42 protein-coding genes and 1 pseudogene are annotated in these 42,968 nt (G+C 67.5%); 20 read left to right on the forward strand and 23 right to left on the reverse strand.

The features are described 5' to 3' along the window. Positions 1–1,302: GAF domain-containing protein (locus KHA85_RS09365; RefSeq protein WP_213185585.1), on the reverse strand; the 1,302-nt coding region annotated here is incomplete at its 3' end. Between the two features lies 1 nt (position 1,303). Next, a complete protein-coding gene (locus KHA85_RS09370) occupies positions 1,304–2,083 on the reverse strand; it encodes an enoyl-CoA hydratase/isomerase family protein (protein ID WP_213185586.1) in 780 nt (259 codons plus the stop codon). Positions 2,084–2,161: 78 nt separating this feature from the next. On the opposite strand from KHA85_RS09370, the gene KHA85_RS09375 reads away from it, so the two are divergent. The 11 genes from KHA85_RS09375 to KHA85_RS09420 all read left to right on the forward strand — a co-directional run bounded on the left by KHA85_RS09375 (position 2,162) and on the right by KHA85_RS09420 (position 12,774). Continuing rightward, entirely contained in the window at positions 2,162–3,973 is a 1,812-nt protein-coding gene (locus KHA85_RS09375; protein WP_308936911.1) for an AMP-binding protein, read from the forward strand. Beyond that, positions 3,970–5,535, forward strand: a complete 1,566-nt coding sequence (locus KHA85_RS09380) for a sodium:solute symporter family protein (protein WP_213185588.1) — start codon at positions 3,970–3,972, stop codon at positions 5,533–5,535. Before KHA85_RS09375 ends, KHA85_RS09380 begins: the two co-directional genes overlap by 4 nt. Further along, a complete protein-coding gene (locus KHA85_RS09385; protein ID WP_213185589.1) occupies positions 5,528–5,965 on the forward strand; it encodes a hypothetical protein in 438 nt (145 codons plus the stop codon). Before KHA85_RS09380 ends, KHA85_RS09385 begins: the two co-directional genes overlap by 8 nt. Positions 5,966–6,127: 162 nt before the next feature. After that, positions 6,128–6,256, forward strand: coding sequence for a hypothetical protein (locus KHA85_RS18285; protein ID WP_272875134.1), 129 nt, complete (start codon positions 6,128–6,130; stop codon positions 6,254–6,256). 271 nt (positions 6,257–6,527) lie between these two features. Beyond that, positions 6,528–7,205, forward strand: a complete 678-nt coding sequence (locus tag KHA85_RS09390) for a response regulator transcription factor (RefSeq protein WP_063973681.1) — start codon at positions 6,528–6,530, stop codon at positions 7,203–7,205. After that, the gene (locus KHA85_RS09395; RefSeq protein ID WP_213185590.1) at positions 7,205–8,704 is read left to right on the forward strand and encodes a sensor histidine kinase; all 1,500 of its coding nucleotides are present in this window, start codon (positions 7,205–7,207) and stop codon (positions 8,702–8,704) included. The genes KHA85_RS09390 and KHA85_RS09395 overlap by 1 nt, the downstream gene beginning before the upstream one ends. A 184-nt stretch (positions 8,705–8,888) precedes the next feature. Continuing rightward, complete coding sequence (locus KHA85_RS09400; RefSeq protein ID WP_213185591.1) at positions 8,889–9,641, forward strand: polyphosphate polymerase domain-containing protein; 753 nt, start codon at positions 8,889–8,891, stop codon at positions 9,639–9,641. A gap of 27 nt (positions 9,642–9,668) precedes the next feature. Then, a complete protein-coding gene (locus KHA85_RS09405) occupies positions 9,669–10,346 on the forward strand; it encodes a DUF4956 domain-containing protein (RefSeq protein WP_213185592.1) in 678 nt (225 codons plus the stop codon). Beyond that, positions 10,346–12,037 (forward strand): CotH kinase family protein, encoded by a 1,692-nt coding sequence (locus KHA85_RS09410; RefSeq protein ID WP_213185593.1) that lies wholly within the window; start codon positions 10,346–10,348, stop codon positions 12,035–12,037. Before KHA85_RS09405 ends, KHA85_RS09410 begins: the two co-directional genes overlap by 1 nt. 75 nt (positions 12,038–12,112) lie before the next feature. Continuing rightward, positions 12,113–12,343, forward strand: coding sequence for a FitA-like ribbon-helix-helix domain-containing protein (locus KHA85_RS09415; protein WP_007633444.1), 231 nt, complete (start codon positions 12,113–12,115; stop codon positions 12,341–12,343). Beyond that, positions 12,340–12,774: a type II toxin-antitoxin system VapC family toxin gene (locus KHA85_RS09420; RefSeq protein WP_213185594.1), complete on the forward strand. Its 435-nt coding sequence runs from the start codon at positions 12,340–12,342 to the stop codon at positions 12,772–12,774. Before KHA85_RS09415 ends, KHA85_RS09420 begins: the two co-directional genes overlap by 4 nt. On the opposite strand, the gene KHA85_RS09425 is transcribed toward KHA85_RS09420, so the two are convergent. Beyond that, complete coding sequence (locus KHA85_RS09425; RefSeq protein ID WP_213185595.1) at positions 12,769–13,314, reverse strand: hypothetical protein; 546 nt, start codon at positions 13,312–13,314, stop codon at positions 12,769–12,771. The two genes, KHA85_RS09420 and KHA85_RS09425, sit on opposite strands and share 6 nt — an antisense overlap. A gap of 332 nt (positions 13,315–13,646) precedes the next feature. Between KHA85_RS09425 and KHA85_RS09430 the strand changes: the two genes are divergently transcribed. Beyond that, on the forward strand, positions 13,647–14,144 hold the full coding sequence (locus KHA85_RS09430) for a DUF6328 family protein (protein WP_007633438.1): 498 nt from the start codon (positions 13,647–13,649) through the stop codon (positions 14,142–14,144). 303 nt (positions 14,145–14,447) lie between these two features. Here KHA85_RS09430 and KHA85_RS09435 read toward each other — a convergent pair whose 3' ends face one another. The 10 genes from KHA85_RS09435 to KHA85_RS09480 form a co-directional block, all read right to left on the reverse strand. Continuing rightward, the gene (locus KHA85_RS09435) at positions 14,448–15,431 is read right to left on the reverse strand and encodes a DUF308 domain-containing protein (protein WP_236885448.1); all 984 of its coding nucleotides are present in this window, start codon (positions 15,429–15,431) and stop codon (positions 14,448–14,450) included. A 113-nt stretch (positions 15,432–15,544) separates the two neighbouring features. Continuing rightward, on the reverse strand, positions 15,545–18,157 hold the full coding sequence (locus KHA85_RS09440; RefSeq protein ID WP_213185596.1) for an ATP-dependent DNA ligase: 2,613 nt from the start codon (positions 18,155–18,157) through the stop codon (positions 15,545–15,547). Between the two features lie 190 nt (positions 18,158–18,347). Beyond that, positions 18,348–20,039 carry a hypothetical protein gene (locus tag KHA85_RS09445; RefSeq protein ID WP_213185597.1) on the reverse strand — a complete coding sequence of 564 codons (1,692 nt, stop codon included), beginning with the start codon at positions 20,037–20,039 and terminating at the stop codon, positions 18,348–18,350. After that, entirely contained in the window at positions 20,036–20,623 is a 588-nt protein-coding gene (locus KHA85_RS09450) for a signal peptidase I (RefSeq protein WP_081470603.1), read from the reverse strand. Before KHA85_RS09450 ends, KHA85_RS09445 begins: the two co-directional genes overlap by 4 nt. 86 nt (positions 20,624–20,709) lie before the next feature. Continuing rightward, positions 20,710–21,378 carry a SipW-dependent-type signal peptide-containing protein gene (locus KHA85_RS09455; protein WP_007633427.1) on the reverse strand — a complete coding sequence of 223 codons (669 nt, stop codon included), beginning with the start codon at positions 21,376–21,378 and terminating at the stop codon, positions 20,710–20,712. Between the two features lie 671 nt (positions 21,379–22,049). Continuing rightward, positions 22,050–23,015 (reverse strand): NADP-dependent oxidoreductase, encoded by a 966-nt coding sequence (locus KHA85_RS09460; protein WP_213185598.1) that lies wholly within the window; start codon positions 23,013–23,015, stop codon positions 22,050–22,052. Between the two features lie 154 nt (positions 23,016–23,169). Beyond that, positions 23,170–24,054 (reverse strand): alpha/beta fold hydrolase, encoded by an 885-nt coding sequence (locus KHA85_RS09465; RefSeq protein ID WP_213185599.1) that lies wholly within the window; start codon positions 24,052–24,054, stop codon positions 23,170–23,172. A 189-nt stretch (positions 24,055–24,243) separates the two neighbouring features. Further along, positions 24,244–25,002, reverse strand: a complete 759-nt coding sequence (locus KHA85_RS09470; RefSeq protein ID WP_236885449.1) for a sulfite exporter TauE/SafE family protein — start codon at positions 25,000–25,002, stop codon at positions 24,244–24,246. 688 nt (positions 25,003–25,690) lie between these two features. After that, on the reverse strand, positions 25,691–26,770 hold the full coding sequence (locus KHA85_RS09475; protein WP_213185601.1) for an ImmA/IrrE family metallo-endopeptidase: 1,080 nt from the start codon (positions 26,768–26,770) through the stop codon (positions 25,691–25,693). 18 nt (positions 26,771–26,788) lie between these two features. After that, entirely contained in the window at positions 26,789–27,076 is a 288-nt protein-coding gene (locus tag KHA85_RS09480; RefSeq protein ID WP_213185602.1) for a type II toxin-antitoxin system RelE/ParE family toxin, read from the reverse strand. 529 nt (positions 27,077–27,605) lie between these two features. Here KHA85_RS09480 and ku point away from each other — a divergent pair. After that, positions 27,606–28,724, forward strand: coding sequence for a non-homologous end joining protein Ku (gene ku / locus KHA85_RS09485; protein WP_213185603.1), 1,119 nt, complete (start codon positions 27,606–27,608; stop codon positions 28,722–28,724). Positions 28,725–28,742: 18 nt separating this feature from the next. On the opposite strand, the gene KHA85_RS09490 is transcribed toward ku, so the two are convergent. Together KHA85_RS09490 and KHA85_RS09495 are read right to left on the reverse strand one after the other, a co-directional pair. Further along, on the reverse strand, positions 28,743–29,345 hold the full coding sequence (locus KHA85_RS09490) for a hypothetical protein (protein WP_213185604.1): 603 nt from the start codon (positions 29,343–29,345) through the stop codon (positions 28,743–28,745). A 134-nt stretch (positions 29,346–29,479) separates the two neighbouring features. Continuing rightward, positions 29,480–29,857, reverse strand: coding sequence for a PH domain-containing protein (locus tag KHA85_RS09495; protein WP_043565875.1), 378 nt, complete (start codon positions 29,855–29,857; stop codon positions 29,480–29,482). A gap of 168 nt (positions 29,858–30,025) precedes the next feature. Here KHA85_RS09495 and KHA85_RS09500 point away from each other — a divergent pair, with 168 nt between their 5' ends. The 5 genes from KHA85_RS09500 (at position 30,026) to KHA85_RS09520 (ending at position 36,978) form a co-directional block, all read left to right on the forward strand. Further along, positions 30,026–31,276 carry a M20 family metallopeptidase gene (locus tag KHA85_RS09500; RefSeq protein ID WP_236885450.1) on the forward strand — a complete coding sequence of 417 codons (1,251 nt, stop codon included), beginning with the start codon at positions 30,026–30,028 and terminating at the stop codon, positions 31,274–31,276. Between the two features lie 389 nt (positions 31,277–31,665). Then, positions 31,666–33,240 carry an ABC transporter substrate-binding protein gene (locus KHA85_RS09505; RefSeq protein ID WP_308936912.1) on the forward strand — a complete coding sequence of 525 codons (1,575 nt, stop codon included), beginning with the start codon at positions 31,666–31,668 and terminating at the stop codon, positions 33,238–33,240. A gap of 609 nt (positions 33,241–33,849) precedes the next feature. Then, positions 33,850–34,824 carry an IS481 family transposase gene (locus KHA85_RS09510; protein ID WP_213185606.1) on the forward strand — a complete coding sequence of 325 codons (975 nt, stop codon included), beginning with the start codon at positions 33,850–33,852 and terminating at the stop codon, positions 34,822–34,824. A gap of 82 nt (positions 34,825–34,906) precedes the next feature. Next, positions 34,907–35,932 (forward strand): GNAT family N-acetyltransferase, encoded by a 1,026-nt coding sequence (locus KHA85_RS09515; RefSeq protein ID WP_213185607.1) that lies wholly within the window; start codon positions 34,907–34,909, stop codon positions 35,930–35,932. Between the two features lie 683 nt (positions 35,933–36,615). Further along, on the forward strand, positions 36,616–36,978 hold the full coding sequence (locus tag KHA85_RS09520) for an aspartate aminotransferase family protein (RefSeq protein ID WP_213185608.1): 363 nt from the start codon (positions 36,616–36,618) through the stop codon (positions 36,976–36,978). A 5-nt stretch (positions 36,979–36,983) separates the two neighbouring features. On the opposite strand, the gene KHA85_RS09525 is transcribed toward KHA85_RS09520, so the two are convergent. Together KHA85_RS09525 and KHA85_RS09530 are read right to left on the reverse strand one after the other, a co-directional pair. Beyond that, positions 36,984–37,589 (reverse strand): sugar transferase, encoded by a 606-nt coding sequence (locus tag KHA85_RS09525; protein WP_213185609.1) that lies wholly within the window; start codon positions 37,587–37,589, stop codon positions 36,984–36,986. 45 nt (positions 37,590–37,634) lie between these two features. Next, a complete protein-coding gene (locus tag KHA85_RS09530) occupies positions 37,635–38,504 on the reverse strand; it encodes a sulfotransferase (protein ID WP_213185610.1) in 870 nt (289 codons plus the stop codon). Between the two features lie 204 nt (positions 38,505–38,708). Between KHA85_RS09530 and KHA85_RS09535 the strand changes: the two are divergent. Next, positions 38,709–39,002 (forward strand): annotated as a pseudogene (locus tag KHA85_RS09535) (aminotransferase class I/II-fold pyridoxal phosphate-dependent enzyme); the annotation flags it as partial. 166 nt (positions 39,003–39,168) lie between these two features. Here KHA85_RS09535 and KHA85_RS09540 read toward each other — a convergent pair. The 5 genes from KHA85_RS09540 to KHA85_RS18020 all read right to left on the reverse strand — a co-directional run bounded on the left by KHA85_RS09540 (position 39,169) and on the right by KHA85_RS18020 (position 41,601). Next, positions 39,169–39,468 carry a hypothetical protein gene (locus tag KHA85_RS09540; RefSeq protein WP_236885451.1) on the reverse strand — a complete coding sequence of 100 codons (300 nt, stop codon included), beginning with the start codon at positions 39,466–39,468 and terminating at the stop codon, positions 39,169–39,171. A 192-nt stretch (positions 39,469–39,660) separates the two neighbouring features. Further along, a complete protein-coding gene (locus KHA85_RS09545; RefSeq protein WP_213185611.1) occupies positions 39,661–39,996 on the reverse strand; it encodes a hypothetical protein in 336 nt (111 codons plus the stop codon). 74 nt (positions 39,997–40,070) lie between these two features. Then, entirely contained in the window at positions 40,071–40,580 is a 510-nt protein-coding gene (locus KHA85_RS09550; protein ID WP_213185615.1) for a GNAT family N-acetyltransferase, read from the reverse strand. Positions 40,581–40,963: 383 nt separating this feature from the next. Then, a complete protein-coding gene (locus tag KHA85_RS18015; protein WP_236885453.1) occupies positions 40,964–41,149 on the reverse strand; it encodes a hypothetical protein in 186 nt (61 codons plus the stop codon). 110 nt (positions 41,150–41,259) lie between these two features. Next, positions 41,260–41,601, reverse strand: a complete 342-nt coding sequence (locus KHA85_RS18020; RefSeq protein ID WP_236885454.1) for a hypothetical protein — start codon at positions 41,599–41,601, stop codon at positions 41,260–41,262. A gap of 81 nt (positions 41,602–41,682) precedes the next feature. Here KHA85_RS18020 and KHA85_RS09560 point away from each other — a divergent pair, with 81 nt between their 5' ends. Then, the gene (locus tag KHA85_RS09560) at positions 41,683–42,123 is read left to right on the forward strand and encodes a hypothetical protein (protein WP_213185612.1); all 441 of its coding nucleotides are present in this window, start codon (positions 41,683–41,685) and stop codon (positions 42,121–42,123) included. 137 nt (positions 42,124–42,260) lie between these two features. Here KHA85_RS09560 and KHA85_RS09565 read toward each other — a convergent pair. Then, positions 42,261–42,968, reverse strand: a 708-nt coding sequence (locus tag KHA85_RS09565; protein WP_236885455.1) for an alpha/beta fold hydrolase, incomplete at its 5' end; no start/stop codon positions are given.

Genomic DNA, 42,968 nt, shown 5'->3' on the forward strand with positions numbered 1-42,968 from the left:
GCCGCCGACGGTCGCCTGGTGCGCGGCGAGCCGGGCGGCCACGTCGCGGGCGGTGGCCCCGGCGTCGGAGCCGGGCAGGAGCATCACCGCGCGGTCGCCGTACGTGGTGACGAGGCCGTCGTCGGCGCGGGCGAGCGCACGGCACTCGGCCTGCAGCGCGCGTGGCATCCGCTCCTCGGCGGGGGTGATGACCAGGGCGACGAGGTCGGTGTCGACGTCCACGCCGAGCAGGGCGGCGCGCCGGCCGATGGCCTCGAGGTCGTGCTCGCCGGGCGCCAACACCTCGGCCAGCAGCTCGCCGCGCACGCGGTTGTCGGCCTCGTCGCGCGCGCGGTGCCCCAGCAGGATCAGCGCGATCACCGAGGCCACACGCCCGAGCGCCCGCCCGATCGCGGGGACGGGGCCGCGGCTGCCGAAGGTGACGTAGCCGAGGTGGTCGGGTCCGGTGACGACCGGGGTGACGACGACGAGGTGACCGTCCACCGACCGGGTGACGGGTCCGTCGGTCCACTCGGTGTCCGCGGCGACGTCGTCGACGACCCGCCGCAGCAGGTCGAGCGGCGGTCCCTCGGGCGGGCACGCCCAGCCGATCTCCCGGTGGGCGAGGTCGAACACGGCGGCGGAGCCTGCGCCGATGTCCACCACGAGGTCGACGATCTCGGGGACGGTCGCCCCGGCCACGACCAGCCGGGTGAGGCGTTCGTGGAGGTCGACGATGCCGGCGAGGCGGGCGGTCTCGGCGTGGGCCGCGTCGAGGGCGTCGAGGGTCGCGTCGAGTTCGCGGCGGCGTCGGGTGGCGCGTTCGGCGGCGGTGAGGGCGGCCGAGACCTGGTCGGCGAGCAGGGCGAGGAGGGTGATCTCGTCCTGGGTGAAGTCGCGTTCGGTGCGGTCGGAGGTGAACAGCATCCCGGTGAGCCGGCCGAACGTGCGCACCGGGACGCCGAGGATGGCGGTGAGGCCCTCCTCGATGATGATCGGGTCGATGACGTGCGTGTACTGCTCGTCGGCGAGGTAGTTGCGGGTCCAGCGGGGTGCCATCGCCTCGGCGACCTGCCCGCCGAGCCCGAGGCCCATGCCGAGGCGGATGGTGTCGAAGCGGGGGCTGGTCGCGCCCTCGGCCATGCGCATGTAGGTGTCGCCGCGCTCGGGGTCGAGCAGCATGACGTACGCCAAGTCTGTGCCCACGATCTGGCGGGCCCGCCGGATGGCGATGTGCAGCACGGCGTCCTCGTCCTCCGCCGAGGCGAGTTCGGCGGAGGCGTCGAGGACGTCGCGCAGGCCGAGGGCCAGGTCGACCGCCATGTCAGCGGCCGGTGAACTGCGCCTTGCCGGGGCCGTTGTCGATGAACGACTGCATGCCGAGCTCGCGGTCCTCGGTGGCGAACAAGGCGGCGAAGAGGGCGCGCTCGATGGCCAGGCCGGAGTCGAGGTCCACCTCGACGCCGCGGTCGACGGCCTCCTTGACGGCCCGCAGGGCGATGCGGGGTCCGCCGACGAACTGGCGGGCCCACTCGAGGGCGCGCTCGGTGGCCCGGCCGTCCTCGACGACCTCCTCGACGGCCCGGAGTTCGAGGGCCTCGGCGGCGGTGAGGGTGCGGCCGGTGAGGCAGATGTCCTTGGCGACGGCGGGGCCGACGAGCCGGGTCAGGCGCTGGGTGCCGCCGGCGCCGGGGATGATCCCGAGCAGGATCTCGGGCTGGCCGAGCTTGGCCCTGGACGCGGCGATCCGGCGGTCGCAGCACAGGGCGAGCTCCATGCCGCCGCCCAGGGCCGCGCCGGTGATCGCGGCGACGGTGGGCTGCGGGATCGCGGCGACGGCCGAGAACGCCGACTGTAGGGAGCGGGCCTCGGTGACCATCTGCGCGTGGGTCATGTCGCGCATCTCCTTGATGTCCGCGCCGGCGGCGAAGACGCGCTCGCTGCCGGTGAACACCACGGCGTCGACGTCGTCGCGGCCCGAGACCTCGGCCGACACCGCGCGGAGTTCCTCCTGCATCGCGCGGGACAGAGCGTTGACCGGCGGGCGGTTCAGGGTGACGAGGGCGATGCCGTCGGTGACGTCGAGGGATAGGAATTCATACATGGTGAGGCTCCGAAGCTAGGGGGAATCTCCATTGTATGTGAACCAGACCACTTCTACGGTCTAGGCATGCACCCTCAGGTGAGAGAGATCACACACAGTCAGCCGGGCGGCGGGTTGGGCAGCCAGGCGGCCGGTCAGCCGGGAGATCAGCCGCGGCCCTGGAGCCCGCCGCTGCGGCCCGAGGACTTCCGCTGGAAGATCCCGGACCGATTCAACATCGGCGCGGCGTGCACCGACGCGCATCCGCCGGAAGCACCCGCGATCGTGGTGGACCGCGGCGACGCCCCGCCGGAGATCACCACGTTCGGGCAGCTCGGCGAGCGTGCCCGCCGGCTCATCACTTTCCTGCGCGAGCGCGGCGTCGGCGAGGGCGACCGGATCGCCGTGATGTGTGCCCAGTCCGCGGAGACCGCGGTCGCGCACGTAGCCGCGTACCTCATGGGGGCGATCGCGGTGCCGCTGTCGGTGAAGTTCGGGCCCGAGGCCGCGCTGTTCCGCATGGGCGACTCCGGCGCGGTCGCGGCCGTGTTCGACGGCGACTGCTACGCCCGCCTCGCCGGCGAGCTCGCCGGGCTGCCCGAGCTGCACACCGTGCTCGTGACCGGCGACGCCGTGCCCGAGGCGACCTCGCCGGTGGCCGGGGCGATGTTCGCGGCGGGCACCGCGCCCGCGGTCGACGAGTCCGCGCTCACCGTGCTGCCGCTGGCGGTGGCGGAGGAGGCTGACCTCGCCGTCGTCACCCCGGACACCGGCCCCGACGACCCCGCGCTGCTCATCTACACCTCCGGTACCACCGGCCAGCCCAAGGGCGCGCTGCACGGACACCGCGTGGTGCTGGGGCACATGCCCGGCGTGGTGCGCGCGCTCGACGGGTTCCCGGGCGGAGCGGCAGGGCGGGGCTCCGCGGCAGAGGACAGCGCCGCGGCGGGGGAGAGCACCGATGTGTTCTGGACCCCCGCCGACTGGGCGTGGGCCGGCGGGCTGCTCGACGTGCTGCTGCCGAGCCTCTACAGCGGCGTGCCCGTGGTGGCCTCCGACCGGCGGCCGACTCCGGAGAACGTCGAGCACATCCTCCGGCGACACGGCGTGACCTGCTCGTTCCTGCCGCCGACGATCCTCAAGATGATGCGCGCCTCCGACGTCGACTACTCGCGCACCGGCCTGCGCGCGGCGTTCTCCGGCGGCGAGGCGCTCGGCGAGGCCGTCGCCGAGTGGGCCCGCGAGGCGCTGCGCGTGCAGGTCAACGAGATCTACGGCCAGACCGAGTGCAACCTCATCGTGGGCACGTGCCACGTCGAGTTCGACACCCCGCCCGGCTCGATGGGCCGCCCGACGCCCGGGTTCGACCTCGAGCTGCTCGACGAGCTCGGCCAGCCGGTCGGCGCGGGGGAGGTGGGCGAGATCTGCGTGCGCCTGCCCAGCCCGAACGCCTTCCTGCGCTACTGGAACGCGCCCGAGAAGACCGACGAGAAGACCGCCGGCGGCGTGCTGCACACCGGTGATCTGGCGAAGGTCGACGACGACGGGAACTTCTGGTTCTCCGGCCGCAACGACGACCTGATCTCGTCGGCCGGTTACCGCGTGGGCCCCGGCGAGATCGAGGACCAGATCCTGCGCCATCCGGCCGTCGAGATGGTCGCCGTGATCGGCGTGCCGGACGAGCTGCGCGGAGAGGCGATCGTCGCGTACGTCGTCCCGGCCGCCGACGCCGACGCGGGCGACGAGCTCGCGCGCGAGATCCAGGCGTTCGTCAAGGAGCGGCTGGCCTTCTACCAATACCCGCGGGAGGTCGTCTTCCTGGACGAACTGCCCACCACCAACACCGGCAAGATCCGCCGGGCGCAACTGCGCGCCTCGTTCTCCGCCGACCAGACAAAGGACAAGTCGTGAACAATCCCGTCGTCATAGGCGTGGTGCTCGCCTACTTCGTGCTGATGTTCGCCATCGGCGCGTGGGCCAACACCAAGATGAAATCGGCCAAGGAATTCCTCGTCGCCGGCCAGTCGCTTGGCTTCTTCGTCATGGCCATCGCCAGCTTCTCCTCCATCCAGTCGGGCTGGGGCATGGTTGGCGGCACCGGGCAGACGTACTCCTGGGGCCTCCAGGCGCTCATCGCCGTCGGCCTCTTCGCCCCGTTCGGGTTCGCGGCCGCCTGGTTCCTGCTGGGCAGCCGGCTCAACTGGATCGGTAAGAAGCACAGCGTCTACTCGGTGCCGGACCTCATCCGGATCCGTTTCCAGGACCGCACCTCGCACGCCACGATGTCGGTCGCGGTGTTCGTAGCCGCCGTCGCCTACATGACCGCGCAGGTCACCTCGATCGGCGTGATCATCTCGCTGCTGTTGGGCACCTCCGTGGCGACCAGCGCGTGGATCGGCTCGCTCGTCGTGGCCGCGTACACCATGGCCGGCGGCATGCTCGCCGCCGTGTGGACCGACCTCGTCCAGGGCGTGCTCATGGTGGTCATGTCCGTGGGGCTGTTCTTCTTCGCCGTCCAGGTGGCCGGTGGCTGGGTGCCGATGCTCGACACCATCTCCTCGACCAGCGCCGAGCTGCTGTCGATCGACGGCGTGAAGTCGCCGACGTACATCTTCGCGTTCGGTCTGCTCATCTTCGTGGGCGCCGTCGGCCAGCCGCAGCTGCTCACCAAGTTCCTCATGCTGCGCGACATGACCCAGCTCAAGTGGGGTGCCGCCGTCGCCGGGATCGCCTACGGCGTGACCACCCTGTTCTCGGTGGGCATCGGCCTGGCCACCCGCTCCATGACGATCACCGGTGACGCGCCGGAGCTGGAGAACATCGACGACACCGCCATCTGGTTCCTCGACTCCGTCACGCACCCGGTCGTCGGCGGCGTCGCCCTGACCGGTCTGCTCGCGGCGATCATGTCCTCGGCCTCCAGCTTCATCACCATCGGCGCCTCGTCGATGATGCGGGACCTGCCGGGCGCGTTCGGCATCCGCGTCGTGCGCGAGGTGTTGTGGAGCCGCGTCGCCTCGCTGACGCTGGTGGTGCTCTCGGTCCTGCTCACCCTGTTCCTGTCCCAGGTCGTGTTCCTGCTCGGCGCGCTGGGCTGGGCGGCGTTCGCGGCGGCGATCCTCGGCCCGGTGGTCATGTCGATCTACTGGGAGCGCGCCACCTCGACGGCCGCGACCATCACGGTCATCTTCGCGATCGTCGGCAACCTGGTGATCAGCTCGCTGGCCGCGCGCGACGTCATCACCGTGCCCGAGTACATGCAGGTCGGCGGTATCTCGCTGCTCGTGTCGATCCTGCTCTTCTACGGGATCTCGCTCATGACGAGCAACCGTCACCCCGACGCGACCCTGGCGTTCCTCTACGGCGGCCCCGGCGCCCGCACCGACGGCCCGCTCGCCGCCACCGCGCCGACCGGCACCTCGCCCGCCGCCACGGCGCCGACCGCCTCCACCGAAAGGCCCGACCATGTCTGATCTCGCCGCCCTCGACCGCGCCGGTGCTCCCGTCCCCGAGTACAAGCGCGCCGGCACCCTCATCCACGTGTTCGCCGGGATCGCCGCGTTCGCCCTGATCGGGATGCTCGCCGACATCTGGCAGATGGTCTTCCTCGCCGTCCCGCTGTTCGCCCTGGCCATGATGCTCATGGGCTCACTGCGCGCCAACGGGACCTGGGACCGCGCCTCGAGCATCGGCATCGTCGCCTACTGCGCGGTCCTGGCCGCGCTGGTCGTGTGGTCGATCCTCACCGCGTCCGGCGACGCCACGTTCTGGGGCCTGCCGATGTCGATGGGCGTGATCGTCTACCTCATCTGGCCCTACACGGCCGTCGGCGCGGGACTGCTCTACGCGTTCGTCTTCGACCGCACGATCGACGAGAAGCGCCTCGCCGCCATCGCCGACTGAGCTGTCCCGGCGCAGCACTCCAGCCGCAGCCGGCCCGACGCCAGCAGCCGCGTGCTCCACGTGAAACCGCACCGCATCGCCGCGGGCGGGGTCACCCGGATCGCGCGGCTGACGCGTGTCGCGGGTAATCCCGCGGGGCCCGAACCGTGACGGTGACCTGCGGTGACCTGGGTTGCCCTGCTCGCCGCGTTCAGGGCATCGCAGGTCAGAGGGGTTCGCGGCGGTGATGACGACGACGATGACGACGACGACGAGGGCTGCGCCCGCACCCGCCACGCGGTCACCCGCTGAGCCGGACCGGCGGGGTGCCCTGCTCGACCCCTTCAGGGCACCGCAGCTCAGAGGAGTGGCGACGACAACGACGCCGGGAGCGCAGGAACCCGGCACTCTGCGCGCCGGGCCCGCCGCCCGTGACCCGCGACACACAGGAACCTGCCAGCGAATTGGCCGGGAACTCGAGGGAACGGCCGCCATACTGAGGGCCGTGAACACCGCCCCGCCGCCCCGCTCTGCTGCCAGTACCGCCGCCGCCAGCGCCAGCGCCGGCGCCCCGGAGGCCAGGGTGCTGGTGGTGGACGATGAGGAGAACATCGTCGAGCTGCTTTCGGTTTCTCTGAAGTTCCAGGGGTTCGAGGTGGCCACAGCCCGGACAGGCGCGGAGGCGATCGACAAGGCCCGGACTTTCAGGCCGGACGCGGTGATCCTCGACGTGATGATGCCGGTGATGGACGGGTTCGACGCGGTGAAGCGCCTCCGGGCGGACGGTTGCGACGCCCCGGTGCTGTTCCTCACGGCCCGGGACGCGGTCGAGGACCGGGTCGCGGGCCTCACGCTGGGCGCCGACGACTACGTGACCAAGCCGTTCAGCCTCGAGGAGGTGGTGGCCAGGCTGCGGACGATCCTGCGGCGCACCGGCACGCTGTCCGCGGCCGAGCGCAGCGCGCGGCTGACGTTCGCCGATCTCGAGCTGGACGAGGACACCCACGAGGTCTACAAGGCCGGCCGCCCGGTGGCGCTCTCGCCGACCGAGTTCACCCTGCTGCGCTACCTGATGCTCAACGCCGGGACGGTCTTGTCCAAGGCGCGCATCCTCGACCACGTGTGGGACTACGACTTCGGCGGCGACGGCGGGGTGGTGGAGTCGTACGTCTCCTACCTGCGCAAGAAGATCGACACCGCCGAGCCGCGGCTGATCCACACCATCCGGGGCGTGGGGTACGTCCTGCGCGAACCGCGCTGATGCCCGCCGACCAGCCGCCCGCTGCCCGGCCGCCTGCACCGACTCCCGCCGCGCGCCGCCTGCCCCTGCGGGTGAGCCTGGTCCTGCTCGCGGTGGCGCTCACCGCGCTGGCGTTGGTCGCGTCGGGCGTGGCGGTGACCCGGGCGCTCGACGCATCGATGCTCGACCGCACCGACGCCGCGCTGCAGGAGGCCGAGCGAGGGTGGGCCCGGCCCCTGGGCGAGCTGCCCGCGAACCCGCCACCGCCACCGGCACGGGCGCCCGGCCCGGAGAGTCCGCCGAGCCGCTTCTACGTGCAGGTCCGCGACGCCAGCGGGGCAGTGCTGGTGGAGATCAACGACGAGGACTCCGCCCCCGCGGTCGACGGTCTCGACGCCGGGGAGCCGGCCACCGTGCCGTCGGAGGAGGACGGCTCGGCGCCGTGGCGGGCCCTGCGCTTCAACGGCCCCGCGGGCGAGACCGTCACCGTCGCCACTCCGTTGACCGAGAACCGCGCGGTCGTGCAACGCCTGGTCTACCTCCAGCTCGGCATCGGGGCGGCGATCCTCGCGGCCCTCGCGCTCGCCGCGTACGTGACCGTGAGACGCAGCCTGCGTCCGTTGCGTGAGGTCGAGCGGACGGCGGCGGCGATCGCGGGCGGGGACCTCTCGCGCCGGGTGCCCGAGGGTGATCCGCGGACGGAGGTCGGCACGCTCGCGGTGGCGGTCAACGAGATGCTCGCCCGCATTCAGACCTCGATGGCCGACGCCGCCCGCGCCGAGGACGCGGCCCGCGACTCCGCGGCCGCCGCGCGCCAGTCGGAGGCTGCGGCGGTGCGGTCGGAGGCGGTCATGCGGCGTTTCGTCGCCGACGCCGGCCACGACCTGCGGACGCCGCTCACCACGATCCGCGGGTTCGCCGAGCTGCACCGGCAGGGCGCGGCCGACGACACGGACCGGCTCATGCGGCGCATCGAGTCCGAGGCCCGGCGGATGGGCGTGCTGGTCGAGGACCTGCTCACGCTCGCGCGGATGGACGAGCAGCGCCCGATCGCGCGGGACCGCGTGGACCTGCTCGCACTGGCGGCGGACGCGGTCCACGACGCCCGCGTGCTCGCCCCCGACAGGACGGTCGGACTGGAGGTCATCGACGGCCCCGGCACGCCCGAGGTTCTGGGCGACGAGGTTCGCCTGCGGCAGGTGCTGGGCAACCTGGTCGACAACGCGCTGCGCCACACCCCGCCGGGCGTCCCGATGACCGTGCGCGTGGGCACCGAGGCGGACGACGCGCTGCTCGAGGTGGCCGACGCCGGGCCGGGCATGACGGCCGACGAGGCGGAGCGGGCGTTCGAGCGCTTCTTCCGCGCCGACGCCTCGCGGACCAGTTCGACGGGCGGCAGCGGGCTGGGGCTGGCGATCGCGCGGTCGCTGGTCGAGGCGCACGACGGGTCGGTCACGGTGGAGACCGCGCCGGGCCGGGGTGCGACGTTCCGCGTTCGGCTGCCGCGCGTCCGGGACTGACCCTGGACTGACGCGGCGGGACTGACACGACCGGGCGGCGGGCGCGGAAACTGCCAGCCGGCTGCCAGGCTCACCGGAGCGTCGCCGGAGGTTCACCAACTGTACTGACGTCACCGTCAGACAGCGTCCGTCTGCGCCGGAGGATCGACCGCCGGCGCCGCGGACGGGAAAGTAGTCGCCGCCAATGGCTCACGCCTTCAACCGGTACGAGATCAAGTACCTCATCGACGAGATGGCCGTGCCCGCGCTCCGCGAGGAGCTGGCCGCCCGAATGGACGCCGACCCGCACTCGCCGCGCGGCGGATACCCGGTGGCCTCGCTCTACTACGACTCCGACAGGCTGCTGTTCTACTGGGAGAAGATCGAGGGCCTGAAGTTCCGCCGCAAGCTGCGGCTGCGGCTCTACGGTGACCCGGCCGAGTGCACCGATGAGTCGACGGTCCACGTGGAGATCAAGCAGCGCGTCAACCGGGTCACACAGAAGCGACGGATGCCGCTGCGGTACGGAGTCGCACGCGAGTGGCTGGGAGAGCTCCGACGCCCGCAGTGCGCGCCCGAGCACCAGGGCTTCGTCAACGAGGTCAGCGGGCTGGTCTCGAGCCTGGACCTGCGGCCCGTGGCCACGACCGGCTACCTGCGCGAGGCGTTCGTGGGTCGCGGGTCGGACACCGGCCTGCGCGTGACGATCGACCACCGCGTGCACGGCCGCGACCGCGACTTCCACTTCGCCTCCGGCGCCGAGAACCGGTTCATCATCCCGCCCAAGCTCGCGATCGTCGAGCTCAAGGCCGACGAGCGGGTCCCGTACTGGGCCACCGACCTGGCGGCCCGGCTCGACCTGAACGTCGTGCGGATCTCCAAGTACTGCCGGTCGGTCGAGACGTTCGGACTGGCCCCGCGCTCGATACACGGCGCCCCTGAACTCGCCGCCCTCTGACACCCGTACACCAGAACCAGGAAAGCAATGAACTTCGACTTCCAAGACCTCAGCGGGACCTTCACCGCCTTCGACGTGGCGATCGCGCTCTCGCTGTCCTTCGTCCTCGCCTCGATCATCGGGTGGGTCTACCGCCACACCCACCGCAACGTCTCGTACAGCCAGTCCTACGTGCAGACGCTCGTGATCGTGACCATGGTGATCGCGATGATCATGCTGGTGGTGGGCTCCAACATCGCCCGCGCGTTCGCGCTGGTCGGTGCCCTGTCCGTGGTGCGCTTCCGCAACGCCATCAAGGAGACCCGCGACGTGGGCTTCATCTTTCTGGCGATGGCCGTGGGCATGGCCGCCGGCACCCGCTTCTACCTGCTCGCCATTGCCGCCACTGTCGCGATCTGCCTGGTGATCGTCCTGATGCACCGCTTCAACTGGTTCACGCTCGACGTCCAGCGTCAGGTGGTCAAGGTGCAGGTCCCGCCGGGGGCCGAGTACCACGCGCTCGTCGAGGACGCCCTCGTGGTGCACTGCACCGACTTCGAGCTGGTCTCCACTGAATCCGCCCGCGGCGGCGCGCTCACCGAGCTCAACTACACCGCCCAGCTCAAGAAGGGCAGCAGCTCCGCCGACCTCATCGCCGCCCTCAACCAGGCCAACTCCGGCCAGCGCGTCACCGTCCTGACCGGGTACGACCAGACGGACCTGTGATGGCCGCCGACCCGACCACGCCGCGGCGTCGGCTCAGGCACCGTGTGCCCCTGTCCTTGCGACAACACTGGAAGCTGCTGGCAGTGAGTGTGGCGGCGCTCGTCGTCGTCGTCCTCGTCCTGGGCGACACCCGCGTCCGGCCGTACATCACCGCCGACGCGGATGTGATCGCCTCGCCCATCACCGAGAACGTGACCGGCACGGTGGAGCTGTTCGACCCCGATGTGGCGCACGAGATCCACCTGGAGATCGACGATGTGGAGTACGCCGAGATGATCGACGCGTTCGAGCGCAACGGCGACAAGGACTGGGTGACAGCGGATCTGACGATTGACGGTGAGTTCATCAACGACGTCGCCGTGCGGCTCAAGGGCAACTCGACGCTCATGGGCCTGCGCGGCGAGGAGGGCAGGCCAGGCGGCGCGGGGCGCGGTGACGGTGGGCGCGGTGATGGCGGGCCGCCCGCGATGCCGGAGGGGACGGATTTGCCCGAGGGGATGCCGCGGATGCCGGAGAACGTGGAACTGCCGGCGGGCATGGAGATGCCTGCGGGCGCGCCCGGCGGCATGGCGGCGCCCGGGATGGATGCCGGGATCTCGGCGGACGATCCCGCGTCGCTGCCGCTGCTCATCAGCTTCGACGAGAACTACGATGGCCGCGCGTACCAGGGGATGACCGAGCTGTCGGTGCGGCCGGGGACACCGGTGCTCAACGAGGCCGTCGCGCTGGAGCTGACCGAGGCGACCGGGCAGGCCACGCAGCGGTACGCGTACAGTGAGTACTCGGTCAACGACGGCCCCACCACCTCGCGGCTGGTGCTGGAGCACCCCGACGACGGGTACACGTCCTCGGCGTTCGACGGCCCCGGCTACCTGTACAAGGCGGACGCGAACTCGCGGTTCGAGTATGTAGGCGAGGACCAGTCGGACTACTCCGACCAGTTCTCGCAGGTCAACGCCGAGGGCGAGGGCACCATGCAGCCGATCATCGACCTGCTGCGGTGGGTGGACTCGGCGAGCGACGAGGAGTTCGCCGCCGAGCTCGACCAGTGGATCGACGTGGAGTCGTTCGCCGAGTACGTGGCCACGCAGAACCTGCTGTCCAACTTCGACGACATGTCCGGCCCCGGCCAGAACTACTACCTCTGGTACGACCTCGGGACCGAGAAGTTCACCGTGGTGTCCTGGGATCTCAACATGGCGATGAGCGGGGATGCGACCGCCGGCCCGCACGACACCGTGTCGATGGGTGGGCCCGGTGCGATGGGAGGACCGGGTGGGATGTCGGAACCTCCTGCCGGGGTGGAGCCTCCCGCCGGGACGGAATTGCCAGCTGGCATGGAACCGCCGGCCGGGATGCCGATGGGCGGCCCGCCCAGTGGCGGAGAGAACCCGGCCGGCGAGAGCCCGGGTGACGAGCGCGGCGGGCGCCGCGGCCCGTCCATGGATCACCCGCTCAAGACGCGGTTCCTCGAGTCGGACGCGTTCACCGAGCTCTACGAGCAGACCTACTGGCAGCTGTACGACGAGATCTACGGCAGCGGCCTGGCGGTACAGACGCTCGACCGCGTGCGGCAGCAGTTCCCGCTGAGCGACGAGGTCGACAGCGCCGCGGTCGACGAGGAAGCGGCGATCCTACGCGCCTGGATCGACCAGCGGACGGCGGCGCTGGCGGAGAAGCAGCCCGCGTAACCGCCGGAGCCGAGCGACGAGGGACTTCCCACGACCTAGTCGAAACGATATCATGGTAGCGATATCGGAGGTGTTATGGCTGAGCAGATCTTGGTCCGCAATCTCCCCGAGGGAACGAAGGCTGCCCTTCGGGCGCGAGCCGAGCGGCATCGCCGTTCCGTCGAGGCGGAGACGCGCGAGATCATCGCCGAGGCGTTGGCAGAGAATCCCACTACTCTCGTCGACCTGCTGGCTGGTGACGAAGGCGCTGATATCGAGTTCGAGCCCGGTCGACTCGGTCTTACAGGGCGTGACCCAGAGCTGTGACGGGTGCCAGTGAGCGGACCCGGTACGTTCTTGACACCAACGTGGTGTCGGCGCTGCGCGTCCGTGGCAGACACCCGGCGGTGGAGGAGTGGGCCGCAGCACTACCGGTGTCTAACCTGTACGTCACTGCGTTGACCATCAGCGAGATCGAGCGCGGGGTCATTGGCAAGGAGCGGTCGGACCGCCGGCAGGGAGAGGTTCTTCGCGCCTGGTTCGACAACCGGGTATTACCGGCGTTCGCCGGGCGGGTTCTGCCTTTCGACCTTGCGGCGGCTCGAATCCTCGCGACCTATCGGGTTCCCGACCACGCTCCTCTGGATGACGCTCTCATCGGCGCCGTGGCACAGGTAGGTGGCATGGTGGTTGCCACGCGGAACACCCGCCACTTCCACCCACTCGGCGTGGAGTGCATCAACCCCTGGGCTTCATAGCTGCCCGAGCAGCTCCTTCCACACGGGCCGCCAGTACTCGATGGCCTCGGCGGAGTCGAGCTTGGAGTGCACCACGCCGACGGTGCACTTGCCGCCGGCCTTGTCGCTGAAGTTCAGGGCCACGCGGGTACCGTCCGCCAGCGGCACCCGCGAGTAGCGCCACTTCTCGGTGCTCGAGGTGGACGGCTCGGACTCGATCTCGACCCCGCCGAACTCCTCGCGCCCACCGACGAGCGCGACCCACGCCTGCAGCGCCGCGTCCTTGTCGCCGGCCACGGTCTTCGAGGTGGACAGCTGGAAGTCGCCGTCACAGGACTGCCCGGGGACGCGAAGTCCGGTGTGCTGCTCGTAGGCGACGGCGGCGTGTTGCGCCCACCATTCACGCTGCTCCATCGACTCGGGCATGTGCTGCAGCGTCAGCCGCGCGATCGCGGTGTGCTTGAGCTCGCGGGCGCCCTCGCGGTCGAGCAGCTCGACCCAGTCCTCCCACGAACGGCCGGTGGCGGCGGCGACGGCGGCGGTACTCGACGACTTGACCATGCCTTCATGCTGCCCGACCCTCCGACCCGCCGCGCGCCGATCGCCCCGCCGGGGTGACCGGGAACCGCCCCTGACCTGCAGTGCCCTGAAACCCCCTTCGAGGGCGCCGCAGGTCAGCGGCGCGCAGCTGTCCTCCGGCGCCTCGTCGCCCGCCGCGCTTCAGGGAAGAGAGTGTCGACGACGACGAGGTCCGCCTACCCGCCGGGTCCGCCATCACCCGGCGAGTCGAGTCGGTCCCGGCGGGCCGGCGGGGAACTCCCGATTCCCGGCGAAACGCCCGTCGACGCCGGCGGACCGGGGAACGATGAGGGTTCCGCGGAGAGAGGAGCGGCATGGAGGTCGAGCATCCCCGCGAGCGCGACGAGACCGAGGCTCAGCGGATCGACCGCAACTGGATCGAACTGCTCCAGGAGCTGCGGATCGTCCAGACCGGCGGCCAGGTGCTGATCGGCTTCCTGCTGGTCGTGCCGTTCCAGGAGCGGTTCGCGGAGATCAGCTGGGGCGCCCGGGCCCTGTACCTCGTCGTCCTGTCGCTCACCCTGATCTCGTCGGTGATGCTGCTGGCCCCGGTGATGATCCACCGCGCCGTGTTCCGCTCGCATCGCAAGGACCGCGTGCTCCGCTTGTCCGCGACGTTGGCCCGTGCCGGGTTGGCCATCTTGTCCGTCGCGATGGTCGGTCTGGTCGCGCTCATCTTCCTCCTGGTGACGGGCACCGCGGGAGGTCTCGCTGCGGCAGCGGTGATGGCCGTCTTCGTCGTGGTGATGCTGTTCGTGGTCCCCGCCCGGATGCGCCGCCGTGCCGCGACGAATCCCTACGTTGCCGACTGATGGCTGCGCGGCTGCGCGGCGGCGCGGCGCACCGGCGATCGCTCTTCCGAACTTTGGTGTAGCCATCGCGAATCCCGGGCCATTTATTCGCAGTGGTTACGACCAAGTTCCGATCACGGTCGCATGGGGGGTGGGGGCGCGGCTCCGCTTGGCCGGTAGTGCCCTGAGAGGCCCGTCCAGGGCACTGCAGGTCAGCGTGGCGCCTGCGCGACAGCCTCAGCAGCGAAAACCGCGATGAGAGCCGCGAAATGAAGATCGCCGCCGACCCATTGTCGGGCCGACGGCGAACGCTCTCAGACTGACTTACTCGACTGCGACGAACACCTCACCGCCGAAGGCTCCGAGTTCCAGGCGGAGCAAGCCCGACTCGCCCTCGGGAACCGCGAGGTCGATGTTGCCGGTCGCAGACGCACCGGTGTAGAGCTCACCTTCCAGGGGATCGGGCGTCACAGCGGAATGGTCGTAGTCCCGAATCACATTGCCGGTGTCGGTGACGAAGGCTGCGCGGAGGAAGTCGGCATGACCAGATTCATCCCCGATGTAGGTAGCTGTGAGATTGACCAAGGCGTACTGGCTTCCGGGCGGCGGAGGATCATTGAACATGTTGGCCGCCATGACCTGGTCGGTTGCGTTCCGAGTGAAGCTGTTGACGACGACTTCCCACTCGTCCGAGCTGAGGACGTCGCCGATCGCTGACGGGTTGGCCCGGCTGCCAGTGCTGTCGTCAGTGTCGGAACCGCTAGAGTCCGGGGCAGCTCCAGCGCCGGAGCTGCCTGACTCCGGCTGAGACACAGTCACCTCGTCGTCGAACGCCTCTTCGAAGGCATCTCCGATGACGGTGACGAAGAAGGCCATGGCGACGATCGTGCCGACGATGGAGACGATGACGGCAGCGATCGAGGTTCCCTTGGGCTTGCCGCTCATGAACAGCCCGACCAGGCCGAGGATGAACCCGAAGGGGAGCAGGATCCAGCCGATGATCGCCGCACCGGGCACAACCGACACGATCGTGCCCAGGACGGCGACCACGAGCCCCACGATGCCGACGGTGTTCCGGTTCTTGGCGGGCTCGTCAGTCGGGAACGACAAGCCGTAGGGCTGACCGCCGTAGGGGGCATTGGGGTCGCTGAACCACGGCTGCGAGCCTGCTTGGCCCCCGTATTGCGGGCCGGAGGCGCCGGAGCTCTGGTACGGCGGCTGCGCGGTGGGAGCCGACGGCGACCACGGGCCTGGACGGGACGGCTTGTCGCCCGTGCCTCCGGACTCCGGAAATTGTGAATCTGGCATGTGAGTAAGACTTACATAAGTAGACGCTCAGTGTCCAACTCTCGGCCTTTGCGGCCAAGGCGCTGGCCTGGGCGCCGGAGGAGGCCTTCCATGGCCACGGTCCGGACGCTTGTCTACAAGTCCCCGGGCAGCTTGTCGCGGCGGATGTCGCGCCAGGAGGGCTGGCGCATGTTGCCGTCGTCGGTGAAGCCCTGGTGGCGAACTTCCACGACGATCTTGGGCGTCACCCAGACGGCGTCGCGGCGGGCGTCGGCCGGGAGCTGTTCGACGAAGGGGCTGGTCTTGCGGCGCAGGTGCTCGAGCTCGGCGAGTAGGGCGCGGGCCTGCTTGTCGGTGAAGCCGGTGCCGACGCGGCCGATGTAGGCCAGTCCGGTCTCGGCGGGCAGGCCCAGCAGCAGGGAACCCAGCGAGCCGGAGCGGCCGCCCTTGCCGGGCCGCCAGCCGCCGACGACGGCCTCGGTGGTGGTGAGCAGCTTCTGCTTGAGCCACGCCTTCGACCGCCGTCCTGACTCGTACTTCGAGTCGCGGCGCTTGGCGACGATGCCCTCCCAGCCGTATTCCTCGGCCTCGGCCAGGGCGCGGTCACCGGGGCCGTCGAGGACCTCCGGCACGTGCACTCGATCGACCTCCCGCAGTGCCGGCGCGAGCAGGTCCAGCACCTCACGGCGGCGCTCCCACGCCTGTTTCTGCAGGTCCACGCCGTCGACCTCGAGCACGTCAAAGACGAACAGCTCGACCGGCGGCAGTGACGAGTCCTTGCCCTCGGCGGCGGCCTGCTTGGCCAGCGACGCGAAGTCCGGCACGCCGTTGGCGTCGAGGATCACCAACTCGGCGTCGAGAACGGCCCGCCGCTCGAGCGCTTCGGCCAGCCCGGGGAAGCCGTCGGCGAGCCAGTCCATCGAGTTGCCGTTGCGGCTGACGAGGCGCGTCTGTGCGCCGTCGGTCGCGAGGGTGACGCGGTAGCCGTCCCACTTGCCCTCGAACGCCCACGTGTCGTCGGGCAGTTCGGTCACCTCGGCGGCCGTGGGGATCATGGGCAGCGGGGGAGCCTCGGGGCGGCTGGTGCTGTCGGACCGGTCGGTGGAACGCGAGCGCGCCTTGCCGTCGGAACCATCGGGGTCGCCGGAGCCGCGCGCACGCTTGTCATCGTCCGGGTACGACGACTTCGGGTTGTCGCGCCCGCCGTAGAAGGAGTCCGGCGATTGGTCCTTCATGTACTGCACGATCCACTGGTTCTTCTCGGCGCTCGTGCGCACGAGTACGTACCGGCCGGAGACCTTCTCGCCGTCGAGCCACACGATGATCTCGTCCTCGCGCCACTTCTCGCACTCGTAGGTGCCGCGGTCCCAGACGGTCATGTGGCCGGCGCCGTATTCGCCCTTGGGGATGGTGCCCTCGAACGTCTCGTAGCCGAGCGGGTGGTCCTCGGTGTGCACGGCGAGCCGCCGGTCCTTGGGCTCGGTGGGCAGGTTTTTGGGCACGGCCCATGAGGCCAGGACGCCGTGGTGTTCGAGCCGCAGGTCGTAGTGCAGGCGCCGGGCGTGATGCTCCTGGATCACGAAGATCGGCCCGTCGCCGTCGGAGCGATCGGTTTCCACCTCACCCTCGAACGGCTCGGGCGTCTTGCGGCGATCCCGCTTGCGGCGGTACTCCTCGAGACTCGTGACCACGGCGTCGGCGCTGGTGGGCTCGGCGTCGCAGCCCTCGACGTCGGTCGAGCTGGTGTCGGCGGGCTCGGGGTCCTCGTCATCCGACGACGACGAGCTCTTCTTTCCCCCGGACGACTTCTTGGCCCGGGATGCGGAACCGGCAGAGGTGGGCTTCTTCTTGGCCGACCCGCCCTTTTTGGCCGTGCCTTCGAGGCCGTCGAGGAGATCGCCGTCGGCGTCCAGTCGCTTGAGCACCTCGTCCCAGTGCAGGTGCGCGAGGCCGCCGTCGCCGAGTTCCTCCCACGAGCGGGGCGCGGCCACCCACGGCTCGGCCCGCCCGCGCAGGGAGTACGGCGCGACGGTGGTCTTGGCGCCGCTGTTCTGGCTCCAGTCGACGAACACCTTGCCGTCGCGGATGGAGCGCTTCATGGTGGCCGTGACCAGGTCGGGGGTCTGCTTGGCGAGGGACTGCGCGATCTCCTTGGCCACCTTGGAGGCGCTGGCGGCGGTGACGGCCTTGTCCAGCCGGGCGTAGAGGTGGATTCCCTTGGAGCCACTGGTGACCGGGAACGACTCGAGTCCCGCCTCGGACAACAGGTCCCGGACGCGGAGTGCGACCTTCGCCGTCGTACCCAGTTCCACCCCCTCACCCGGATCGAGGTCGATGACGATCCGCCGCGTCCTCCCCGGCTCACCGTTCGTGAGGGTCCACTGCGGCACGTGCAGCTCGAGGGCGGCCTGCTGGGCGAACCAGGCCAGGGTCGCGGGGGAGTCGAGCACCGGGTAGCGGACGGTGCGCGAAGAGTGCTCGATGGTCACGCTCGGCACCCAGTCGGGCGCGTGCTGGGGCAGGTTCTTCTCGAAGAACGAGTCGGCGTCGGTGCCGTCGGGCCAGCGCTTGCGGGTGACGGGCCGGTTGCCGGCGTAGGTCATGAGCAGCGGTGCGACGGCCGTGTAGTACTCCAGCACGTCGGCCTTGGTGGTGCCGGTGGCCTCGTAGAGCACCTTGTCAGGGTGGGTGAACCGCACGGTCCGCCCGTCGACCTTCACCGACTCCTTCTGCCCCTTAGTCGCCATGGGACCACTCTTGCATCCGACTCGGACACTGGCGACCGGCTCGGTGGGCGGATCGGATGGCGACGACGACGAGGGCCCGCAACACAGACGGCCGGCCCCGCGCGTCGTGTGCGGGACCGGCCGAAGGAGCGAGGGCGGCTGTGGTTCGTCTACCGAGAGCCGGCTTCGGGGCGTGCTTGCCGAGCGCGGCTCATGCCGCGGCGGTGTTCACCGGCGTCTCGACGCTGCGCTCGCCCGGGGCCGTGGTCGGGCTCGAGGTGGGCGTCGGTGCCGACGGGCTGGTCGTGGCGGTCACCTTCGGTAGCGGCGGCAGGTCGAAGAACCACCCCGCGGTGCCGTCGGGTCGGAGCATGGCCTGCTGCGCGGAGTCGTCGAGCGCGATCGCGATGACGATCTCGTACTCCCGGCCCGTCGAGAGCGCGGTGGTCTTCGAGTTGGCCGCTTGCTCGCAGTCCGAGCTGACGGTGCCGGCCCTGCGGATGGCCCCGCCGGGGCGGATCTCGGAGAAGTCGCCCGGGCCGATGGACGCCCACCGGTCGGGGCCCGCCCCGGCAGAGGTGCGGATGCTCAGGGTGAGCTCCACTCCGCAGCCGGGTGTCCGGACGATGTCGTCGATCCTCGCGGTGCCGAGTTCGACGCCCTCGCGGTTGACCACGGCGAACTCTCGGCCGACGCGCACCGCTTCCAGGTCCTGCGGGCCCTCGGGCGCGGTGGGATTGGTCGTCTCCGCTGGAATAGCTAGAGGCTGCAACCGAGTCGGCACGGTGGTTGCGGCTTCCTCCTCAGGGCTCAGAACACTCTCTTTGTCACTGATCTGATCGACATCGTCTGTGTCGGTCGCGGCGGGCAGCTTCTCGGCATCGCTCGAGGCGCCTGCGTCCGGGATGTCGTCGACTCCGTCCGGCTCCGCACCCGCTTCTTCGGCAACCTCGGCAGTCGGATCGGCAGCGGCGTGCGTTTCCGAGGTCGCCAACCGGCTCGCGCGAGGCGAGTCAGCCGGCCATATGTCGGATGTCGTTGGTCGCCCCGGGGCGTCCGTTGTCCTGTGGCCAACGCCGCATTCAGCGTGGGCCAGAATCAGATCTAGGTTCCAGCGTTCGGCGCCGGCGGTGCCAGTCGCCGCGACCCGGAGCCGCAGTTGGGAGAGCGCGTATCCGGGCTTGACCTCCCTGACGTGCCAGAGGCGGGCGGTGTAGTCGTATGCGCCCCATGCCCGGTGCCCGCGCACGACGGTGTTCGGCGCAGGGACAGGTAGACGAACTTCCTCGCTGAAGATCCCATTCCTGCCAAGAATGATCGACCCGGCACCGGCCTCGGGCCCGGTCTGGGAGAGGAATGCCGAACTTTCGGTGGCCGAGCACGTGGCGATCGCCCGCAGGGGGTTGTCACTCTGGTAAGTCACCAGGTCTAAGCCGCCGAGCGAAGCTGTCAGATCCAGCGACTTAGCCTCGGACACTGCGGTTGCTTTCGGGTTCTCGACCCCCAGCGACGAGCCGCTCTCACACTGTGCGGAAGCGCTCAGGGTGGCGCAGGATTGGCCGACTGTGGTCAGAGGGAGGAAGCCCAGCAGGCCGGTGCTCCAGTGAGTACTCGCCCGCGGGGCATCGCGACTCAGGTCCGGAGCCCGACGGAATGCGATAGAGCCGTCAACCGAGCCATTGAAGGTCGCGCGATCCAAAAATCCATAGGTCGACACTGCCCGCGCAAAGGCGTTGCCCGCGTACGGATTCGCCATGCCGAACCGGGACTCCCCGCGCACCTGGTCGGCCCAAGTCGCCTCGGTCGGTTCGACGTTCCGCACGACTGCGCCGATGCCGACCACCACGAGCAACGCGCTGAAGAGGGCGACGAGCTTCCGCAACGAAGTCGTGGTGAACTTCATCGTGCACCTCCCTGGGTCTCACTGGCGGCGACCTGGCCGCGCGCATTCTCCTCGTCGTCCCCCTTCGGCCAGAAGGCCCACAGCACGCCGAGCGCGGCGAGCAAGCTGATTCCGCCCAGGACGTAGGGGTTGCCGAACCACACGATCACCTTGGCGAGTTCCGGAACGGACCAGAGCACCTCGCGCGCGGTGGTCACGCGATACATGCCGGGGTCGACGTCAGGGTTGGCGTCGCCCTTCATCCGGATGAGTGCCTCGCCGGGTGTCTGCGGGTAGATCTCCACTACGCGGTGGGTCACCGGGAGTTGGCCTTCCTCGCGGTCGACGGTCACCACGTCGCCGACCTCGATTTCGTCCGCGGAGATCTGCTTGACCACTGCGACCGACCCGGCGGGGATGGTCGGCGACATCGACCCGGTCTTGAACATGATCAGCGAGATGCTCATCGATACCGCCAGGATCACCAGCACGATGCAGACCACGCCGCCGGCGGCGAGCAGGTTGCCGATGCCACCGCCGACGTAGGACCACACCGATCGACGCGCGGGGTTAGTAAGCCGGTGGGAGGGGGCCGTGGCGCTCATGCGGTGCTCCAAGCAGAGGGGAGGGAAGGAGGGGGAGGAGTGAGAGTGCTCTGCGGTGGCGGAAGGGGCCCGCCACCGCTGCGCGACTACTGCGCGCCGGCGTTAGCGGTCTCCGGCGCCTTCTTCTCCACGCTCACACCGTCGAACTTCCACTGGATGTTCTCGGTCGTGGTCGGCGGGGTCTCCGGCGGGGTCTTGGCATCCAGCTTGGCGCTGAAGCAGAACCAGCGGGTCTCGCCGCTCGGGAGGGTGAAGTCGGCCATCTGCTGGCCGGTGGCGTTCAGCAGGGCCGTCCGGGCGGCCGGGACCGTGGCGCAGTCGGCGGGCTTGTCGGTGAGGGGCGCGCTGACTCCGACCGTGATCCACTTCCCGAGGTCACCGTTGTCGCCGTTGACCTTGGTCAGGGTGATCTTGGCGTCCATCTTCTCGTGCTGCTCTCGGAGGCCGACCAGTGCGTGGACCGTCTCGTTGGGCATCATGCCGGTGGCCTTGGGCCCGAACTGCATGGTGCCGGCCTCATCGGCGGTCATGAACTCGTCCCAACCGGATTCGATGCCGGTGAAGTTGCCCTGGATGTTGAAGGCGCTCCCGTCGGTGCCGAAGGTGCCCTCGCCCCACACCGTGTCGGACCACGCGGCCAGGGTCACGGCGGCGCCGACGCCCAGGACGAGGCCGGAGGCCATGATCGCGCGGGCCTTCTTGCGGCGGTTCTGGTTCTTGGCGGCGGGCTGGGGGGAATGGGGCGCGGAGCTCATGGCTGCCTTTCCGGAGGAGGGGTTTGCGCCAGATCTTTCTGACGCGACACGTTTATTATCTTTCACCTACTCGCCAGTAGCAACCGGAACTGTCAAGATAGTGAACTAATTCACACTATTTGGAATCGTCGGACAACCGTCCTCTACCAGCCATTATGAGGCGCGACTCGGCTTTCCCGCTGAGTGGGAAGTAGACAAATCGTTCTGGTCACTTGACCTGGACGGCTGTCCTGGTTACTAGGAGGTGCGAGGATTCGACAACGACGAGGTGCCTGTCTCCACCCCCAGCCCGCCCTCGCCGGGAGTGCCAGACCGGCGGGTATGTCAACGCCTATCCGCTGGTCAGTGCGCTAGACGTGCTGCCCGGACAGTGCGGCGGGGGTGGCGGCCAGCGGCGGAGAGTGGCGCTCGGCTCTCGCCGTCCGCGGCAAGCGGTGCGCCGGATGGAAAGTGCGCGGCCCGGACACTGCGCGAGTGTCCGGGCCGTGTTCATTGTCGACGGGTGCCGCCGTGCGGGGCTCGACGTCGTGGGCGTGGGCGAGGCTATGTGACGACGACGAGCCCGCCGATTTCCCGTCTGAGTTTCGCCTGCCCGCTGGACGTGCTCTGCCACACCCGCCAGCCCTAGGCTGGCCGGCCGGCTCCCGCCCGCCGGCCAGCCCGTCCTCACCTCACCGCGTGAAGTCGATGACCAGCCGTCCCCGCGTGCCGCCGGCTTCGAGTCGCGCGTGGGCGCGCCCGGCGTCGTCGGGCGAATAGCTGTCGGCGACCCGAAGGGTGACCACACCGTCCTCGGCCAGCTGTCGCAGCTCGTCGAGCTTCTCCTGCTCCTCGGCCATGTCCGCCACGCTCACGGCATGCACCCGCAGGTCGCGCTGGCCGTCGCCCTGGTACCACCGCACCGTCGCGACGCCTCCGCCGGTCTTGACCGCGGGGAGCACGGCGGCGTCCTGCACGGATCCGTCGAAGAGGCCATCGACCCCGTCGGGGTAGAGCTCGAGGATGCGGTCGGCGACGCCGTCGCCGCGACGGACGATCTGATCGGCGCCGAGCGACCGCACGAGCTCCTCGTCCGCCTCGGACGCGTCGGCGACCACGACGAGGCCGTCGTGCTTGGCCAGCTGGATGACGTACCCGCCGGTCGAGCCCGCAGCCCCGGTGACCGCGAGGATCTGTCCGGGCTCCAGGTCGAGAAGGTCGAGGGCGCGCCGCGCGGTAAGGCCGTTCATGGGGAGCGTGGACGCGGCGATATCGTCGGCATCGCGGGGTGCGGCGGTGATCGACCGGGCGGGCAGGACGATGTCCTCGCGGTACGCGCCGTGGTCGTCGCGCGGCACCACAATCCCCATGACCCGGTCGCCGACCGACAGGGAGGTGTCGGCGTCCTCGCCGATCTCGACGAGTGTTCCGGCGATGTCCATGCCCGGGACGTCCGCGGCTCCGCGCGGCGTTCCGGTCTTCGAGCGGGATCCGTTGCGCGTGTAGGTGTCGGTGGGGTTGATGGTCGCGGCGGTGACGCGCACGCGCACCTCGGTCGGGCCGAGTTCTTGCGTGGGTACTTCCACGACCTGCAGGGCGTCGGGGCCACCGTAGGTCGTTACTCCGACAGCGCGGACGGAGCTAGTTGAGACGGTCATGTTCCTCTTTCCCGCGGACCCGGTCAGCGCGGGCCGGTCCGCTGGATCGTTGGCACGAGTGACAGCTGTCCCGCAGCGTAACCACCTAACCGTTCAGTTGATTTCGACCAGGCGCCCGACGCCCCGACCGAGCAGGCTCAGCCCAGTCGCGGCTCTAGCTCCACTTCTCGACGAAGGCCAGGGTGGCCGCGTTGGCGGTCTCGGGGTCGGAGGCGGTGAGGAAGTGCTGGCCGCCCTCGACGATCTGGAGTTCGGCGGAGGGAGAGCCGGTGAACCGGGCGATGCCGTCCTCGGCGTTTGCCACGGAATACACGGAGTCGGCGGTGCCCTGCAGCCAGAGGACAGGGCACACCACGTCGCCGAGTCGGGCTTCCAGGCCGTCGCGGTCGCGCAGGTTGACCGACGCGGTGCGGAGGCGGTGCCGGCCGTCGTCGCCGGTGTAGTTCTGGCGGTACGTGTCCAGCCAGAACTGCTTCTCGGAGTCCGACACGTCGTCTCCGAGGCCGGCGGCCAGGACGCCGAGGACGAACTCGTCGTCGACAACCCACTCGTCCCCGACGGGGGCGGCGAGGGCGTCGATCGCGGGGGTGCAGAAGCCGGAGCCGTCCCAGCAGCCGCGCTCCATGCTGGCCTGGCTCTCGTAGTCCATGGAGGTGCCCACCACGACGATGCCGCGGACGGCGTCGCGGTCGAGCAGTGCCATACGGGTGGCGATCCAGCCGCCCTGGGAGGTGCCCAGCGCGAACGCCATGTCGATGTCGAGGGCCTGCAGCACCTGGAGGGCGGCGATCGCGCTGTCCCAGTAGGTGAAGTGCCGGTAGCGGGAGCGGGTGGCGCCGTGCCCGTAGGGCTCGATCGCGAGCAGGTTCATGCGGGAGCCGAGCTCGTCGCTGGCGAACTGCGGCCGGTACAGCTCCACGGAGGTGGTGAAGGAGTTGATCATCACGAGGGTCGGCAGGGAGGGGTCGTACTCGCGGCCGAACCGGTAGCCGATGGTGGAGCCCCCGAGGTGCGGGATGTCGATGGTCTGGGTAGTCATGACACTCCTAGTGAGGGGAACTGAGGGGTGCCTCGACCATAGGGCGATCGCCGCATATGTAGTGGACGAATCAGCGAGGCGGCCTCTCGCTTCCGCTCGCGCAAGGGGGCGCGGTCGTCGCTCCAGGGCGGCCCCGGCCTACCGGGCGCTGTCCGCTGCTGCGGCACGCCCACCGACCCGGGGGACAGGTCAGCTGATCACGCCCGCCAGCCCCCGCCCGAGCAGGCTGAGTGCGCCGACGGTGACCACGACGATCGCCACCTTGCGCCCCACGGCCGCGGGCACCCGCCGCGCGACCAGGCCGCCGATGACGATGCCGACCGGCACCATCGCCACGACCAGCGCGACCACCGCCAGCGGAAGCTCGGAGACCGGCGAGGCGCCGAGCCCGACCTTGACCAGGACGGACACCAGGCCCATGGTGCCGAAGATCGGCTGCAGGGTCGCGGCAAACGATCGCTGCTGCCAGTTGGTGGCCTGGGCGTAGACCAGCATCGCGGGCGCGGCCACGCCCACGGCGGTGTTGAGGAACCCTCCGGCGGTGCCGGCCGCGGCGGCGGGGAGGCGACCGCTCATGGGCGGGATCCGCACCAACGCGGTCGTCAGCAGCGTGCCGATCAGCGCGACGCCGATGATCACCTCGAGCCAGTGGCGATCCGCGGCGCCGACCAGGAGCGCGCCGGGCACGGACCCCACGACGATCAGGGGAGCGAGGCGGCGATACCGCTGCCAGTCGATGTCGTGGCGCAGCGTGATCCCGATGAGCACGGCGGAGACGACGGTCGTGATGTTGGTCAGCAGCACGCCGGTGACGGGCCCGAGCAGCAGCGCGAGCGTCGGCGAGACCACGAGCCCGACCCCCATCCCGCTGACGCGCTGCAACACGGTCCCGAGGATGACGGCCGACGCCGCCACGAGCAGGAGCAGGGGCGCGACGTCGGCGGGCATGGGGAACAGCATTCCAGGTGCCTCGGGCGGGGCCGCCGGCTGATCGGCGGGGTGGCACCGCCTGGCGCGTCGGTGGGGGTCGCCGTGACTATGTGACGACGACGAGGTGAGCGATCTCGGCCCTCATTCGCTGCCCGGTGGGCCGGTATCGCTGGTACGCAGTTGAGCAGAGCAGGTAAGGCGGACAGCCGAGACCGCCCCCGGGGCCCGTCTCTCTGGGAGGGTCACCGCCGGAGCGACCTCCGCGAGCCAGTGGGGGACGTGATGCGAGTTCGGAAGCGCAATGGGAGCAAGTAGCTACGTATCTGAAACGGCGCCCGCGGTGCCGAGGCAGGGCCTCGCTGGGCTGATTGCAGTGATGCTGCTGATCGCGGGAATCACGTCGGGGGCCAGGGGCTCGCTATGGCGACAGCAGTACTGCTCATCGGCCTCGGCCTCGGCGTCGGCCTGGCTGTGCTGATCGTTATAACGAGAGCGTCGACCGATTCCGGGTCGAGATAAGTAGGGCGTTGATACCGAGTTACGGTCGTTCCCGACATTGGAAGCGGTGGCGCCACACTTCGCCCGAGTGAATAGCTGCGGCCCGCGCGCCGTGCAGAAGGCGCCCACGATAGTGCATTCTCGCTCTCGCATGGCTCTGCGAGGGCGCCGTAGCCAAGGCTACGCGACATCCATGAATTGGTTGGTTTTATTCCTCTACAAACGCGATAGTCCGCCGTAGTTGATGACCCCATGCGTAGTCGCCAGTTATGTGCTGTGCTTGACCTAGGACAATCCCGGGGGACACGCCAATCTCGGCGGCAAGAGTTCTGATCGCATTGAGGTTGCGATTTCTGGGCAGGCGTTCGCGGAATTCGAGCGGAACCAGGTTGTTTGACGCGAACTTGTTCGCCTCCGCCTCGGCTTCTTCGTCCGCATGGGGACCGCCTGCCAATTCGATGAATGCCTCCGATCGAGGGTGTAGCACGACGTGACCTAGCTCATGGAAGAGTGCAAACCATAAATTATCGTCCTTCTTGCCGCGCGCCGAAAGCTGAATCACAGGGGTGCCGTCAATCCATCTGGTGGCGCCGAATACGCGGATATTTTTCATCTCGGGAACGAACACCAGGGCCACCCCTGCAGACGCGCAAAGCGCCACCATTCGCTCAAAGCAATTGGCATCGATGTCCATGGAAAGCCTGCGAAGTTCGGGAAGGATTTCGCGCACTCGCTCTTCGGAGAAAGGTTCCACTTCGCATTCTCGCGCCTCTATTTCTCCGAGGCGCAGCCAAGACCACAGTGAATACTCCGAAGGGGTATGAGATTCGGTCCTTTTGTATTGAACTTCAAGACCTCGGTACCGGGCTAATAGTGAAGAGAATGTGGCGACGCCGAAGAGGCTGAGCAGTTGGTGGACAGTTGCGCCAGGGTTCGCCTTGTCCCAAACGAGGCAACCGCGTTTCTCGAGTTCGCCGAGCGGAAATTTCTCTGCTACGGCGTAATGGTCGGCCAGTTCGGCGTATCTCTTTAATCGCGCTAAGTCTTGTCGGTAGATCGATTCGTACCGACTCCAGATTCGAGCAGGAGTGCCGGTAACCGCCTCGAGCTTGACGGCCATATCTGGGGTGAGGCCCGCCTTGGCGGACAGTAGCAGACTGACATGTTTGTCGCTTACGTCGAGACGGCGCGCGAGGGTGGCTGCATTTACAGAGTTTTCGTCCATCCACTCACGAATGAACTCGCCAGGGGCAATTGCGTAGTCTGGCTCAGTAGCTGCGTTAAACATCGTCACCTCCCGTCTTGATTAGTGGTAGTCCTCGATCCGAACTACCTGGACTGCATCATTGCCGACGGGTACGACAACGATCCGCCAGTTCGGGGTCAGGTGGGCCGCCCACTCGCCTTTGAGGTCGCCCGACATCTCGTGCCACTTTCCCGTTACGTACTTGAGATCGTCCATACAGTCTGCGGTCCGAAGTTGGACGATCCGCTTCTCGACCGCCTTCCCCGCTGGCGCGCCGAACTCCTTCTTTAGTAGCCGGCTGCTATTACAGGTTCGTTCCAGCTTCTTCGTAGCGTACTCGACATCCATGCTAGCGCTTACCAGATTGGTAATATTCCACAATCGCCTCGGCGGTGGCCGAGAGTTGAGCGGACCGGGTCGAGGGCATGGGCAACCTGTCTACGCGTTGGAACTGGGCCAATGCGAGTTTACCGGGGAGTGCACGCGAATTACATCGGTGAAACTAAGAGTCTAAGATCACAGTACCCCTGCTCTCTGTTCGTGTCGGCGGCACCCCCGGCTGCGCCTGGCTTCCGGCGCATTTAGACCATGGCGGTTCGACTGACGCTCGGTGGGATGAGTCACACCGCGCGGCCATGCACAGCTGAATGTGCGGCCACCTCGCAGCGAGGTGGAGCGCGCCAGCTGAAGTGATCGTCGTCAGACTCGGGGTTCAGGACAGACCGAAACTACCGGGGATCCGCCTGCCTGCCGAGAGGCATCAGCCTGCGAAGGCCGGAGAGGAAGCCGAACCCGCAGCACGCTCAGTGGCCGTCCCACCACGTAATGCTCCCCGCGTCCGGCTGCCGCCGCCCCACATCTGTCGCATACTCCCTATATGCGATCCATCTGGAAGGGCGAGGTCTCGTTCGGTCTGGTCAACGTGCCGGTCAAGGTGTACGCGGCGACGGAGGACCACGATCTGCACGCGCGGCAGGTGGACAAGAAGGACGGCGTCCGCATCCGCTACAAGAAGGTGCGCGACGACAACGGCGAGGAGGTCGAGTTCTCCGACATCGCCAAGGCGTACGAGTCAGAAGAGGGCGAGATGGTCATCCTCACCAAGGACGACCTCGCCAGCCTGCCGGTGGAGCAGAACCACGAGATCGAGGTGACGGAGTTCGTCCCGGCGGATCAGGTGGACCCGGTGGCGTTCGACAACGCGTACTTCCTGGAGCCGGCGTCGCGCTCCAACCGTGCGTACGTGCTGATGCGGGAGGCCCTGCAGCAGACGGACCGCCTCGCCATCTGCACGTTCACGCTGCGCAATCGCACTCGCCTGTGCGCCCTTCGGGTGTACAAGGACGTGCTCATGCTGCAGACGCTGCTGTGGCCCGACGAGATCCGCCCGGCGATTCTGGAGGGGCTGGACAAGGAGGCGAAGGTCCGGCCGCAGGAGGTCAAGATGGCGGCGTCGCTCATCGAGACCATGGCGGCGGACTTCGAGCCGGAGAAGTACGAGGACGACTACCAGAATCAGCTCAAGGAGTTGATCGAGGCCAAGGCGGCCGGCGGTGAGGCGTTCACGGTGGAGGAGAAGGACACCTCGGGCGACGATGACGGCGACGATGAGGTGGCCGATCTGCTCGCGGCGCTGCGGGCGAGTGTGAAGGACCGGGGCGGAAAGGCGGACGACCCAGACGACCAGGACGACCAGGACGACGACGAGGACGACGACGACGAGGACTCCGGCTCCGCTAAGAAGACCGCCAGCAGGAAGAGCGGGAGTAGCTCGGCAAGGAAGACCCCGGCCAAGAAGACTGCGGCGAAGAAGGCGCCCGCCAAAAAGGCCGCGGCTAAGAAGTCGACGGCCAAGAAGTCGACGTCCTCCAAGTCGGACTCCGGCAGCTCCGGCTCGGGCACAGCCAAGAAGTCGACAGCCTCAAAGTCCGCGGCCAAAAAGGCCCCGGCAAAGAAGTCGACGGCCCGCAAGACGCCGGCCAAGAAGTCTGCGTGACGTCCGTCGGGCTCAAAATCACTCGTCGAGAATTGGATCGATTCGCGTCAACACGCCACCGTGATCGTTCCAGACAATCTGGGTCCGGAAACTATCTCCAGAGGAGGAGGTCACCCGAACGACGGCCGATTCCGTATCCCGCGAGACCAACTCGGCTGTCAATTGGCCGGGTTCCAAGTCATAGAGATTTCCCACTGCATCAACGGCGTTTCGAACCTCGTCGATTTCGACTTGCTGAGGACGCCCAGTTCGTTCCGATCTCCGCCTTTTGTCGATCTTCCTAGCGATTGCTTTCAGGCCGTCCCATAGTGCAGCGGATGCAAGCCCATAAACAACCGGCTCGGCCGATCTCATGAGTATTTCCAAGACGGCCGCGTCTGCACCCCAGCTGGTGCGCGAATACCTTTGGTCCAGAGTGAACATCGAGGCGGTGGCCTCGTCCGAGCTCTCGCCTCGGCGCTGAAGCTCCTCGAGATCGCGAATGAGGTCGCCGGGGTCGAGGTCATCTACTGCATCCATTCGAAGGACGACGCCACGGGTCGGCTTGGCTAGTGGGTCTGGGATGTATCCCCACGAAACGACGATCTGATCGGCTCTCAAGCCCTCCGGTTTCCCGTTCATGAGGCAACAGTATGAGTCTTTGGCGATGGAGGCGGAACTAATGTTCACGCGCTCGCCCATTGTGGCTGATGGGCATATGACGCGAGCGGTGCACCGGCTGCCCAAGTCAGCCCTGCGGGCGAGGCGGATCGCCGTCAACCATTGAGCACAACATGCGCGATCAGATGGTCGAGCTTCCGGATGTCGACGCCTCGGTTCAAGTTGATCTTGATGTGGCCGGCCCGAGTCCAAAGCTCGAGCTCGGAGTTGAAGTCGAGCATCCTCCCCGCATTCTCAGACGACCACATGTTGATCGCGTTGTAGGGCAGGGAGTAGATCTCCACCTTCTTGCCCGTGAGCCCTTGCGCGTCTCGCACGATGAGTCGCTTGGTGGTGAAGATCGCAGAGTCGCGGAACGTCTTATATGCCGCGATGGGCTGCTCACCCTGGACGAGCAATGGCCCGATGTCGTCGGGAATCGGGCATTCAGCGACGAACGTCCACGCGGCAATGTTGGCGACAGCAGAGGTCAACGGAGATCCGATCTTTTCTTGGGGGGGAGTCGTGCACGAATAAAGATGTTGCTCGAGATCGTATGCACCGTCCGGCGTTGTGAGTCGCCATTCGCTGGAACCGAACGGGTAATCGCGACGGGGCGGCGACCGGTGCACCTATCCGCTCGTGAGGGGCAAGCTGGGGCCATGCCCTCCAGCATCAGCCCCGCCACCCTCGAAGCCGCTGTCTCGGAACACCTCCCATGGCTCCGCGACCTCTACCGTCACTTCCACCGCCACCCGGAGCTCAGCATGGCCGAGCACGCGACGGCGGACCGGATCGAGCAGGAGCTCACCGCGCTGGGCCTGGAGCCCCAGCGGATCGGCGGGACGGGCGTCGTGGCGGTGATCGAGAACGGCGACGGCCCCACCGTCCTCGCCCGCGCGGACATCGACGCGCTGCCCCTCCAGGAGGACACGGGCCTGGAGTACGCCTCTGAGACGCCGGGCGTCATGCACGCGTGCGGCCACGACGCGCACGCGGCAGCGCTTCTGGGTGCCACCCGCATCCTCGCCGAGAACCGCGACGCGTGGGCGGGCACCTACATCGCGGTGTTCCAGCCGGGGGAGGAGACGGCCGCAGGCGCCCGCGCGATGGTCGACGACGGCTTGCTCGAGCGGGTCCCGCGGCCGGACGTGGCGCTGAGCCAGCACGTCATGCCCACGGCGGCGGGCACGATCGGCACGGTGGCGGGCCCGGTCCTCTCGGCCGGCGACTCACTGAAGATCACCATCCACGGCCGCGGCGCGCACGGGTCGATGCCGCACACGGCGGTGGACCCGGTGGTGTTGGCGTCGTCGATCGTCCTGCGCCTGCAGACCGTTGTGTCGCGCGAGGTGGAGCCGGGGCAGTTCGCCGTGCTGACGGTCGGCTCGCTCACGGCGGGCGCCAAGGCCAACATCATCCCGGACTCGGCGGAGCTGCTGCTTAACATACGCACCTACGACCCGGCGGTGCGCGAGCAGGTGATCGCGGCGATCGAGCGCATCGTCCGCGGCGAGTGCGCGGCCGCCGGCGCCCCGGCCGACCCGGAGTTCCATTACTACGACCAGTACCCGCTCACCCGCAACGATCCGGGCGTCACGGACACGGTCACCGCGGCGTTCGTCGAGCACTTCGGCCCGCGCGCGGTGTACGAGGCGAGCCGGGTCACGGCGTCGGAGGACTTCTCGCTCATCCCCGACGCGTTCGGGGTGCCGTACACGTACTGGACCGTCGGCTCGGTCGATCCCGCCCGCTTCCGGGACGCGGTCTCGCGCGGCGCGGTGAGCCAGGGGATCCCGGCCAACCACTCGCCGCACTTCGCGCCGGAGGAGGAGCCGACGCTGCTCACGGCCACGCGCGCCCAGGTGGTGGCGGCGCTGGCCTACCTGGGCGTCGAGCGCCGGGGCGTATAGAGGCCGAGCGCCGAGCCGTCTAGAAAACGACGACAACGACGACGAAGTCACGGCTCCGCCCAGTAGGCCGCGAGCCGCGAGGACGCGAGTGGCTAGGTAGAGAAAACACCGACCGGGAGGGCTGCAGTGACAAAGGCGCCCGCCAAAAAGGCCGCGGCAAAGTAGGGCGATGAATTTGGCCTAGCCGGTCATGCCGCACCGAGCAGTCAGTCCGATTCCGATCAAGCGTGCTTGCTTGTCACGGAGCTCAACTAGTGTCTGGTTTGTGACACGCAGCACAATCGGCCGGTGGGTTAACGCCGGCGATGCTGCGCGCCAAACCCTCAATCGACTGCGCGCTTCCTAGGACCCCGGGAGACCCCGTGAAACGACTCGCGTCTGCTACTGCCGTGCTGGCTGCGGCCACGCTGACCCTCGCCGCCTGCGGTGGCGGCGAGGAGACCTCGCAGGTCGCCTCCGCGAATGAGAGCCGTACGCCGGAGGAGGCGGGCAGGTGCACCGAGGACAAGGTCGGCGGGACCATCACCATGGGTGAGTACGTCATGCTCCCGTCGTTCGCGCCGGGCCAGGGCCACTACGGCATACGCGGCGGGGCGCAGTCCGCGGCCATCTACGACCGCTTGGTGCGCTGGAACCCCGAGGAGAGCAAGTACGAGCCTCAGCTCGCCGAGTCGCTGGAGTCCTCGGAGGACCACTCGGTATGGACGCTCAAGCTCCGGGAGGGGACGACCTTCTCGAACGGCGATCCGCTCACCGCGTCGGACGTGGAGTTCACCATGAACCTCCACCTGGACCCGGCGGTCGGCTCCACGGCTCTGACCGATGTCGAGCAGATCGAGTCGACCCGCGTCGTGGACCCGTTGACGGTGGAGTTCACGCTCTCCGAGCCGTGGGTGGACTTCCCTTTCGCGCTGTCGCGGTCCGCCGGTGAGGTCATTCCGGAGAAGGCGTACACCGAGGCCGGGCCGGAGGCGTGGAAGAACAATCCCATCGGCGCGGGCGCGTACGTCCTGGAGCGGAACGTCCCGAATCAGGAGGTCGTGCTCAAGCCGAACCCGAACTACTACGGCGGCCCGGTGTGCCCGACTCTCCGGTTCATCAGCATCCCCGGGTCGCAGGGAACCCTGGAGGCCTATCAGAACGGCGAGATCCAGGTCGGTTATCTCCGCGGTGCGGAGTTCATCAGCCAGGCGTGGGACGCGGGGGAGCAGGGCTTCTACGAGGCGATCAGCTCGGGCCGCTCGCTCGTCATGAACAACGGCAAGGCCGGCTACGACGGGATCTTCACCGATGAGCGAGCTCGCCTGGCGGTGGCGCACGCCCTCGATCGGGATCTCATGAACGAGCGGCTCACCGGCGGCCGCGGTCAGGCCACGTCCTCACTGCTGGCGGAGTCCTCGCGATTCTACGACGGCCAGCAGGGACCGGAGTTCGACGCCGAGAAGGCGGCCGCCCTGGTGGAGGAGCTCAAGCAGGAGACGGGGTGGGACGGCACCATCACGCTGGTCACTAACAACAGCCCGGAGAACGTGCAGACCGGTGTGGTGGCAAAGGCACTTCTCGACGCCGTCGGCTTTGCCGTCACGCTGGAGAACGTGCCCGCCTCGCAGCAGTCCGCCAAGCTGTTCAGCGGTGACTTCGAGATGATCATCGGCGGCATGAACCCGTCGGATGCCGACGCGTCGGCGAGCTTCCTGGCGAACCTCGTTCCCGGAGGGTCGACCAACATCAGTGGCGTCGACGATCCGGAACTCGCGGAGGCGGCAAGGGCGCTCAAGTCGGTGGAGACGCCGGAAGAGCAGAAGGCCGCGTTCCACCGACTCCAGGAGGAGTACAACCGGGTGATGCCGTTCGCGGTCTTCGCGAATGCCGAGGAATATGTGGTGATCGACGAGTCGGTGAAGGGCGTGAAGCCCACGGTCGCATCCACGATGCTCTTCGACGGCGCCTACATCGAGGAGTGAGCCCTCTGCCGGGTTTGTCGGCGCAGAGCACCGCGTGGCAACCGGGAGAGTCGGCTTCCTGGCTACCTTTAGCGAGCAGGACTGCGTGGCACCAGCGCCTTAGGGCAAACTTAACGTTTGCTGATAGAGTGTCTCGGGTGTCAACTCTTCGGGTAGTCAAGAAGTGCCTCAGTGTTGGTGCGCTCAGTGCGCTCAGTGCAGCAGTCCTAACTGGTTGTTCTCCGGACTCGTACGAGTACCAGCCGGGAAGTCTGCAGCTTCCTACGTTCGAAGCGTCGAGACCCGCCTACGACAGCGTTCGGGATCCGAAAAACCTCGAATGCGAAACCAACCTTGTAGAAGCGCAGAAGCACGACTACTCGGGGGACACAATATTGGCCTCCGAGGACGTGGAGATCGCGGTCGTCAACTCGCGAGGCCGCTAGCTTTGTTTTGGCAATCCAGCCCCGATGTGCCAGGAGACTATGGTCGACCAGCGGAGTCGATTGCCGGCTAGCTGTACTGACCACGGACGTTGTGTCGCCGGTCGGCATGGCGGGCTGACATGAGGAAGACCTCCGTGTGAGGTGTGAAAGCGACCAAGCAAACACATCCACAACGGAGGTCTTCATGTCCCACGCTAACGCCCCGCTGACTCCGACGGGAAGACTGCGTCTGGCTCGGTGTGTCGTCGAGGACGGTTGGACTCGTCTCCGCGCCGCCGAGCGGTTCAACGTCTCGGTGAGCACCGTGCGCAAGTGGGTGAACAGGTATCGCGAGTACGGCAAGGCCGGCATGGTCGACCGCTCCAGCCGTCCGCACCACAGCCCGCCCCAGACGCCGCGGCGTCGGGAACGCCGCGTGCTCGGTCTGCGCGTATCCCGCCGGTGGGGCCCGGCCCGGATCGCCTATCACCTGGGCATGCAACCGTCCACGGTGCACAAGATCCTGTCCCGCTACGGCTGCGTCAGGCTGGCGTTCACCGACCCGGCCACCGGCGCCCCGGTCAGGGCACACACACGGCGCCCGCGTCGCTACGAGCACGAGGCGCCGGGCGATCTGGTGCATGTGGACATCAAGAAGCTCGGCCGCATGCCCGACGGCGGCGGACACAAGGTCCACGGCCGCGCCAAGGGCAAACGTGACCGCAAACGCGGGATGGGCTACTGGTACATCCACAATGCCGTCGACGACCACTCGCGTCTGGCCTACACCGAGTTGCTGGAAGACGAGCGCAAAGAGACCGCCGCCGGATTCTGCAAGCGGGCCCACGCCTACTTCGCCGACGCCGGGATCACCGTGCACCGGGTCCTGACCGACAACGGCTCCTGCTACCGCTCCCACGCCTTCGCCGACGCCCTCGGTCCGGAGATCAAGCACAAGCGAACCCGCCCGTACCGCCCGCAGACCAACGGCAAGGTAGAGCGCTACAACCGCACCATGCTTGAGGAATGGGCCTACGCCGCCGCGTACGTCAGCGAATCCGACCGCGCGGCTCGCTTACCGGCGTTCCTGTATCACTACAATTTCCACCGCGGCCACACCGCGCTACGAGGGGCCTCACCCGCAGACCGCGTACACAACCTGCGTGGGCAGTACAGCTAGCGCGGGGTCCTCAGTGCTGGGTGCGACTGAAGGAACGACGTCGAGCACGTCCCTATGGAAAAGGCGAGCCAAAGGAAACCGGATGACGATAGAGCGCGGTTGGAACGAGGGTCCAGATCTGTACTTCAACTCGGGCTATGGCCTTGCTGCGGCGCGGGCCGAAGGCGCCGAATGGATATCTTTAGTGCTGGACGGTGGCAACATCCAGATGCCCCTCCTGGTTCGGCAACTAGAATCCGGGAGGTTGGATGCTGCGTCTCCTTATGGATACTGCGGCGTGTATGCGGCGGACGCCACCCGTGGTAAAAACGCCGACTTATGGCGGCGGATTCGTGCGGAGTTGTTGGATCTCGGCGTGATCTCCGTCTTCGTTAGAAGTTCGCCGCTGGTTTCGCAGCTGACGTCGCCACCAGATTCGATCTGGGTGGTCGAAGGTCATTCGACCTACCTAGTCGACGTGTCCGAGGAAGATGAAGCTTGGTCGGCGATGGAGGGGCGCGCGAGAACTGCTGTCAGGAAGGCGCGGAAGACTGGAATCTCAGCGTCTTTTCGAGTTGCCAGTCGCGAAGACCTATGCGACGGCTCAGATTTCCGCAGGATGTACGATTCGACCATGCGGCGGGTCGGCGCCAAAACGTCCTACTTTTTTAGTGATGACTACTACGAAGCTCTTCGTTCCGGGCTAGGTGACTCGCTCCTCGTTGGCGTAGCTAGTGATTCGGATGGCAGCCCAGTTGCAGCAGCGTTATTTATGAAGGATGAGCACACGCTCCATTACCACCTGTCCGGCGCAAGTGCGGAAGGCGCCAAGACCGGCGGAACGTCGTTGCTCATCTGGGAGGCAGGGGCGGTTGCTCGATCGTCAGGAATTGGGTCTGTTCACCTTGGTGGGGGGCTTCGGCCAGGGGATGGGCTCGATCGATTTAAGCGCAGTTTCGGAGGCAGTTCGCTTTCGTTCGGGGCGTGGGGTCTGGTGCTCGACGTTGACGGGTATGAAGAAGAAACGACCAACAGAGCAACTCAGTTAGGCGTAACACCAGAACAGTTGCAAAAAAGTGGCTTCTTCCCGGCCTATCGATCTCCATCAAGGGACGGCGGCCACTTATGACGCGCCTCTCAAGGTTCGCTGGAAAAGAAATCGGCTCCGAGTTTGAAACTGTAGATCCGTCTCTGCTATCTGAATGTCAGACCCCCAAGTACTCCGAGTACCAGCTGGTTCGGAGCGGTAGGGAGGCGTTATCGGCCGTAGCATCTTCGACTGCGGCAACAGGAATAACAGATATTCTTATCCCTGAGTACCATTGTGAGAGTATGTCGGACCCATTTTTAGCGCGTGGGTTCCGAGTGCACTTGGGGCGCGTCGACGATCGCGCACAACTGACTCCGGCCTCCGTCGAGAAAATGAGCCGTAAGCCGACACTTATTCTGCATAGCGAGACCTTCGGAGAAGTGGCGTCTGCTGAGTTACAGGGAGCCCTGCAAGAAGCGCGGGCTAGCGGGAGCTTGGTCGTAGTAGATGAAACACACTCGGTCTTCTCCCCCGGAGGAGTGCGGGCCGATTTCCGGATGGCTAGTTTGCGAAAGCTGCTTCCGGTGCCGGATGGGGCCTATTTGAGCTGTCGACGGGGCTCGGTCGAGACTCGGGTCGGCACTACCAACTTCACCAGGTTGCGCGCAAAGGCCGCCCAAGCTAAAGCCGCGTACCATGAGGGTGCGATTCGAACTAAGATTCATCTCGATCTTTTTAGGGCGGCCGAGCAAGAACTAACAAGCACTTCTGATGTCTGGGGGATGAGTGACGAATCGAAGGATCTGCTTGAGCGCATTGACTTGCAGAAAGTGCGCGAGCGTCGAACAGCCAACGTAGAAGCACTACTCCGGTCATTGGACCGCCACGGCATAAAGATATTCAACCGTATAGGCGCCGAGCGTTCATTGTGTTTCGTAGTAGTGGAGTTGCCCGACGTGCCCACCGCTCGGGCCGAGCTGTCTAGGCGAGGCGTTTACTGCCCGATACATTGGCCAAAACCGCCGATCGTGAGCCCCGGCACCGAGTGGTTAGATGCAGTCATGTCGATTCCTGTCGACCACCGCTATAGCCCAAGTGATATGGAATATGTCGCTGACGCGCTTCGTGAGACCGTGTTTGGCTGAAATGACTATCTCGTCAGGTCATCTACTTGCTTACTGTTCCTGTCATGCGCGACCGTGGGTTTGAACAGTGAAGCGGGGGTTCGCAAGAGGACGCTGAGATACAAAGCTATCGACCGCGCCTTGGCGAAGTCCGCATCGAGTTCAAGTCGTTTACTCCATTTAAGCTGATTTCGCCCGGTGACTTGAGCAAGCCCGGTAATTCCCTGGTTCACCGTGAACCGCGGGTGGGACGCGCCGCCGGGAATCTTTTCGAGCCATGACGGCAGCATCGGCCTTGGTCCAACAAGCGCCATCTGCCCGCGTAGTACATTCACTAGCTGCGGAAGTTCGTCCAAGCTGGTTCGCCGGAGGACTCGGCCTAGGGGAGTGATCCGATCAATCGTTGGCAGCCCTTGGTCATCAAGAAACGAGTCGGCATCGTTTAGCATTGTCCGAAATTTGAGTACCTGGAACACCTGCGCGTTTTTCCCTAGGCGCTCCTGCTTAAAAAAGACTGGTGCACCCTGAAGTAGTCGAGATAAGGCTGCCGTTAGTGCCAGTGCTAGCATCCAAAAAGGCGCGGCGGCGACGAGTACCAAGATATCGATTATCCGCGTTGTGGAAGAAAACATTGTCATCGGGTGGTGCGCTCCGTTCTCGACGACGATCTTGGGTTTTTAGCCGAAACTCTTAATGAGCAGCTTTCGCCTCTCGGGGCTGAGTCTGTCGAGTGGGGTGGACGGGGTTAACGTTTCGGGCAGCCTCTCGAGATCAGAATTCGAAACTACTTCGCCGACAAAGTCCCCGGCTTCCTGTGCGACGCTACGCGGTCTAGCGCATAAGTCGCGGTAGTCTATTGTTAGACAGAACGACTGCGAGTGAATGCCAGATGCGCGAATGGTGGAGGTAAGCGACTGCACCTGGTGGGTGACCTGCTTGATTTCGTTATCGAAGAGAATGTTGTCGTCGGCGGGAATAGTACCGAACCACTCGTTAACGTCTAGACCTAGCCGATCACGAACCAGTAACAGGCTGGCCGCAACCTCGATCGGTTCGCGGACAATGTTGAGGAAATACTGGTTTTGAAGCTGAGTGCCGAAGAGCTCTACGTGGGACACCGCTAGGAGATTTTTGAAGACCGTTGGTTTGTCGAATGCCGAATTTATTAAACTAAGTGTATTTTGCAGCTCCTGAGGTCGCATCGGCGCGCGGTCCGGTGCGACTGAATTGCGTGAATGGCCAAGTGCGTTGCGCCAGAAGTACCCAAACTCGTGAGGGCCGAGTGGTTCTCGCGTCCTGCCGGCCAACGAGTGGAGCTCAAGCTCAGGTGCCGCGAGCGAAAGGCGTTGTTGGAGGTAGGCTCCGACGTGCGGCGCTTTCCAGAAGAAGGCCATTACGTTCGACGGGTAGCCGAAGCGTGCTGTCCGGGCGAGGACTTGGTAGAGGATAGTTGTCCCCGATCTCGGGAGACCTACGATTTGCGCCGTTGGCAGGTCTGACCTGCCCGGGGTGTCACGCGCGAATTCGGATTCTAGGGCGGTGTTCATACGCTCGAGTACATACTCAAACCCACTGTCCTTAGAAATATATTCCATGTTGTCCTCAGCGCCCCTGCTGTCGATAACTCACATCGGCCAACCTCGTTCGTACCGAGGTACCATATAACAGCGTCCGGTGTTCGGCGCAGAGCCCGACGCGGGGTTCGGGGTAGGAAACTGTGAAAGGTTCGGTGGAGAGCGACTCGCATCCTCATGTCAAAGGCGACCGTAGGCATTGAGGAGGAGGAAGCGCTCCTGCGCGCGATTCGGTCTGGCTGTGTTACCCCACTCGGGCCTGAGGTTGACGCGTTCGAGGCTGAGGTTTGTGAGCGCGTGGGAGTCGCACACGCAGTTGCGCTCTCTTCGGGTACTGCAGCTCTCCTCCTAGCGCTTCTTGAACTAGGGGCGACGCCGGGCACCGTCGTCGTAATGTCGTCGATGACCTTTGCTGCCACTGCTAACGCGGTGGCATACACTGGAGCCACTCCTGTCTTCGTAGACTCGCAGGCCTCTGACCTGAGTTGCATATGTTTAGTGCCTGGCGCCGAGCGCCTCGACGATGGCTTGGGCGTCTTCGTCGAGCGGGGTGCGAGCTCACCGCTCGCACCCCGCTCGACGACGACTCCCAAGCCATCCTCACAGCCATCGCCGCGGGGCACTAAGGAGGTCCAACTCAGGTCTGGGCGAGCTGGGCGAAGCGCGTCGCCACGGTCAACGCGTCGGGAATCGGCGGGGGAGCGGTCTCGGCGGTCAGCTCCAGCTCCTCGAGAAGCGCGCCGGCGGCGGAGATGTCGTCGCGGGCGTGGGCGTCCAGGACAGCGCGGACCCGGGCGACCGCAGCAGCGTGGCGCTGCTTGGCGCGCTCCATCCCGGCGTCGAGGTCGGCGACGGACGCGGTCCACACATCGACGCCCTCGCGGGCCAGGAGAGGGGCGAGGAGCTCGAACTGGGCGCGCTGATCCGGGGATGCCATGCACCCATTGTGTCCGGCGCCCCTGCCGGTGCGCGCTCGGCCGCCCCCGGACGCGTGCCCGGCCGCCCCCGCATGCGTGCCCGGCGGCCAGTGCGTGCGGCCGCCCCCGCATGCGCGTGCGGCCGCCCCCGCATGCGCGCGCGGCCGCCCCCGCATGCGTGCCCGGCAGCCGGTGCCCGCCGGGACACCCAGCTAACCCGCCTCGCGCCGCCTCACGTTGGCGAGAACCCGGGCCACGCCGGCCAGGAAGTCCCGGCTGCGCCGCGCGGCCTGCTGCTCGAGGAGCAGCAGATCCAGCGCCCGGATCACCGCGGCCAGATCGGCGCCAGCGCCCAACCGATCCAGAGCCACTGCCGCCGCAACAGCCTGCCCCTCATGGAACGCCAGATCCGGCAGCACCGCCTCGACGGCCCGGGACCGCTGGCCCGCGGGCCGATCGTCGAACGCCGCGCTCACGGAGACGCGGTACTGCTCGAACCGATCCCGGGCGGCGTCGAGCTCCTGGCGTAGGTTCGTGGTCGCAGACATGGTCGTCAAGCCTACGACGACGACGAGGTCCCCCCGCCCTCACGGTCCCGCGGTCACCGCGACTGCGCGAGCGGTCACACCCCGAAGGCCGCGGGATAGCGGATGACGCCGCCCGGGACGGCAGAGGAGTCATCGAGGGGCAGGGCCATCAACGCCTCGTCGGGGACATCGAATGACGCCCGGATACCGAAGCTGGAGGCGCGGCGGAAGCCGAACCGCGGGTAGTAGCCGGCATGGCCCAGCGCCACGACGAGCGACTCGCCCATCGCCCGAGCCGCGGTCAGGGCCGCGCGGATGGCGGCCGAGCCGGCGCCGGTGCGCTGGAACTCGTGCAGCACCGAGCACGGCGCCAGCGCGAGGGCGGGCTCGTCCCCGACGTGGCAGCGGGTGAGCAGCGCGTGGCCCACCGGACGCCCGTCGGCGGTCGCGGCGATCAGCGACAGCCCGTCGATCCACGCAGCCGGGTCAGCGCGGAGGGCGTCGACGAGGTCGGCCTCGGCGGCAGTGGGAAAGGCGCGCAGGATGATGTCGCGGATCGCGGGGATGTCGGCGTCGGTCTCGGGCTGGGTGGTCCAGGTGGTCATGCGGTCCGGCATGCCCTTGAGGATTTCACGCTCCCGGTGAGGGCGCCGAGCGAAGTCGCGAACGCTGCGCTCGGGCGACACGGCTGCTCGCCGTCCGCGTCTCGGATCGTCCGACGAGCGGACTTTGAAACACTTAGCCTTACTCCGTATAGCTGACGCTTGTGAACTGGCGCGGCCGTTCTTATAGTGGGGCTCGTCGGTGGGAAACATGATCCCCCCCTCATGTCACCGACTCCGCCGCGACGTGCGTGCAGCGCTGACCATCCCCGGTCGCGATCCGCGCGTCGTGCGATTGAATTGCCGGCGGCCGCTGGCCCCCTTCCGCGGCCGCTGGCGATTCTCCCGCCGTAGAGAAACGCCCCAAGGCGCGGTTGGTCAGCAGGTCAGGCGTGAGCGCTGACGAGCTCGTCCATCGTGTCCCCGGAGCGCGCGGACCAGAGGCGGAACACCGCGGCGGTCATGGCCGCGGCGGCGTAGAGGGCGGCTGCCGGCCCGTGCTCGCGGATCACGGTTCGCATACCGGTGGCGGCATCGCAGTCGAGCAGAACCACCTCGCACAGGTCGGCCATGCCGCCTGGGGTGTCAGGGCGGGATGCACTGTCCCGGACCGCGGCGATGACCTCGGCCGGCAGTTGCGGCGCCACCGTCTGGGCGAGCTGGGCGAAGCGGGTCGCGACGGTCAGTGCGTCGGGGATCGGCGGGGGGTGGTCGCGGCAGACAGCTCCAGCGCTTCGAGGAGCCCGCCGGCGGCCGAGGCGTCGTTGCGCGCGTGGGCGTGCAGAACAGCGCGGACGTGGGCGACGGCCGCGGCGTGGCGCTGCTGGGCGCGCGCCATCTCGGCGTCGAGGTCGGCGACAGACGCGGTCCACACATCGACGCCCTCGCGGGCCAATAGCGGGGCGAGGAGTTCGAACTGTGCGCGCTGTTCCGGGAAGCCATAACACCCATTGTCTCCGGTGTCCCGCCGGTGCGCGCGGGCCGGCTGCTGGGCACGCGGATCGGCCAGTGTGGGTTCGGCCATCCCAGTCTAATCCGTCCTCAATTGGTCGTGATCTTCAGCCATCTTTTACAGTATGGACAAACTCTTACCGTGAGGCTATCCATGCGATCTCCCGCCATCAGTACCCGTCGACGCACGAGCCCGGCATTCGCTGCGCTGGCCCTCCTTGTCGTCGGCGTAGCGGGCTGCTCCGCGGGGGGCCCGGGCACCGAGGAGGATCTCCTCGCGGCTGGTCAAACGTGGATCGACGGGTATTACCACGGCGCCGCCGAGGCGGAGGAGCTGCACAAGCTCTACACCGACACGTGCCAGGACGCGTTCCCGGAGGCCAAGTTCTGGGCCGTCCATAATCTCGAGAGCCGCATGGAGCGCGAGGTCACTGACGTGACCGCCGAAGTCACCGGATACACCGGCGAAATCAGGTTCAGCCTGAGCGGCATTTTCCCGGGTCTCGTCGATACCGAAGCCGAAGAGGTCGTGATGCCCTGGCGCTTCGAGAAGGGCGAATGGCGGAACGCCTACTGCATCGCGGAGGGCAACTAGTCCGCGCCCGGCCGCCTGGCTAGACAAGCCTACGACGACGACGAGGTCACGCCGACCTCACGGCCCCGCGGTCAGCGTGAACGCGGAACCGGCACAGAACGCAGTCGTTGGGACCTAGGACCACTTCTCGACGAAGGCTAGGGTGGCCGCGTTGGCGGTCTCGGGGTTCGAGGCGGTGAGGAAGTGCTGGCCGCCCTTGACGATCTGGAGTTCGGCGGAGGGGGAGCCGGTGAACCGGGCGATGCCGACCTCGGCGTTGGCCACGGAGTACACGCCGTCGGCGGTGCCCTGGAGCCACAGGACGGGACACACCACGTCGCCGAGCCGGGCTTCCAGGCCGTCGCGGTCGCGCAGGTTGATCGAGGCGGTGCGGGGGCGGCGAGGGCGTCGATCGCGGGGGTGCAGAAGCCGGAGCCATCCCAGCAGCCGCGCTCCATGCTGGCCTGGCTCTCGTAGTCCATGGAGGTGCCCACGACGATCAGGCCGCGGACGGCGTCGGGGTCGAGCAGCGCCATGCGGGTGACGATCCATCCGCCCTGGGAGGTACCCAGCGCGAACGCCATGTCGATGTCGAGGGCCTGCAGCACCTGGAGGGCGGCGATCGCGCTGTCCCAGTAGGTGAAGTGCCGGTACCGGGAGCGGGTGGCGCCGTGTCCGTAGGGCTCGATAGCGAGCAGGTTCATCCGGGAGCTGAGCTCGTCGCTGGCGAACTGCGGCCGGTACAACTCCACGGAGGTGGTGAAGGAGTTGATCATCACCAGGGTGGGCAGGGAGGGGTCGTACTCGCGGCCGAACCGGTAGCCGATGGTGGAGCCCCCGAGGTGCGGGATGTCGATGGTCTGGGT

The sequence above is a fragment of the Dietzia massiliensis genome (assembly GCF_018390595.1).
Taxonomy (GTDB): domain Bacteria; phylum Actinomycetota; class Actinomycetes; order Mycobacteriales; family Mycobacteriaceae; genus Dietzia; species Dietzia massiliensis.

Coding starts and splice junctions, on each gene's coding strand:
- KHA85_RS09370 (WP_213185586.1), bottom strand. CDS start 2,083: ATGTATGAATTCCTATCCCTCGACGTCACCGACGGCATCGCCCTCGTC.
- KHA85_RS09385 (WP_213185589.1), top strand. CDS start 5,528: ATGTCTGATCTCGCCGCCCTCGACCGCGCCGGTGCTCCCGTCCCCGAG.
- KHA85_RS09395 (WP_213185590.1), top strand. CDS start 7,205: ATGCCCGCCGACCAGCCGCCCGCTGCCCGGCCGCCTGCACCGACTCCC.
- KHA85_RS09400 (WP_213185591.1), top strand. CDS start 8,889: ATGGCTCACGCCTTCAACCGGTACGAGATCAAGTACCTCATCGACGAG.
- KHA85_RS09405 (WP_213185592.1), top strand. CDS start 9,669: ATGAACTTCGACTTCCAAGACCTCAGCGGGACCTTCACCGCCTTCGAC.
- KHA85_RS09410 (WP_213185593.1), top strand. CDS start 10,346: ATGGCCGCCGACCCGACCACGCCGCGGCGTCGGCTCAGGCACCGTGTG.
- KHA85_RS09415 (WP_007633444.1), top strand. CDS start 12,113: ATGGCTGAGCAGATCTTGGTCCGCAATCTCCCCGAGGGAACGAAGGCT.
- KHA85_RS09425 (WP_213185595.1), bottom strand. CDS start 13,314: ATGGTCAAGTCGTCGAGTACCGCCGCCGTCGCCGCCGCCACCGGCCGT.
- KHA85_RS09430 (WP_007633438.1), top strand. CDS start 13,647: ATGGAGGTCGAGCATCCCCGCGAGCGCGACGAGACCGAGGCTCAGCGG.
- KHA85_RS09435 (WP_236885448.1), bottom strand. CDS start 15,431: ATGCCAGATTCACAATTTCCGGAGTCCGGAGGCACGGGCGACAAGCCG.
- KHA85_RS09440 (WP_213185596.1), bottom strand. CDS start 18,157: ATGGCGACTAAGGGGCAGAAGGAGTCGGTGAAGGTCGACGGGCGGACC.
- KHA85_RS09445 (WP_213185597.1), bottom strand. CDS start 20,039: ATGAAGTTCACCACGACTTCGTTGCGGAAGCTCGTCGCCCTCTTCAGC.
- KHA85_RS09450 (WP_081470603.1), bottom strand. CDS start 20,623: ATGAGCGCCACGGCCCCCTCCCACCGGCTTACTAACCCCGCGCGTCGA.
- KHA85_RS09455 (WP_007633427.1), bottom strand. CDS start 21,378: ATGAGCTCCGCGCCCCATTCCCCCCAGCCCGCCGCCAAGAACCAGAAC.
- KHA85_RS09460 (WP_213185598.1), bottom strand. CDS start 23,015: ATGACCGTCTCAACTAGCTCCGTCCGCGCTGTCGGAGTAACGACCTAC.
- KHA85_RS09465 (WP_213185599.1), bottom strand. CDS start 24,054: ATGACTACCCAGACCATCGACATCCCGCACCTCGGGGGCTCCACCATC.
- KHA85_RS09470 (WP_236885449.1), bottom strand. CDS start 25,002: ATGCCCGCCGACGTCGCGCCCCTGCTCCTGCTCGTGGCGGCGTCGGCC.
- KHA85_RS09475 (WP_213185601.1), bottom strand. CDS start 26,770: ATGTTTAACGCAGCTACTGAGCCAGACTACGCAATTGCCCCTGGCGAG.
- KHA85_RS09480 (WP_213185602.1), bottom strand. CDS start 27,076: ATGGATGTCGAGTACGCTACGAAGAAGCTGGAACGAACCTGTAATAGC.
- ku (WP_213185603.1), top strand. CDS start 27,606: ATGCGATCCATCTGGAAGGGCGAGGTCTCGTTCGGTCTGGTCAACGTG.
- KHA85_RS09490 (WP_213185604.1), bottom strand. CDS start 29,345: ATGAACGGGAAACCGGAGGGCTTGAGAGCCGATCAGATCGTCGTTTCG.
- KHA85_RS09500 (WP_236885450.1), top strand. CDS start 30,026: ATGCCCTCCAGCATCAGCCCCGCCACCCTCGAAGCCGCTGTCTCGGAA.
- KHA85_RS09510 (WP_213185606.1), top strand. CDS start 33,850: ATGTCCCACGCTAACGCCCCGCTGACTCCGACGGGAAGACTGCGTCTG.
- KHA85_RS09515 (WP_213185607.1), top strand. CDS start 34,907: ATGACGATAGAGCGCGGTTGGAACGAGGGTCCAGATCTGTACTTCAAC.
- KHA85_RS09520 (WP_213185608.1), top strand. CDS start 36,616: ATGAGTGACGAATCGAAGGATCTGCTTGAGCGCATTGACTTGCAGAAA.
- KHA85_RS09525 (WP_213185609.1), bottom strand. CDS start 37,589: ATGTTTTCTTCCACAACGCGGATAATCGATATCTTGGTACTCGTCGCC.
- KHA85_RS09530 (WP_213185610.1), bottom strand. CDS start 38,504: ATGAACACCGCCCTAGAATCCGAATTCGCGCGTGACACCCCGGGCAGG.
- KHA85_RS09540 (WP_236885451.1), bottom strand. CDS start 39,468: ATGGCATCCCCGGATCAGCGCGCCCAGTTCGAGCTCCTCGCCCCTCTC.
- KHA85_RS09545 (WP_213185611.1), bottom strand. CDS start 39,996: ATGTCTGCGACCACGAACCTACGCCAGGAGCTCGACGCCGCCCGGGAT.
- KHA85_RS09550 (WP_213185615.1), bottom strand. CDS start 40,580: ATGACCACCTGGACCACCCAGCCCGAGACCGACGCCGACATCCCCGCG.
- KHA85_RS18015 (WP_236885453.1), bottom strand. CDS start 41,149: ATGGCCGACCTGTGCGAGGTGGTTCTGCTCGACTGCGATGCCGCCACC.
- KHA85_RS18020 (WP_236885454.1), bottom strand. CDS start 41,601: ATGGCCGAACCCACACTGGCCGATCCGCGTGCCCAGCAGCCGGCCCGC.
- KHA85_RS09560 (WP_213185612.1), top strand. CDS start 41,683: ATGCGATCTCCCGCCATCAGTACCCGTCGACGCACGAGCCCGGCATTC.